Source organism: Sodalis ligni, from assembly GCF_016865525.2.
In the GTDB taxonomy this organism is placed as follows: domain Bacteria; phylum Pseudomonadota; class Gammaproteobacteria; order Enterobacterales; family Enterobacteriaceae; genus Acerihabitans; species Acerihabitans ligni.
Map to the genome: position 1 here is coordinate 5,187,976 of NZ_CP075169.1, position 57,671 is coordinate 5,245,646.

At 51.8% G+C, this 57,671-nt stretch carries 50 protein-coding genes, 2 tRNA genes and 7 pseudogenes (2 of these 59 only partly in view); 24 read left to right on the plus strand and 35 right to left on the minus strand.

Annotation, left to right across the window (positions count from 1 at the left end; genetic code table 11):
* Positions 1–328 carry the 3' portion of a TetR/AcrR family transcriptional regulator gene (locus GTU79_RS24230; RefSeq protein WP_203523995.1) on the plus strand. It extends 254 nt beyond the left edge of the window, so 328 of the gene's 582 nt are visible here — the last part of the coding sequence; the start codon falls outside the window, past its left edge; its stop codon occupies positions 326–328.
* Between the two features lie 92 nt (positions 329–420).
* Here the strand turns inward: GTU79_RS24230 and GTU79_RS24235 are convergent.
* A tRNA-Gly gene (locus tag GTU79_RS24235) sits at positions 421–495 on the minus strand.
* A gap of 162 nt (positions 496–657) precedes the next feature.
* Positions 658–1,203 carry an oligoribonuclease gene (gene orn, locus GTU79_RS24240; protein ID WP_203523996.1) on the minus strand — a complete coding sequence of 182 codons (546 nt, stop codon included), beginning with the start codon at positions 1,201–1,203 and terminating at the stop codon, positions 658–660.
* Between the two features lie 103 nt (positions 1,204–1,306).
* On the opposite strand from orn, the gene rsgA reads away from it, so the two are divergent.
* The 3 genes from rsgA to mscM all read left to right on the plus strand — a co-directional run bounded on the left by rsgA (position 1,307) and on the right by mscM (position 6,650).
* Positions 1,307–2,353: a small ribosomal subunit biogenesis GTPase RsgA gene (gene rsgA, locus GTU79_RS24245; RefSeq protein ID WP_203523997.1), complete on the plus strand. Its 1,047-nt coding sequence runs from the start codon at positions 1,307–1,309 to the stop codon at positions 2,351–2,353.
* A 68-nt stretch (positions 2,354–2,421) separates the two neighbouring features.
* Entirely contained in the window at positions 2,422–3,312 is an 891-nt protein-coding gene (asd, locus tag GTU79_RS24250) for an archaetidylserine decarboxylase (RefSeq protein WP_203523998.1), read from the plus strand.
* Between the two features lie 65 nt (positions 3,313–3,377).
* On the plus strand, positions 3,378–6,650 hold the full coding sequence (gene mscM / locus GTU79_RS24255; protein WP_253073690.1) for a miniconductance mechanosensitive channel MscM: 3,273 nt from the start codon (positions 3,378–3,380) through the stop codon (positions 6,648–6,650).
* 15 nt (positions 6,651–6,665) lie between these two features.
* Here mscM and epmA read toward each other — a convergent pair whose 3' ends face one another.
* The 8 genes and pseudogenes from epmA to efp all read right to left on the minus strand — a co-directional run bounded on the left by epmA (position 6,666) and on the right by efp (position 13,442).
* Positions 6,666–7,643 (minus strand): elongation factor P--(R)-beta-lysine ligase, encoded by a 978-nt coding sequence (epmA, locus tag GTU79_RS24260; protein WP_132925622.1) that lies wholly within the window; start codon positions 7,641–7,643, stop codon positions 6,666–6,668.
* 674 nt (positions 7,644–8,317) lie between these two features.
* A complete protein-coding gene (locus tag GTU79_RS24265) occupies positions 8,318–9,124 on the minus strand; it encodes a fumarate reductase iron-sulfur subunit (protein WP_132925620.1) in 807 nt (268 codons plus the stop codon).
* Positions 9,125–9,131: 7 nt separating this feature from the next.
* Complete coding sequence (locus tag GTU79_RS24270; RefSeq protein ID WP_214513440.1) at positions 9,132–10,196, minus strand: FAD-binding protein; 1,065 nt, start codon at positions 10,194–10,196, stop codon at positions 9,132–9,134.
* 98 nt (positions 10,197–10,294) lie between these two features.
* Positions 10,295–11,116 (minus strand): annotated as a pseudogene (locus tag GTU79_RS30765) (FAD-binding protein); the annotation flags it as partial.
* 69 nt (positions 11,117–11,185) lie between these two features.
* Complete coding sequence (locus GTU79_RS24275) at positions 11,186–11,884, minus strand: fumarate reductase cytochrome b subunit (protein WP_214513441.1); 699 nt, start codon at positions 11,882–11,884, stop codon at positions 11,186–11,188.
* A gap of 539 nt (positions 11,885–12,423) precedes the next feature.
* Positions 12,424–12,555 carry an entericidin A/B family lipoprotein gene (locus GTU79_RS24280; RefSeq protein WP_132925614.1) on the minus strand — a complete coding sequence of 44 codons (132 nt, stop codon included), beginning with the start codon at positions 12,553–12,555 and terminating at the stop codon, positions 12,424–12,426.
* Between the two features lie 111 nt (positions 12,556–12,666).
* Positions 12,667–12,792, minus strand: coding sequence for an entericidin A/B family lipoprotein (locus GTU79_RS24285; protein WP_413726842.1), 126 nt, complete (start codon positions 12,790–12,792; stop codon positions 12,667–12,669).
* Between the two features lie 83 nt (positions 12,793–12,875).
* Positions 12,876–13,442 (minus strand): elongation factor P, encoded by a 567-nt coding sequence (gene efp, locus GTU79_RS24290; RefSeq protein WP_203524001.1) that lies wholly within the window; start codon positions 13,440–13,442, stop codon positions 12,876–12,878.
* 41 nt (positions 13,443–13,483) lie between these two features.
* Here efp and epmB point away from each other — a divergent pair, with 41 nt between their 5' ends.
* Positions 13,484–14,512: an EF-P beta-lysylation protein EpmB gene (gene epmB, locus GTU79_RS24295; protein ID WP_203524002.1), complete on the plus strand. Its 1,029-nt coding sequence runs from the start codon at positions 13,484–13,486 to the stop codon at positions 14,510–14,512.
* A gap of 56 nt (positions 14,513–14,568) precedes the next feature.
* Here epmB and GTU79_RS24300 read toward each other — a convergent pair whose 3' ends face one another.
* From GTU79_RS24300 to GTU79_RS24315, 4 genes are all read right to left on the minus strand, one after another.
* The gene (locus tag GTU79_RS24300; RefSeq protein ID WP_203524003.1) at positions 14,569–14,925 is read right to left on the minus strand and encodes a DUF4156 domain-containing protein; all 357 of its coding nucleotides are present in this window, start codon (positions 14,923–14,925) and stop codon (positions 14,569–14,571) included.
* A 207-nt stretch (positions 14,926–15,132) separates the two neighbouring features.
* On the minus strand, positions 15,133–16,782 hold the full coding sequence (groL, locus tag GTU79_RS24305) for a chaperonin GroEL (protein ID WP_203524004.1): 1,650 nt from the start codon (positions 16,780–16,782) through the stop codon (positions 15,133–15,135).
* Positions 16,783–16,827: 45 nt separating this feature from the next.
* Complete coding sequence (locus tag GTU79_RS24310; RefSeq protein ID WP_132925602.1) at positions 16,828–17,121, minus strand: co-chaperone GroES; 294 nt, start codon at positions 17,119–17,121, stop codon at positions 16,828–16,830.
* A gap of 214 nt (positions 17,122–17,335) precedes the next feature.
* Positions 17,336–17,806, minus strand: coding sequence for an FxsA family protein (locus GTU79_RS24315; RefSeq protein ID WP_132925600.1), 471 nt, complete (start codon positions 17,804–17,806; stop codon positions 17,336–17,338).
* Positions 17,807–18,098: 292 nt separating this feature from the next.
* On the opposite strand from GTU79_RS24315, the gene aspA reads away from it, so the two are divergent.
* The 6 genes from aspA (at position 18,099) to GTU79_RS24345 (ending at position 23,936) form a co-directional block, all read left to right on the plus strand.
* The gene (aspA, locus tag GTU79_RS24320) at positions 18,099–19,535 is read left to right on the plus strand and encodes an aspartate ammonia-lyase (protein ID WP_203524005.1); all 1,437 of its coding nucleotides are present in this window, start codon (positions 18,099–18,101) and stop codon (positions 19,533–19,535) included.
* 62 nt (positions 19,536–19,597) lie between these two features.
* A complete protein-coding gene (gene cutA / locus GTU79_RS24325) occupies positions 19,598–19,987 on the plus strand; it encodes a divalent cation tolerance protein CutA (RefSeq protein ID WP_203524006.1) in 390 nt (129 codons plus the stop codon).
* On the plus strand, positions 19,963–21,696 hold the full coding sequence (locus tag GTU79_RS24330) for a protein-disulfide reductase DsbD (RefSeq protein WP_203524007.1): 1,734 nt from the start codon (positions 19,963–19,965) through the stop codon (positions 21,694–21,696). Before cutA ends, GTU79_RS24330 begins: the two co-directional genes overlap by 25 nt.
* A 57-nt stretch (positions 21,697–21,753) precedes the next feature.
* A complete protein-coding gene (gene dicD / locus GTU79_RS24335; RefSeq protein ID WP_203524008.1) occupies positions 21,754–22,329 on the plus strand; it encodes a division control transcriptional repressor DicD in 576 nt (191 codons plus the stop codon).
* Between the two features lie 108 nt (positions 22,330–22,437).
* Positions 22,438–22,513: transfer RNA gene (locus tag GTU79_RS24340), tRNA-Phe, on the plus strand.
* Between the two features lie 160 nt (positions 22,514–22,673).
* On the plus strand, positions 22,674–23,936 hold the full coding sequence (locus tag GTU79_RS24345; RefSeq protein WP_203524009.1) for a tyrosine-type recombinase/integrase: 1,263 nt from the start codon (positions 22,674–22,676) through the stop codon (positions 23,934–23,936).
* A 681-nt stretch (positions 23,937–24,617) separates the two neighbouring features.
* Here the strand turns inward: GTU79_RS24345 and GTU79_RS30770 are convergent.
* The 5 genes from GTU79_RS30770 to GTU79_RS24365 all read right to left on the minus strand — a co-directional run bounded on the left by GTU79_RS30770 (position 24,618) and on the right by GTU79_RS24365 (position 27,227).
* Positions 24,618–24,944: a hypothetical protein gene (locus GTU79_RS30770; protein WP_253073410.1), complete on the minus strand. Its 327-nt coding sequence runs from the start codon at positions 24,942–24,944 to the stop codon at positions 24,618–24,620.
* A 240-nt stretch (positions 24,945–25,184) separates the two neighbouring features.
* Positions 25,185–25,766 (minus strand): group II intron maturase-specific domain-containing protein, encoded by a 582-nt coding sequence (locus GTU79_RS24355; RefSeq protein WP_253073411.1) that lies wholly within the window; start codon positions 25,764–25,766, stop codon positions 25,185–25,187.
* 70 nt (positions 25,767–25,836) lie between these two features.
* Complete coding sequence (locus GTU79_RS30775; protein WP_338091440.1) at positions 25,837–26,091, minus strand: reverse transcriptase domain-containing protein; 255 nt, start codon at positions 26,089–26,091, stop codon at positions 25,837–25,839.
* 232 nt (positions 26,092–26,323) lie between these two features.
* A complete protein-coding gene (locus tag GTU79_RS30780; RefSeq protein ID WP_253073399.1) occupies positions 26,324–26,575 on the minus strand; it encodes a hypothetical protein in 252 nt (83 codons plus the stop codon).
* A gap of 490 nt (positions 26,576–27,065) precedes the next feature.
* Positions 27,066–27,227 (minus strand): hypothetical protein, encoded by a 162-nt coding sequence (locus tag GTU79_RS24365; RefSeq protein ID WP_203524011.1) that lies wholly within the window; start codon positions 27,225–27,227, stop codon positions 27,066–27,068.
* A 996-nt stretch (positions 27,228–28,223) separates the two neighbouring features.
* Between GTU79_RS24365 and GTU79_RS30785 the strand changes: the two genes are divergently transcribed.
* Positions 28,224–28,691 carry a hypothetical protein gene (locus tag GTU79_RS30785; RefSeq protein ID WP_253073412.1) on the plus strand — a complete coding sequence of 156 codons (468 nt, stop codon included), beginning with the start codon at positions 28,224–28,226 and terminating at the stop codon, positions 28,689–28,691.
* Between the two features lies 1 nt (position 28,692).
* Entirely contained in the window at positions 28,693–29,142 is a 450-nt protein-coding gene (locus GTU79_RS30790; RefSeq protein WP_253073413.1) for a hypothetical protein, read from the plus strand.
* 271 nt (positions 29,143–29,413) lie between these two features.
* Here GTU79_RS30790 and GTU79_RS24375 read toward each other — a convergent pair whose 3' ends face one another.
* From GTU79_RS24375 to GTU79_RS24385, 3 genes are all read right to left on the minus strand, one after another.
* The gene (locus GTU79_RS24375) at positions 29,414–30,622 is read right to left on the minus strand and encodes an MFS transporter (RefSeq protein WP_203524013.1); all 1,209 of its coding nucleotides are present in this window, start codon (positions 30,620–30,622) and stop codon (positions 29,414–29,416) included.
* Positions 30,623–30,874: 252 nt separating this feature from the next.
* Entirely contained in the window at positions 30,875–31,300 is a 426-nt protein-coding gene (locus tag GTU79_RS24380) for a hypothetical protein (RefSeq protein WP_214513442.1), read from the minus strand.
* An 83-nt stretch (positions 31,301–31,383) separates the two neighbouring features.
* On the minus strand, positions 31,384–32,031 hold the full coding sequence (locus tag GTU79_RS24385; protein ID WP_214513443.1) for a thioesterase domain-containing protein: 648 nt from the start codon (positions 32,029–32,031) through the stop codon (positions 31,384–31,386).
* A 119-nt stretch (positions 32,032–32,150) separates the two neighbouring features.
* Here GTU79_RS24385 and GTU79_RS24390 point away from each other — a divergent pair.
* A pseudogene (locus GTU79_RS24390) lies at positions 32,151–33,674 on the plus strand (IS3 family transposase).
* A gap of 113 nt (positions 33,675–33,787) precedes the next feature.
* Here the strand turns inward: GTU79_RS24390 and GTU79_RS24395 are convergent.
* From GTU79_RS24395 to GTU79_RS31620, 7 genes and pseudogenes are all read right to left on the minus strand, one after another.
* Positions 33,788–38,152, minus strand: a pseudogene (locus GTU79_RS24395) (amino acid adenylation domain-containing protein); the annotation flags it as partial.
* A gap of 60 nt (positions 38,153–38,212) precedes the next feature.
* Positions 38,213–38,995, minus strand: a complete 783-nt coding sequence (istB, locus tag GTU79_RS24400; protein WP_162368808.1) for an IS21-like element helper ATPase IstB — start codon at positions 38,993–38,995, stop codon at positions 38,213–38,215.
* Positions 38,995–40,174, minus strand: a pseudogene (gene istA / locus GTU79_RS24405) (IS21 family transposase). The gene istB and the pseudogene istA overlap by 1 nt, the downstream one beginning before the upstream one ends.
* 81 nt (positions 40,175–40,255) lie before the next feature.
* Entirely contained in the window at positions 40,256–44,659 is a 4,404-nt protein-coding gene (locus GTU79_RS24410; protein WP_203524016.1) for a non-ribosomal peptide synthetase, read from the minus strand.
* 1,371 nt (positions 44,660–46,030) lie between these two features.
* Positions 46,031–46,515, minus strand: a pseudogene (locus tag GTU79_RS31615) (mannitol dehydrogenase family protein).
* Positions 46,496–46,777, minus strand: coding sequence for a mannitol dehydrogenase family protein (locus GTU79_RS30805; protein ID WP_253073414.1), 282 nt, complete (start codon positions 46,775–46,777; stop codon positions 46,496–46,498). Before GTU79_RS30805 ends, GTU79_RS31615 begins: the two are co-directional and overlap by 20 nt.
* 265 nt (positions 46,778–47,042) lie before the next feature.
* Positions 47,043–47,342, minus strand: a complete 300-nt coding sequence (locus GTU79_RS31620; protein ID WP_420854121.1) for a hypothetical protein — start codon at positions 47,340–47,342, stop codon at positions 47,043–47,045.
* Between the two features lie 463 nt (positions 47,343–47,805).
* On the opposite strand from GTU79_RS31620, the gene GTU79_RS30815 reads away from it, so the two are divergent.
* Positions 47,806–47,952, plus strand: coding sequence for a DAPG hydrolase family protein (locus GTU79_RS30815; RefSeq protein ID WP_420854122.1), 147 nt, complete (start codon positions 47,806–47,808; stop codon positions 47,950–47,952).
* A gap of 548 nt (positions 47,953–48,500) precedes the next feature.
* Here GTU79_RS30815 and GTU79_RS31625 read toward each other — a convergent pair.
* The 4 genes from GTU79_RS31625 to GTU79_RS24440 all read right to left on the minus strand — a co-directional run bounded on the left by GTU79_RS31625 (position 48,501) and on the right by GTU79_RS24440 (position 51,129).
* Positions 48,501–48,698, minus strand: a complete 198-nt coding sequence (locus GTU79_RS31625; protein ID WP_214513444.1) for a 5' nucleotidase, NT5C type — start codon at positions 48,696–48,698, stop codon at positions 48,501–48,503.
* A 486-nt stretch (positions 48,699–49,184) separates the two neighbouring features.
* Positions 49,185–49,889 (minus strand): SDR family NAD(P)-dependent oxidoreductase, encoded by a 705-nt coding sequence (locus GTU79_RS24430; RefSeq protein WP_214513445.1) that lies wholly within the window; start codon positions 49,887–49,889, stop codon positions 49,185–49,187.
* Positions 49,890–49,994: 105 nt separating this feature from the next.
* On the minus strand, positions 49,995–50,936 hold the full coding sequence (locus tag GTU79_RS24435) for a sedoheptulose 7-phosphate cyclase (RefSeq protein WP_214513446.1): 942 nt from the start codon (positions 50,934–50,936) through the stop codon (positions 49,995–49,997).
* Positions 50,887–51,129, minus strand: coding sequence for a hypothetical protein (locus GTU79_RS24440; protein WP_214513447.1), 243 nt, complete (start codon positions 51,127–51,129; stop codon positions 50,887–50,889). The genes GTU79_RS24435 and GTU79_RS24440 overlap by 50 nt, the downstream gene beginning before the upstream one ends.
* A 303-nt stretch (positions 51,130–51,432) precedes the next feature.
* On the opposite strand from GTU79_RS24440, the gene GTU79_RS24445 reads away from it, so the two are divergent.
* Entirely contained in the window at positions 51,433–52,038 is a 606-nt protein-coding gene (locus GTU79_RS24445) for an acyl-homoserine-lactone synthase (protein ID WP_214513448.1), read from the plus strand.
* A gap of 23 nt (positions 52,039–52,061) precedes the next feature.
* Here GTU79_RS24445 and GTU79_RS31630 read toward each other — a convergent pair whose 3' ends face one another.
* Positions 52,062–52,427, minus strand: coding sequence for a helix-turn-helix domain-containing protein (locus tag GTU79_RS31630; RefSeq protein WP_214513449.1), 366 nt, complete (start codon positions 52,425–52,427; stop codon positions 52,062–52,064).
* The gene (locus tag GTU79_RS24455; RefSeq protein WP_253073416.1) at positions 52,324–52,695 is read right to left on the minus strand and encodes an autoinducer binding domain-containing protein; all 372 of its coding nucleotides are present in this window, start codon (positions 52,693–52,695) and stop codon (positions 52,324–52,326) included. The genes GTU79_RS31630 and GTU79_RS24455 overlap by 104 nt, the downstream gene beginning before the upstream one ends.
* A 514-nt stretch (positions 52,696–53,209) precedes the next feature.
* On the opposite strand from GTU79_RS24455, the pseudogene GTU79_RS24460 reads away from it, so the two are divergent.
* The 8 genes and pseudogenes from GTU79_RS24460 to GTU79_RS24495 all read left to right on the plus strand — a co-directional run.
* Positions 53,210–54,135, plus strand: a pseudogene (locus tag GTU79_RS24460) (hypothetical protein).
* A gap of 138 nt (positions 54,136–54,273) precedes the next feature.
* Positions 54,274–54,468, plus strand: a complete 195-nt coding sequence (locus tag GTU79_RS24465; protein WP_203524024.1) for an AlpA family transcriptional regulator — start codon at positions 54,274–54,276, stop codon at positions 54,466–54,468.
* 16 nt (positions 54,469–54,484) lie between these two features.
* The gene (locus GTU79_RS24470) at positions 54,485–55,069 is read left to right on the plus strand and encodes a DUF2857 domain-containing protein (protein WP_214513451.1); all 585 of its coding nucleotides are present in this window, start codon (positions 54,485–54,487) and stop codon (positions 55,067–55,069) included.
* Positions 55,059–55,268, plus strand: coding sequence for a TraR/DksA family transcriptional regulator (locus GTU79_RS24475; RefSeq protein ID WP_203524026.1), 210 nt, complete (start codon positions 55,059–55,061; stop codon positions 55,266–55,268). Before GTU79_RS24470 ends, GTU79_RS24475 begins: the two co-directional genes overlap by 11 nt.
* A 444-nt stretch (positions 55,269–55,712) precedes the next feature.
* A complete protein-coding gene (locus GTU79_RS24480) occupies positions 55,713–55,934 on the plus strand; it encodes a hypothetical protein (protein ID WP_203524027.1) in 222 nt (73 codons plus the stop codon).
* A 103-nt stretch (positions 55,935–56,037) separates the two neighbouring features.
* Complete coding sequence (locus GTU79_RS24485; protein ID WP_203524028.1) at positions 56,038–56,700, plus strand: lytic transglycosylase domain-containing protein; 663 nt, start codon at positions 56,038–56,040, stop codon at positions 56,698–56,700.
* Complete coding sequence (locus tag GTU79_RS24490) at positions 56,697–56,978, plus strand: TrbC/VirB2 family protein (RefSeq protein ID WP_203524029.1); 282 nt, start codon at positions 56,697–56,699, stop codon at positions 56,976–56,978. The genes GTU79_RS24485 and GTU79_RS24490 overlap by 4 nt, the downstream gene beginning before the upstream one ends.
* A 9-nt stretch (positions 56,979–56,987) precedes the next feature.
* A pseudogene (locus tag GTU79_RS24495) lies at positions 56,988–57,671 on the plus strand (VirB4 family type IV secretion/conjugal transfer ATPase); it runs 2,065 nt beyond the window's last position.

A 57,671-nucleotide genomic window follows, 5' to 3' on the forward strand; every position in this document is an offset into this window, starting at 1 on the left:
TATGCTGTACCGGATGGCGGATCTTTATACCGATCCCGCCAGTCCGCCAGGTTGCCTTGCGGTGAATTGCGCCTTGCCCTGTTTTGACGATTCGGGTCCGGTACGGCAGGCGCTCTCGTCAATACGCGAGGGCCGCCGGGCCAAGCTGCGGGAGCGGTTTCAACAGGCCCGGGCAAGCGGCGATCTGCCCGCTGACCAGGATCCGGACGAACTTGCGCGGTTTATTATGGTGGTGGGCTGGGGCATGGCGTTCGATGCGCAGTCCGGCGCGACCCGGGCCGACCTGTATCGTACCGTCGCCAGGGCGCTGAAGGCCTGGCCGGACTGATATATATACAGCGCCCGACAAGGCGCTACGCGCCGTGCCCGCCGCAGGCAGAAAGAAAAACGGACGCCCTGGGGCGTCCGCAAATCAAAATTTGGAGCGGGAAACGAGGCTCGAACTCGCGACCCCAACCTTGGCAAGGTTGTGCTCTACCACTGAGCTATTCCCGCTTTGCCGACAGTGAAAAAACGCTATCGGTATGGGGAGCGCATTATACGAGAAAACATTTTCCCTGCAAGCCCCCCGGCGCCAAAAAATCCTTCTTTTCGTTTGATTGATTAATTAATCATCGATGTGCTGGTTTTCCCGGCGGCCCGCGCGCGGTCAACCCCTCATAGCCGGATAAAATGTTCGCGGTAATAGGCCAGCTCGGCCACCGACTCGCGAATATCATCCAGGGCCTGATGGGTGCTTTTCTTGGTCAGGCCTTCCAGGATTTCCGGTTTCCAGCGGCGCGCCAGCTCTTTCAGGGTACTGACATCCAGATAACGGTAGTGGAAATAGGCTTCCAGCGCCGGCATATAACGGAACAGGAAGCGTCGATCCTGGCCGATGCTGTTGCCGCAAATGGGGGATTTGCCTTCCGGCACCCATTGGCGCAGGAATTCCAGGGTTTGCTCCACCGCGGCGTCTTCGTCCACCGTGCTGGCCTTGACCCGGTCCACCAGCCCGCTGGCGGTATGGGTGCGGACATTCCACTCATCCATCAGGGCCAGCTGTTCATCGGACTGGCGCACCGCCAGAACCGGACCTTCCGCGAGGACGTTCAGGTTGGCGTCCGTCACCAGGGTGGCGATTTCAATGATGCGATCGCGCTCCGGATCCAGCCCGGTCATTTCCAGGTCGATCCATATTAGGTTGTTCTCGTTTACCGACATGTTTTTCTCGATGTAAAGGGTTTTACGGCGTATCTGATAGAATACTGTGTATCATAGACGTTTTAGTCGCCCCAGGCGATCCATGTGCTACAAGTGAGGCGCAGTGAGCAAAAATAAACTGTCCAAAGGCCAGCAACGCCGCGTACAGGCCAACCACCAGCGCCGTCTGAAAAAAGACCGCGGCGTCGATGTGGATGATGCTCTGCTGGGGGAAGCCCAGGAAGGCATCGTGATCAGCCGCTTTGGCATGCACGCCGACGTGGAATCCGCCGAGGGTACCCTGCACCGCTGTAATATCCGCCGCACCCTTACCTCGCTGGTCACCGGCGATCGCGTGGTATGGCGACCCGGCACCGAAGCGCTGGCGGGCATCAGCGGTATCGTCGAAGCGGTTCATCCCCGCACCTCGGTGCTTACCCGCCCCGATTTTTACGACGGGGTCAAACCCATCGCGGCAAACATGGATCAAATAGTCATCGTCTCGGCGATCCTGCCGGAATTATCGGTGAATATCATCGATCGCTACCTGGTGGCCTGCGAGACGGTAGAGGTTGAGCCGCTTATCGTCCTGAATAAAATCGATTTGCTGGATAAGGAAGCCCGGCTGTGGGTGGATAAAACCATGGCTATCTACAGCCGCATCGGCTACCGGGTCATCATGGTCTCCAGCCAAACCCTGGAAGGCATGGATGCGTTCAAAACCGCGCTGACGGATCGCATCAGCATCTTCGCCGGACAGTCCGGGGTGGGTAAATCCAGCCTGTTGAACGCCCTGCTTCCCGACGAACTGGCCCCTATCGTCGTCAATAATGTCTCCGATAACTCCGGTCTCGGTCAGCACACCACCACCGCCGCCCGCATGTACCACTTCAAGCACGGCGGCCTGCTTATCGATTCCCCAGGGGTACGGGAATTCGGTTTATGGCATCTGGAGCCGGAACAAATCACCCGCGGCTATGTCGAATTCAGAGAGTATTTAGGCAGTTGTAAATTCCGTGACTGTCGCCATAATACCGATCCCGGCTGCGCCATTCGCGCCGCCGTGGATGCGGGGGAAATATCGGCGGTGCGTTTCGAAAATTATCATCAGATACTGGAAAGCATGTCGCAGGTAAAGACGCGTAAATCCTTTTCCGAAACCGATCGCTGACATTTATCCTTGCCGCCGGTACACTTTTCCCTCTTTTTTTCTTCAACCACTCACGTACGAGGTTTTAGGTGCTGGATAGGATGAAAATAGCATTGCAGTATTTACTGCCCAAACGCGCCCTGACCCTGCTGGCCGGCAGGGGAGCGGGCTACCGGGGCGGCTGGCTGACCAAGATGGCGATCGGCCTGTTCGTGCGCTACTACCGGGTGGATATGCAGGAAGCGCAGCAGCCGGAAATCTCGGCTTACCCCACCTTCAACGCGTTTTTTGTACGCCCGCTGCGTGACGACGCACGGCCCATCGATGCCGACCCGAACGTCCTGACGATGCCGGCGGACGGCATCATTTCCCAGTCCGGCCCCATCCTGGACGACCGCATTTTCCAGGCCAAGGGCCACGATTACAGCCTGGAAGCGCTGCTGGCCGGCAACGAGCGGCTGATAGAAGAATTCCGCGACGGGACGTTTGTCACCACCTATCTTGCCCCAAGGGATTATCATCGGGTGCATATGCCCTGCAACGGCATTCTGCGGGAGATGATTTATGTGCCTGGGGAGCTGTTTTCCGTGAATCCGCTGACGGCGGCCTCGATCCCGAATCTATTCGCCCGCAATGAACGGGTCATTTGCCTGTTTTCCACCGATTTCGGACCGATGGCGCAAATCCTGGTGGGCGCCACCATCGTCGGCAGCATTGAGACCGTCTGGTCCGGCACCGTCACCCCGCCGCGCGAGGGCATCATCAAGCGCTGGCATTACCCGCAGGCAAACGACGATAACGCGGTGGTCCTGCTGAAAGGCCAGGAGATGGGCCGTTTCAAGCTGGGATCCACCGTGATCAATTTGTTCGCCAAGGGCGGCGTGACGCTCAACGATCGCCTGCATGCCCGTGCCATCACCCGCGTCGGCGAACGTCTGGCCGACGGCATCCCGCACGCGGCCGACAGCCCGCAGCCCTGAGCTGCCCCCCCGGCGCGTAAAGAGGGAAAAGCGTGCGTATAACCATAATCATACTGCTGGGGTGGATGTTATCCGCCCCGCTTTTTGCCGCCGCCTTCCCCGATGAAGCGCAGGTCCGAAAAGAGCTGCAACAGGCCGAATCCAACAAAGCCGTCCCTCACCAGGGGGAAATCGTTGAATCCCTGCAGGGCGCGCTGGACTTCATCACCGAGGGCAAGGTCTCCGCCGAGCGCGGCCGGCAATACCAGAACGCCATTGACGATTTTCCCAAGCTCACCGCCGCGCTGCGCCAACAGTTGGAGACCGAGCCGGAAAAACCCGCCGAGGTCAGCGGCAAACTGTCCGCAAGCGCCCTGGAGCAGCAAATCGTGCAAACCAGCAGCCAGCTGCTGGAGCTCAGCCGGCAATTGCAGCAGGAGCAGGAGCAGGCGCGGGAGATCAGCGAATCGTTAAGCCTGCTGCCCCAGCAGCAAACGCAGGCGAGGAAAGCCCTGCGGGACGCCGAACAGCGTCTGCAGTCGCGAAACGGCGTCCCCTCGTCGCCGTTGGCGCAGGCGCAAAGCCGGCGGCTTCAGGCAGAGGCCGCCGCCCGGCGCGCCCGGGTGGATGAGCTGGAGCTGGCGCAGCTCAGCGCCAATAATCGCCAGGAATTGTCGCGCCTGCGCGCCGATGTGCTGAGAAAACGCCATGACGGCGTCGACCTGTATTTGCAGGCGCTGCGCAATCGGCTCAACGCCTTACGCCAGCAAGAAGCGGAACGGGTGTTGGAGAACACTGAACTGCTGGCCGGACAGAGCGGTAATTTACCCCAGGCCATCAGCGGCCCGTTGCAAATCAATCGCGAACTGTCCGTTGCGCTCAACGAGCAGGCCCAGCGCATGGATCTTATCGCCTCGCAGCAGCGCCAGGCCGCCGCCCAAACCCTGCAGGTCAGGCAGGCGCTGAACACCCTGCGGGAACAGGCGCAGTGGATAGGAGACTCGCCGGCGCTGGGGGAAACGCTGCGCGCCCAGATATCCCGCCTGCCCGATTTACCCAAACCGCAGCAGTTGAACAGCGATATGGCGCAGCTGCGCGTCAGCCGGCTGCATTACGAGGATCTGCTGAACAAATTGCCGCAGCCGGCGCAGGGCAAGCAAGACGACGGAAAACCCCTGACCGCGGAACAAAGCAGGATCCTGGCGGCGCAGCTGCGCACCCAGCGGGAATTGCTGACCTCCCTGCTATCGGGCTACGATACCCAGATTCTGGAACTCACCAAGCTCAAGGTCGCCAACGGCCAGTTGGTGGAAGCCATGAGTGAAATCAGGGAGGCCGCCCACCGCTACCTGTTCTGGGTGGCGGATTTCGGTCCCCTTAGCCTCGATTTTCCGCTGCAGCTGCTGCGGGATCTCAGGGGCTTGCTGTCCATCGACACCTTCACCCAGCTCAGCCACGCGCTCATCATGATGCTCACCAGCCAGGAGACTCTGATACCGCTGTTTTGCGCGGTATTGCTGGTGGGGTTCAGCATCAGTTCCCGCCATCACTACCATGCCTTCCTCGACCGCGCGGCCGGCAAGGTGGGCAAAGTCAACCAGGACTATTTTTACCTTACCCTGCGCACGGTATTCTGGTCCATCGTGCTGGCGCTGCCCCTGCCGGTGCTGTGGGCCGCCCTGGGCTTCGGGCTGCAGCATGCCTGGCCCTATCCGGTGGCGGTGGCCCTTGGCGACGGCCTGATAGCCACGGTTCCGGTATTATGGCTGTTTATGATCAGCGCCCACTTTGCCCAGCCCCGCGGCTTATTCATCGCCCACCTCGGCTGGCCGGCGCATCGGGTGGCGCGGGCGATGCGGTATTACCGCCTGTCCATCTGGCTTATCGTGCCGCTTATCATGGCGTTAATCGCCTTCGATAATCTCAATGACCGGGAATTTTCCGGCACCTTGGGCCGCTTATGCTTCGTGCTGCTGTGCGCCGCCCTGAGCCTGGTGACCAACAGCCTGAAACGATCCGGCATTCCCCTCTATCTGGATAAATCCGGTTCGGGAGATAACGGAGTTAACCGCACGCTGTGGAATTTACTGCAGTGCGCGCCCCTGGCGGCGGCGGCGGCGGCCTGCCTCGGGCATCTGGCCACCGCCCAGGCGCTGCTGGCACGGCTGGAGACCTCAGTGGCAATCTGGTTCTTCTTGCTGGTTATCTACCATATCATTCGCCGGTGGATGTTTATCCAGCGGCGCCGTATCGCCTTCGATCGCGCCAAGCAGCGGCGGTCGGAGATCCTGGCGCAGCGGGCGCGCAGCGAAGAGGATTTGTCGCCTTCCCAGCAAAACGACGCCGCGGCGGAAATGGACGAACCGTTAGTGGACCTGGACGCCATCAGCGCCCAGTCGCTGCGCCTGGTACGCTCGATATTGACCCTGGTCGCCTTTATATCGGTGCTCTGGCTGTGGTCGGAAATCCATTCGGCGTTCGGCTTCCTGGAAAATATCCGGCTATGGGATGTGAGTTCCACCGTCAAGGGCGTGGAAAGCATTCAGCCCATCACCCTGGCGTCGGTTCTGATCGCGGTGCTGGTGGTTATCATCACCGCGCAGCTGGTGCGCAACCTGCCGGCGCTGCTGGAGCTGGCGCTGTTGCAGCATCTGGATTTAACGCCGGGCACTGGCTACGCCATTACCACCGTCACCAAGTATCTGCTGATGCTGGTCGGCGGGCTGATCGGCTTCTCATGGATAGGCATTGAATGGGCGAAACTGCAGTGGCTGGTGGCCGCGCTCGGCGTCGGGCTCGGTTTCGGCCTGCAGGAGATCTTTGCCAATTTTTTTTCCGGCCTGATGATCCTGTTTGAAAAACCCATCCGTATCGGCGATACCGTCACCATCCGGGAGCTTACCGGCAGCATTACCCGCATCAACACCCGCGCCACGACCATTACCGACTGGGATCGCAAAGAGATCATCGTGCCCAACAAGGCCTTTATCACCGAGCAGTTTATCAACTGGTCCCTGTCGGATTCGGTTACGCGCATCGTGCTGACCATTCCCGCCCCGGCCGACGCCGACAGCGAAACGGTCACCCTGCTGCTTAAACACGCGGCGCAGCGCTGTCCCCTGGTGCTGGCCAATCCTCAGCCCGAGGCGTTTCTGGTGGATTTGCAACAGGGGATCATGCTGTTTGAATTGCGGGTACACGCGGCGGAAATGGGCCATCGCATGCCGCTGCGGCATCAGCTCAATCATCTGATTCTCGAGGGGTACCGTGAACACGGCCTGGAAATGCCGTTCCCGCCGTTCCAGGTCAGGATGGGGATAGTGAAACGGCCCGCCGGCTTTGAAGCCGGCTCGCGATAGCGGTTCAGACGGGTCTTAAGCCCTCTCCACCGTAAAGGCGATGACATCCGCCAGGCTGTCCGCCTTGAGCGCCAGCATCACCAGCCGATCCACCCCCAGCGCGACCCCTGAACACTCAGGGATACCGTGCGCCAGGGCCGCCAGCAGGTGCTCATCAATGGGTTGCTCCGGCAGCGACATGGCGGCACGCTTGCGGTTATCCTGCACAAAACGCTGGCGCTGCTCGGTAGCGTCGGATAACTCACGAAAGCCATTGGCCAATTCCACCCCTTTGAAATAGGCTTCGAAACGATCGGCGACCCGGTGGTCCTCGGAGCTGATTTCCGCCAGCGCCGCCTGGGTGGCGGGAAAGTGATAAACAAAGGTCGGTTTATCGCGGCCGATATTCGGCTCCACGCCCATGGCAAACAGCATCTGCAAAAGCGTATCGCGATCTTCATCCGGCGTGCATACATCCGCCAAATCAAGCTTTGCCGCGGCGTCGCACAGCTGCGCCTTATCGGCTGAAAGAGGATCGATGCCGATATGCCGGATAAAGACCTGCTGATAGGAAACGGTCTCCGCGCTGTCGCAATCCAGCGTCTGCTGTAATAAATCATCCACTTCGTTCATCAGCCGGTACATATCGTAATGGGGCCGGTACCACTCAAGCATGGTGAACTCGGGATTATGATGCCGCCCGGCCTCTTCGTTGCGAAAACTGCGGCCAATCTGGAAAATCGGTCCGCTTCCGGCCGCCAGCAGGCGTTTCATATGATACTCGGGGCTGGTCATCAGATAGAGCGTCAGGCCCTGCGCCGCACCCGGCCCGACAAAACGGGTCTGGAAAGGAGAAAGATGCACGTCCGTCACCGTCGCCTGGCTCATGGCGGGAGTTTCCACTTCCAGTAAGCCGCGATCGGTAAAAAACTGCCGGATCTGCGTCATAATAGCCGCGCGTTTTAATAGATTGGCGATGGAGGCGCTGGGTTGCCAGCTTGCCGTTTCGCTCATGTTCAGTCCCTCCTGATTCAAACCGGGGATGCAGTCTACCCGTATCCCGCCGGGTAAACAAATTCATCGTCACACCCGAAGAGAGGTATAGCCCATTGCACGCCGTTCGATAAGGTGTCAGGTCGGGGCAGAATGATAGATCGTAAACACGCCGTAAATCCGTCCCTGGAAGCTCGATCCACGCCATCCCTGGCGTGGACGGTTTACTCTTCTATCATCCTGCCCCTCCCCATTGGCTTCACTCAAACTTTCAGCAATCGTGCCCATGAACTGACAATGCCAGAATGCGGTAGTCCCGTTTTCACATGATGTGAAACCGGGCGTGTTAAAGGGAGAGCGTGCCGATGGGGTCGAAGCAGGCGTGGTTTTCCCGCCTGCCCGAGCGCCCCATGGCACGATAGGCCCGCGATCATCGAACGTGCAACGAGCCGGTTAAAGGGAGAGCGTGCCGATGGGGTCGAAGCAGGCGTGGTTTTCCCGCCTGCCCGAGCGCCCCATGGCACGATAGGCCCGCGATCATCGAACGTGCAACGAACGTATTAAAGGGAGACCGTGCCGGTGGGGTCGAAGCAGGCGTGGTTTTCCCGCCTGCCCGAGCGCCCCATGGCACGATAGGCCCGCGATCATCGGACGCGCAGCGAACGTGTCAAAGGGAGACCACCCCTCCTCCGCGGCTAAGCGATGGTCGCCATCTTCCTGCGCAGATAGGCTATCTGGCTTTGCAGCGGCAGCTGTTTCGGGCAGACATCATGGCAGGCCAGCAGCGACATGCAGCCGAACACGCCGTTATCATCGCCGATAACCTCATAATAATCGTCATCGGTGCGATCGTCCCGTGGATCCATCCGGAAACGGGCTATTTTACCCATGCCCACCGCGCCGATAAAATCGTGCCGCATCTGTGCGGTACCGCAGGCGGCAACGCACGAACCGCATTCGATACAGCGGTCAAGCTCATAGATTTTCTCGGCCAGCGTGGGATCCATCCGCTCTTCCGCCTTGCTCAGATTGATCTCCTGCTCCTTGATATGCACCCAGGTTTGCAGCCGCTCGCTCATGCCGTGCATCCACTTGCCGGTATTCACGGACAAATCGCCAATCAGCTCAAAGAACGGCAGCGGGGTCAAAGAGATCTCGGTCCCCAAGGATTTGGTCAGGGTACGACAGGCCAGACCGGGCCGGCCGTTGATGGTCATCGCACAGCTGCCGCAAATACCCGCGCGGCAGACAAAATCGAATTGCAGGGTCGGATCCTGATGCTGCCGTATCTCATTCAAGGCGATAAACAGGGTCATGCCTACCGCTTCTTCCACCTGATAGCTTTGCATATGCGGCTTACTGGCGGGATCCTGCGGGTTATAGCGCAAAACGCGCAACGTCAGCAAACGATTCGGCGCCTGCTTCTCATTGTTACCATTACCGGTATAAGCAGCGACCTGGGCCGGGGTAAGCGGTACGTCATTATTTTGATTTTCGTTCATAATCAGCTCATCTATCCAGTGGCTCATCAATGCGTTCATTAAGCCCGCGCAATTTGGCTGGCAGCTTATCGGTGTAAGACATGATCGCGTCCTGAACGGCATATCGATCCTGACCGGCCATGCGCTGCTTGATTTCTTCCACTTCGGCGGCGCGCTTGGGGGTATCGGGATGATCGATATAGTCTTTGGCGCCATAACCACGCCATCCCGGCGGGAGCTCCATTTTCATCACGTCCAGGTCTTCGTATTCCAGCTCCGGCAGCGTGGCGTTGTCATCCCGCCAGAAAGAGAGGGTACGCTTGAGCCACTGCTGGTCATTACGGTGCGGGAAGTCCCTGCGGAAATGGGCGCCGCGACTCTCGGTACGCTGCAGGGCGCCATAGGAAACGGTGAGCGCCAGCTTGATCATTTTCTGCACCCGATACGCCATCACCAGCTCGGGGTTCACGCCGGGAACCCGATTGCTCACGCCGATATTGCGGCTGCGCACCAACAGCTCCTGCAGCTTCGCCACCCCTTCCTGCAAGGCCTCGCCGCTGCGGAAAATCCCCACGCAGCGGGTCATGGTGTCCTGCATTTCCATATTGAGCTTAAAGGCGTTTTCAGTACCGCCGCCGTTTAGCAAGACCTTAAGCTTCGCCTCTTCCCGCCGGCCGAACTCATTCACCAGCCCCATGGGAATATCAAAATTGCTGCCGATGTTATCGCAAAAATCAGCGATGAATTCGCCGACGATCATGCCGGCCACCACGGTTTCCGCCACCGAGTTGCCCCCCAGGCGGTTAAAGCCGTGCATATCCCAGCAGGCGGCTTCCCCGGCGGCAAACAGGCCCTTCAATTTACGGGACTCGCCGGTGGGATTGGTACGTACCCCGCCCATGGTGTAGTGCTGCGCCGGGCGGACCGGGATCCATTTTTCCGCCGGGTCGATGCCAAGAAAGCTTTCGCAGATTTCTTTGACTTCACGCAGGTTGTGCTCGATGTGATGGCGCCCCAGCAGGGTGATATCCAGCCACAGGTGATCGCCGAAGCGGGATTTGGCCCCCTTGCCCTTGAGGATATGCTCCTCCATACGACGCGATACCACATCCCGGGAAGCCAGCTCCTTTTCTCCGGTTCATAGTCCGGCATAAAACGGTGGCCGTCCACATCCCGCAACAGCCCGCCGTCGCCGCGGCAGCCTTCCGTCACCAGGATGCCCGCCGGTACGATGGCGGTAGGATGGAACTGCACGGCCTCCATATTGCCCAGCGGCGCAACGCCGGTTTCCAGCGCCAGCGCATGTCCCATGCCTTCGCAAATCACGGCGTTGGTGGACACCCGGTACAGCCTGCCGGCCCCGCCGGTGGCGATGGCGGTGGCCTTGGCCACATAGGCAACCAGTTCACCGGTGATAAGATCCCGCACAATGGCCCCATAGCAGCGGGAACCGTCGTGGATCAGCGCTAGGGCTTCCTTACGCTCGTGGATATCGATTTTTTCCGCAATGGCGCGATCGCTGGCGGTAAAGAGCATGGCATGGCCGGTACCGTCGGAAACGTAGCAGGTGCGCCATTTTTTCGTACCGCCGAAGTCGCGCTGGGCAATCAGACCCTGCGCCTCGTCACGTTCGGTAATGGTGACCTTTTGGCTGTTGATGATAACCTCGCGATCGCCCTTGGTAATCCGGCTCCAAGGACAGCCCCAGGCGGCCAGCTCACGCACGGCCTTGGGGGAAGTATTCACAAACATGCGCACCACATCCTGGTCCGCGCCCCAGTCGCTGCCGCGCACCGTGTCTTCAAAATGAATGTCTTCGGTATCTCCCTGCCCCTTGATGACGTTAGCCAGCGACGCCTGCATACCGCCCTGTGCTGCGGCGGAGTGGGAGCGCTTCGGCGGAACCAGTGAAAGAAGGGTGACATCATGTCCGCGGCGTTTCGCGCCAACGCCTAAACGCAAGCCCGCCAAACCGCCGCCGATAACCAGTACATCCGTTACGATAGTTTTCATTTACCACCCTCATTTACTGATTGAACAGCCCAGGTTGGGGTGTAGGTTTCATTAGGATTATGCCTGTGTTCATAGCCGATTTTCATATAAGCGACCAGCGTGAGTAAGCCGATAATCATGAAAAATGCGGTCAAACCCCATTTTATTTTTCAGAGTTTTGCGCGGAGCATTGGGAATACACCATTTGATCGCCAGGCGATAAATACCGATACCGCCGTGTAATTCAATGGCTATCAGCATAATCAGGTAAAAGGGCCATAGCATATCGCTCCACATGCGCGCGCCGGATCCGTAAGGACCGATGAGCTGAGGCCAGAAAAACATCTGGTACAGATGGGCAGACGCCAGGAAGAAGAGGGCGAAGCCAGTATACACCTGCCATATCCACAGCGTGGTGTCTTCGTGATGCATGCCTTTCATATGAACGCGATAGGCGCGATATTGCTTATAGCTGCCGGGAAATTTACGCACTGCCAGCAGGGCATGGAACACAAAAAGAAAGGCCACGCAGCCTACGACGATGGACACGATCCAGGGATAGCTTTTTCCGCCGAAAAAGAAATAGCCTTCAAAAAACTTGGTGATGGTCCACATCGCATCGCGGCCCAGCAGAATGGATGCGACAAAAAACATATGCCCGCACATGAACAGAAATAATAACAGGCCGGATAAGCTTTGCAGCAAATCCAGCCGGGCGGGCAGACGCGACTTCTTAGCCTTATCGGCTAAACCTGCTCGGTCTATCAGTACATCTTCTTCGTTTGACATGGAGTCCCTCCATTGGAACCAAGAAAAAGCTAAAAGGCCTTTCGTTGAACTGCAGATTATAAGGGTTGGAATAGTGTGGTCTTGATTTCTGTCAATTCATAGAAGAAGCATAAGAAAAGTATTATTTTTTTTGAGTAAATTAATTATTTTTTCCAATATTTAATTTGCTCAAACCTCAGAGTATAGCGGAGTATATTGAAGTAACTTTTGACGCAGGTATCAAATATCGTTAAACGGCGGGTTTATGAAAATTCGGTATAGCCGGCTTGTGTTATTGATCGATTCAGCATGCCGTCGCTACGGATGGTACGACGGTTCCACTCGGGGGGACGATAAAGGGATACAACTCTTTTCCCTATCACGCTTCTTCACGGCATACATAAAATAAGGCTCCACAAAACCAGGGAGCCATTGACGCTGTTTAACACGCCAAAGAGCCGGCATCATCGGGATAAATCCGGCGCGATCGCGCTAAGAGGCAAGGTGCCTGTGCCAGAATCAAGACCGGCAAAGATACGCAGCCGCGACACATCAACTATTTATTGCGCAGTGCGCTGAATAGCCTGGCCACCGGCAGAGACATCTTCCCCTACCCCGCGCGTGGTATTGCACGCCGCGAGTGAGGAAAGGATCAGCAGGGCAGCGACGGCCAAAACACTTTTTTTCAGCATAACAATTTCCTTTTTAGTGAGCTTTAGAAGTACGTCTCTTTAAGCTTAGTAAAAAAAGTGTATAGCGCTCGCCTTTCTCTGAAATATTCTGTAATAGTGCTGCCAGCCGGCCTATTTGGAAGCGGCGTGGGAGATTTTCCCGCCCAGATGCTGCACATCCTCGCCAAAACCGCGGGTGGTGTTACAGCCGCTCAGCGTCGCCAACGTCAAAAAAGTAATAACGATCAGTTTTGTCATTCTGGATAACATAATCGCCGTATTCCTTGCTTGCCTGGAAAACACCGGAAAAACCGTCTATTGACAGCATTCCCGGCCTGCCTTTATTTCACGCGGGAGACATAAGCGCCGGAGCGGGTATCTACCTTGATCACTTCGCCAATCTGCACGAACAGCGGCACTTTCACCACCGCGCCGGTGCTCAGCGTGGCGGGTTTGCCGCCGGTGCCGGCGGTGTCGCCCTTCAGGCCCGGATCGGTATCGGTGATTTCCAGCTCGACAAAATTGGGCGGCGTCACGGCGATGGGCTGGCCGTTCCACAGCGTTAGAACACACTCGGCCTGCTCTACCAGCCACTTGGCGCTATCGCCTACGGCTTTGACATCGGCGGCCAGCTGGTCGAAGGTTTCATTATTCATGAAATGCCAGAATTCACCGTCGTTATAAAGGTAAGTCAGGTTCACATCCATCACATCCGCCGCTTCAACGGAGTCGCCGGATTTAAACGTTTTTTCATACTCCCTTCCGGAGAGCAGCTTACGAATCCTTACGCGGTTGAACGCCTGGCCTTTGCCTGGTTTTACAAACTCATTATCAACGATCGCACAGGGCTCATCGTCTTGCATGATTTTGAGACCGGAACGGAATTCGTTGGTACTATAAGACGCCATGGTGGTCCTCTTAATATAAACTTGGTAATTAAGCCAAAAAAATGGCAGACATTGTAACCCGAAATACCCCAACTAGAGAAGATTGGTTGCTGCAACTTGCTGATGTCGTCACCGATCCCATAGAACTGCTGCAACAACTCCATCTCGACAACCACAAGGAATTACGTGAAGGGGCCGCCGCGCGGCGACTGTTCCCTTTTCGAGTGCCAAGAGCCTTTGTCAAGCGCATGGAACCGGGCAACCCCCACGACCCCTTGTTACGGCAAATTTTGACATCCAGGGAGGAATTCCTGGATGTACCGGGTTTTAGCGCCGATCCGCTGGAAGAACACCAAAGCGTGGTGCCGGGCCTGCTGCACAAATACCATAACCGCGCGTTGCTGCTGGTCAAAGGCGGCTGTGGGGTGAATTGCCGCTACTGCTTCAGACGCCATTTCCCCTATCAGGATAACCAGGGCAGCAAGGGCAACTGGGCTGCCGCCCTTGAGTATATCCGCCGTCATCCGGAACTGAACGAAATCATTTTTTCCGGCGGCGACCCGCTGATGGCGAAAGATCGCGAACTGGCGGAGCTGATAAGCGGCCTCGAAACCATTGATCATCTTAAAACCCTGCGCATTCACACCCGCCTGCCGGTAGTGATACCCGCCCGTATTACGCCGGCGCTGTGCCAACGCCTGGCGGACAGCCGTCTGAAAACGGTGCTGATAACCCACATCAACCACGCCAACGAAATAGACCGGCCGTTCACGGAAAGTATGGCACAACTGCGCCGGGCGCAGGTGGTTCTGCTCAATCAAAGCGTGCTGCTGCGGGGCGTCAATGACAGCGCCGATACCCTGGCGGCGCTGAGCGAAGCGCTCTTTGCCGCCGGGATACTGCCCTATTATCTGCATGTCCTGGACCGGGTGCAGGGCGCGGCACATTTTATGGTGCCCGATGACGAAGCCCGGATAATCATGCAGCAGCTGATGACCAGGGTCTCGGGTTATCTGGTGCCGAAGCTGGCGCGGGAAATCGGCGGCGAGCGCAGCAAAACACTGATTGACATAGGACTGCGACAGCGGTAATCGATGTCACCGTCCCGGTTATCGGGACGATGGCTGGCGTGCGGGTGCGTGAAAGACTAAGGGCAATTATACACTTCGCCCTGAAGCTTGCTGTCCAGCGGCACAAAGCTTGACAGGTAGGTTTCCGTCTTACTTACCGGGCTTGCGGCCTTGTAAATAACGTTACCGCCCATCGCCGCGGCTTTATTGCGCAGGTCATTGGCCGCGCCGCGCATTGAGCTGTCTTCGCCGCCTTGCCCCGACAGCCAGTTACTTTGCGTACCGACCACCGTACCCAGCAGACGGCAGTTGGCCGCCGGCTGATCCTCGGTGAATTTAACCGACTGGCCGGCCGCGGACAATGGGTTACCGGTACTGCATCCCGCTAATAACAAAGAGCCTGCGCAAAGACAGAGTAGAAATTTGATTCGCATCGTTTTCCTCGAATTTTAATTTGTCCGGCAAAAGTTTTACTGTGCGCCATGCTTCCCTTGGGCAACCGACAGCGAAAAACCACTGTTAACCTTGCCCATACTGCCCACTGTTTATACCTTAAAAACGTGCCGGTTGATAATTTTTTGCCAAAAAAACAAAACCCCCGGAGACCGGGGGTTAAGAAAGCTAACGGTGAAGCAGGGGCATTACATCATGCCGCCCATGCCGCCCATCCCGCCCATACCGCCGCCGGCACCACCTAAATCAGGTTTGTCGTCACGGGGCAGTTCGGTGATCATCGCTTCAGTGGTGATCATCAGACTGGCAATGGATGCTGCATATTGCAGTGCAGAACGGGTGACCTTGGTCGGATCCAGGATACCCATGGCGATCATGTCGCCGTACTCTTCCGTTGCCGCGTTATAGCCCATGTTGCCGTTGCTGGCTTTAACGTTGTTGGCGATGACGGAAGGTTCTTCGCCGGCATTGGCCACGATCTGGCGCAGCGGCGCTTCCATGGCACGACGGGCAATCTTGATGCCGACGTTTTGATCTTCGTTATCGCCACGCAGTTCGGTGATGCTGTTGGCAACGCGAATCAGCGCAACGCCGCCGCCGGCAACCACGCCTTCTTCAACCGCGGCACGGGTAGCATGCAGGGCGTCTTCCACGCGGGCTTTTTTCTCTTTCATTTCCACTTCGGTAGCGGCGCCGACTTTGATGACGGCTACGCCGCCGCTCAGCTTGGCGATACGTTCCTGCAGTTTTTCACGATCGTAATCGGAAGTGGCGTCTTCGCTTTGCTGTTTGATGGTGGCGATACGGCTGTCGATATCGGCTTTATCACCGATACCGTCGATGATGGTGGTGGTGTCTTTGGTGATAACCACACGTTTAGCCTGGCCCATGTCTTCCAGAGTGGCTTTTTCCAGTTCCATGGCGATTTCTTCGGAAATCACGGTACCGCCGGTCAGGATGGCGATATCCTGCAGCATGGCTTTACGACGGTCGCCAAAACCAGGGGCTTTCACGGCGGCGACTTTAACGATGCCGCGCATGGTGTTCACCACCAGGGTGGCCAGGGCTTCGCCCTCAACGTCTTCAGCGATGATCAGCAGCGGTTTGCCTGCTTTGGCAACGGCTTCCAGCACCGGCAGCATTTCGCGGATGTTGGAGATTTTTTTATCAGCCAACAGGATGAACGGGCTTTCCAGTTCAATGGTGCCGGTTTCCGGTTTGTTGATGAAATAAGGAGAGAGGTAGCCGCGGTCGAACTGCATACCTTCCACAACGTCCAGTTCATCTTGCAGACCTGAACCTTCTTCAACGGTAATCACGCCTTCCTTGGTCACTTTTTCCATGGCTTGAGCAATAAGCTGGCCTACGGTTTCATCGGAATTGGCGGAGATGGTGCCCACCTGGGCGATGGCTTTGAAATCGGAACAGGGCACGGACAGTTTTTTCAGTTCTTCAACCGCGGCGATAACCGCTTTGTCGATACCGCGTTTCAGATCCATCGGGTTCATGCCGGCGGCAACGGCCTTCAGGCCTTCATTGACGATGGATTGAGCCAGAACGGTGGCGGTGGTGGTGCCGTCGCCCGCAGCGTCATTCGCTTTGGAGGCAACTTCTTTCAACATCTGGGCGCCCATGTTTTCGAATTTATCTTCCAATTCGATTTCACGCGCTACGGAGACACCGTCTTTGGTGATAACGGGCGCACCGAAGGATTTATCCAGCACAACGTTACGGCCTTTGGGACCCAGGGTCACTTTTACCGCGTCTGCCAGGACATTAACGCCGCGAAGCATTTTGATGCGAGCGTCGTTACCGAATTTTACGTCTTTAGCTGCCATTTGAATTTCCCTTAAATTCGTTCAGTTCAGATGATTACGCGCGAATTACGCCTCAACAATTGCCAGAATGTCGCTTTCGGACATGATCAAGACTTCTTCGTTATCGATCTTTTCTACTTTCACGCCATAACCGTCGTTGAAAATCACGATGTCGCCTACTTTCACATCCAGCGCTTTGATTTCGCCGTTTTCAAGGATGCGGCCATGGCCAATCGCCAGGACTTCGCCACGGGTGGATTTGCCCGCCGCGGAACCGGTCAGGACGATACCGCCGGCCGATTTGGATTCAACTTCTTTGCGCTTGACGATAACGCGATCATGTAATGGACGAATTTTCATTGAAAGCTCTCCTTAAGAAAGTCCGTATCTGTTTCGGGATGAATGCCAGGCATGCCCTCATGCCCGGCCTCGTGGTGTTTAAGATGGGGGCGTTCAGTTACGCTTCAAGGGGGAAATGAAGATTTTTTTTGCCCGAATGGCCATATTTTACACACTGCGAATGAAACACATTCTAAATCAATCAGTTAAATAACATGTTTCTTCATGTGCGATTTTATCTATTTTCATCGTCCGGGTGATGCTCGATGCGGTCGCGGGAAACGTCTTTACGCTTGAACTCTCCTTCGAACGTCTCGCCGCCGCCCTGGGAACCGAAGCCGCCGCCGCGCTGAAAATGCAAATAGGGCAGCAACCGCAGGGTCAGGGAAGTCTGCACGGGCGGCAGCAGCAGCAGCAGGCCGAGGAAATCGGTAAAAAAGCCCGGCAATAACAGTAAAAATCCCGCCAGCAGGACAGACACGCTTTTGATCATTTCCGCCGCCGGGCTTTCGCCATTGGCTATCTTGACCTGCATTTGGGTCAGGATGATCATGCCCTGCGCCCGAACCAGCGAGACGCCGATAAACGAGGTCAGGATCACCAGCAGCAGGGTAAGCAGCACGCCGATGGCCTGCGCTACCTGGATAAACAGGGTGATTTCGATATAAACCACCAGAAAAATAACCAGCAAGGGTAACCAACGCACCAGACTCTCCTCAGAGTAAATTCAACCGCTTAATATAACGCCTTTAATTGTAATGGCATCAGTGCAGGCGTTATTCAACCCGTGGACCGGGCTTCTTTACCACACTTTACACCTAGTGCGCTTCTGTAATAAAAAGTTAAACATTCGTGATCAAGTTAATAGCCGATAATGCTTTTCAGCATATAATGACGCACACAATGCGCATTGCCAGTGTAACGCGCTGGATATTAAAATGATTGCGCTATTATCCCTTAGCACCAGTCCACATCATCGCTTTTTAAGGAAGTACGCCATGGCGAATAACATCCGTATAGAAGAAGACCTGCTAGGCACCCGTGAAGTTCCCTCCGACGCCTATTATGGCATCCACACCCTGCGCGCCATCGAAAATTTTCGTATCAGCAATACTAAAATCGGCGATATACCGGAATTCGTGCGCGGCATGGTGCTGGTAAAAAAAGCCGCGGCATTGGCCAACAAAGAGCTTAATACCCTGCCCCCTGCCATCGCCGATGTCATCGTCGCCGCCTGCGATGAAGTCCTGAATAAGGGCCGCTGCCTGGATCAATTTCCCATTGACGTCTTCCAGGGGGGCGCCGGCACCTCGGTGAACATGAACACCAACGAAGTACTGGCCAATATCGGCTTGGAGCTGATGGGGCATCATAAAGGGGACTATCCGTTCCTCAACCCCAACGATCATCTCAATAAATGCCAGTCCACCAACGACGTTTATCCCACCGGCTTTCGCATCGCGGTCTACAGCTCCATTCTCACCTTGATAGACGCCATCGACCGCCTGGGGGAGGGTTTTGAACGCAAGGCGCGGGAGTTTTCCACTATCCTCAAAATGGGCCGCACCCAGCTGCAGGACGCGGTGCCCATGACGCTGGGCCAGGAATTCCACGCCTTCGCCGTTCTCTTGAAAGAAGAAAACAAAAACCTGCTGCGCACCGCCGAACTGCTGCTGGAGGTGAATCTCGGGGCCACCGCCATCGGCACCCGGCTCAATACCCCGGAAGGCTATCAGGTCCTGGCGGTGCAAAAGCTGGCCGAGGTCAGCGGCCTTCCCTGCATCCCGGCGGAAGACCTGATAGAAGCCACCTCGGACTGCGGCGCTTATGTCATGGTGCACAGCGCATTAAAGCGCCTGGCGGTAAAACTCTCAAAAATCTGCAATGACCTGCGCCTGCTCTCTTCCGGCCCCCGCGCCGGCCTCAATGAAATCAACCTGCCGCAGCTCCAGGCCGGCTCCTCCATCATGCCCGCCAAGGTCAACCCGGTCATTCCCGAGGTGGTGAACCAGGTCTGCTTTAAAGTCATCGGCAACGACACCTGCATCACCATGGCGGCGGAAGCGGGCCAACTGCAGCTTAACGTCATGGAACCGGTTATCGGGCAGGCCATGTTTGAATCCATCCATATCCTGACCCACGCCTGCGACAACCTGCTGGAAAAATGCATCGGTGGCATCACCGCCAACCGGGAGGTCTGCGAATCCTATGTTTTTAACTCCATCGGCATCGTCACCTTTCTGAACCCGTTTATCGGCCATCATAACGGGGATATCGTCGGTAAGATCTGCGCCGAAACCGGTAAAAGCGTCCGCGAAGTGGTGCTGGAGCGCGGACTGCTCACCCCCGCGCAGCTGGATGATATTTTCTCGCTGGATAACCTGATGCATCCGACATACAAAGCCCGGCGCTACGACGACGAAAAACAGTTATAACCGTACGGCCCGCGGCGGGATAACCGGTTATACTGCGGTGGTCATCATCACAGGAGGCCATCATGGCAGCGCATTCCCCGGACCGGACACATCCCGCCGTCCAGCCTATATCCCCCGGCCATCCCGGCAGCGCCGCACCGGGAAACGTGGTGGTGCTTTGCACCGCGCCCGATGAAGCCGCGGCCCGCGATTTGGCGGCCAAACTCCTGGATAACAAGCTGGCGGCCTGTGTTACGATGCTGCCCGGCGCCCTCTCCCTGTATCGTTGGGAAGGCGAACTGGAGCAGCAGCAGGAAGTACAGATGCTGATCAAAAGCCATACCCGGCATCAACAGGAGCTGATTACGTTGATAAAAACCCACCACCCTTATCAAACCCCTGAACTACTGGTGCTGCCCGTACTGGGCGGGGATGCGGATTATTTGTCATGGCTCAACGCCTCTTTACGCTGATTTTCCTGGCGCTGCTGCTCGGCTTCCCGCCGGCGCCGGCTTCGGCCGCTCTGTTCGGCGGCAACGCCGCCCCGGCTTTCGTCAAGGCCGATGAGGCGTTCGCCTTTGATTTCCAGCGGCACGGCACCGATATCCGCCTGAATTGGCGGATTCGTCCGGGTTATTATCTTTATCGCCAACAGATCAAGCTCGAACCGGTGGATGCGGTGCTGGGCAAGGTGGTCATGCCCGCCGGCGGCAATCACCACGATGAGTTCTTCGGCGATACCGAGATTTACCGGAACACATTGCAGATTGGCATCCCCTTGCTGCACGCGGCCGAAGGAGCCACGCTGCGGGTCACCTATCAGGGCTGCGCCGATGCCGGGTTCTGCTACCCTCCCGAAACCCGCACCGTTCCCCTGCCCATCGCCTCGGGGGACATGTTCGCTTCACTCGCCCCCGCCGGGACCGTTTCACCGGCGCCGGCGACCGCCGCCGCCTCGCCCTTTTCGCTGTGGTGGGCGCTGCTGATAGGTATCGGCATTGCCTTTACCCCCTGCGTGCTGCCCATGTACCCGCTGATTTCCGGTATTATCCTCGGCGGCAATCGGGCGTCCCTCAGCACCGGCCGGGTGCTGCTATTGTCCCTGGTCTATGTCCAGGGCATGGCCATTACCTATACCCTGCTGGGCATCGCCGTGGCGGCGGCGGGATTGCCGCTACAGGCGGCATTACAGCAGCCGGCGGTGCTGATTGTCCTCTCGGCGCTGTTTATCGCCCTGGCGCTCTCCATGTTCGGTCTGTTCACGTTGCAACTACCCTCCTCGGTGCAAACGCGCCTGACCCTTTGGAGCAACCGGCAACGGTCCGGCTCGCCCTGGGGGGTATTTGTCATGGGCGCGCTGGCGGCGCTGTTTTGCTCCCCCTGCACCACCGCTCCCCTCAGCGCGATATTGCTGTATATTGCCCAGAGCGGCAATCTCCTGATGGGCGGCTCCACGCTGTATCTTTATGCCCTGGGCATGGGCATTCCGCTGATCCTGGCGGCGTTGTTCGGCCACAGACTGCTGCCCCGCGGCGGCGCCTGGATGAAACAGGTTAAAGAAGGGCTTGGTTTTGTTATCCTGGCCCTGCCGATCTTTCTGCTGGAGCGTATGCTGGGGGACCGGTGGGGCGACCGGCTATGGAGCCTGCTGGCGGTGGCGTTTTTCGGCTGGGGGTTTTTACTGAGCCTCAAAGGCGCCTATCGCGGCAGCCGCATCGTGCAAATCGCCCTGCTGGCCGTTATGCTGGTAGCGGTGCGGCCCTTGCAGGACTGGGCGTTTCCCGCCGAACGGGGCGCCGGCGCCGAGGCAAATCTTGCCCCTGCGCCGGGATTTAACCGGATCGGCACGCTGGATGAATTGACCCGCGAGGTCAATAACCCCGCCGGCAAACCGGTTATGCTGGATTTTTATGCCGACTGGTGCGTGGCCTGCAAAGAATTTGAGAAATACACCTTTAACGCCGCCGGGGTACGGCAGGCCATGGACAGGATGACGCTGCTCCAGGCGGACGTCACGGCCAATACCCAGGAACATGCCGCACTGTTGAAGCAGCTGCGGGTCCTGGGTTTACCGACCATTATGTTTTTTGACGCCCAGGGACGGGAAATCCCCGATTCCCGGGTGACGGGCTTTATGGACGCGGCGGAGTTTCAGCGGCACTTACAGAAAATTATCCCGTAAACGACCTGTTTCAACGGGACCAGCCAGCTTTCCGGAGGCTTTTATATGGAGGCATCTATGCAACGTGAACACGTCCTGAATCGCGCGTTAAACCTGCTGGAGCAAAAAGGGTTTACCCGTGTAACGCTTGAGATGCTGGCGGATGAGCTTTCCATCCCGGTTGCGCAGCTCCAGCAGTTCTGGCCCGAACGCGAGGCTTTACACTATGACTGCCTGCGTTATCACGCCGATCAGATCGACAGCTGGCGCAGTAAAGTCCTGCTGGACAATACCTTAGACCCGCAGCAGAAGCTGCTGGCGCGTTACCGGATTCTGGACGAGCAGGTACGCCAGCAGCGTTATCCCGGCTGCCTGTTTGTGGCCGCCTGCACGTTTTACCCCGCCGCCGACCACCCGATTCACCAACTGGCCGAGCAGCAAAAACAGGCCTCCTTTACTTACACACACGCGCTACTGACCCAGCTGGAAGCCGACGACGCCACCATGGTCGCCCATCAAATGGAGCTGATTCTGGAAGGCTGCCTGAGCAAATTACTGGTTAAACACCAATTGCAGGATGTGGCCATCGCAAGACGCCTGGCGGAGGATATTCTACGCTTGGCGCTATGCCGTAAAAACGGCGCGCTGGCATGAAGCAGCACGCAAATTTGCCTGAAAAGAGAGCAATTAAGCGGGATTTAAGGTGAAACCGCCATAAACACATTGACGAAATGCGGTCAATACGGTTTAATGCGGCCCGTTGCCCGGATAGCTCAGTCGGTAGAGCAGGGGATTGAAAATCCCCGTGTCCTTGGTTCGATTCCGAGTCCGGGCACCACCATTTCTTTTTTATGCTTTCTTATGAATCCCTATATATCTTAAATTCAATAGGTTAGCGTAAAAACCCTTTCCGATACGTTTTGATTTATCCCTAGGTATCCGGAAAATGTGGGGTCAAATTGCGGGTCATTCAGTTCGATGAATGGAGTGACCCTCACATGGCTCTGACTGACAGCAAAATCCGCGCTGCAAAAACCTTCGTAAAATCCTACAAAATCACCGATGCCCACGGTCTGTATCTACTGGTATCAACCAGCGGCTCGCGTCTGTGGTATTTCCGCTACAGCTTCGGCGGCAAAGAATCCCGTCTGGCCTTTGGCCCCTATCCTCAGACTACACTGGCGGAAGCACGCGAAAAGCGCGACGCTGCCCGCAAACTGCTGGCCTCCGGCATCTGCCCTTCCCTGCCCCGCGAATCAGAAAAAACCGCTGTAGACGAAACCCGCACCTTTAAACACATTGCTACCTCATGGCACACCAGCAACCTCAGGCTCTGGTCGGCGAGCCACGCGAATAAAATTCTTACCTGCCTGAGGCGCTATGCGTTCCCTGACATTGGCGAAATGGATATCGCGGAGATCGAAACACGGCATCTGGCGCAGCTCATCAAAGCCATCGACGACAAAGGCGTGCATGACGTGGCCGGGAGGATGCGCCAGTACCTGACCAAAATCATGCGTCACGCCGTACAGCAGGGCATCATCAAATACAACCCCGCGTTCGATCTGGGCGGTGTCGTGACGCCGATCGTGGCCCAACATCTTCCCGCGTTGCCGCTGCGACGCTTGCCTGAGCTGCTGGTGAACATAGAAAACTACCAAGGCCGGGTACTGACCCGTTTGGCGCTGGAACTGAATCTGCACGTCTTTCTGCGCTCAAGCGAGTTGCGCTTCGCCCGCTGGGAAGAGTTCGACCTGAAAACACGTATCTGGACGGTGCCCGCGCAGCGCGAAGCCGTAAAGGGCGTGAGATTTTCAGAACGTGGCGCAAAGATGAAAGACGAGCATCTGGTGCCACTATCCAATCAGGCAGTTGCTCTGCTAAAACAGATCAAGGCGCTTAGCGGCGAGTCGGTCTTCGTTTTTCCGGGTGCGCGTGGTCTGGACAAACCTATGAGCGAAAACACCATTAATAAAGCGCTACGCGTAATTGGTTATGACACCAAAACCGAAGTCTGTGGCCACGGGTTCAGAACGATGGCCTGTAGCGCCCTAAACGAGTCAGGGCTATGGTCAAAGGACGCCATTGAGCGACAGATGAGCCATAAGGAGCGAAACGGCGTACGGGCGGCCTATGTGCATAAAGCGGAGCATCTGGAAGCCAGGATGGAGATGATGCAGTGGTGGTCGGATTATCTGGAAGTGAACCGCGAGGAATATGTTGCGCCGTATATTTATGCCCGGCAGCATACATTCGATTGAATGGCCTAAGTAATAATCTGGATTAGCCACCACTGAACCTGGCACATTCTAATAGCCTAGCATGACTAGATTCGACAGGCTGCAGAGAGCGAACAGCGGACATATATTTTTTAGAAACAGCGCGATTTGAAGTTACGCATTAAAGTAAAGATGATCAATTCCAATCTGCCTAACGTCGTCACTGGACATTCTTTCCGAATGTGCTCTTTCGTCCAGGTTAAAAAGCACGATTTGCGCGGTATGAGCGCGATTAACACGGCAGTGATTGGCGCAGGGGCACCAGATGTGGTCTATACACAGAAACGGAGGATATGGCGGGATAACTAGACAGAATTACCGGACTATCCAATGTGGAGCGGGGATTAAACGAATGGCATGAAAAAGGCCGCTGGCGCGGCCTTTATTTACTGATTAAGCATTGGCGGGACAGGTGGAAAGATAGGAACATTTGCTTTCCCTTTTGGCGTAAAGGATTTTGTTCCCAGACTCCAAAGTGAATCTATATTTCTTAAATAAGTAACTACACGGTGATGTTTATCGTTTATTAATCCGCAAACATCCGTTTGGTGGGGATTATCTGGAGGAAAGCTAGGAGAACGATCAAACATTCCAATTTCTACAGGCCAATAATCCCCATAAGTGGATTGATCGCAAATTGTCTGTAATTGTTTTCATAGTTATTTATATCGGGGATGCCCCATAATAGAATTTCGCTGCGACAATTACAGTCAGTGTACCTTTCCGTTCTCCGATAAACTGGATTGGTGAAAGTAATCCAGCCATGTATATATTTTCGATAACATTTATGACTCGTTCATCATGATCCTCATCCCAGATCACGGAAAAATCATGTAGTTGGGGCAAATTAACTGGTGTGCGGTTAACATCAAGCCATTCTACAGTTCTGAATATTGAGTAATGAGTTCCGCGCCCAAGATTGCCAATAGGTTGCTGCTCATCGTATAGACATGAAAGTAAAGTAGAGTATTGATGTATCTGCTGTTGCATGGCAATGTTCTCCGATTTCGTCAGATTAGGTGGTTTTCGCTCCACTATGAGTAAGCTTTCGGCTAGCTCATGGTTCATTTTCGACTCTAACATACCTGTGTTTTTTATCAATAGATTATTTTGAGAAAATAACCAGAGTGTCCAATGTGGTACAGGAATTAAACGAGGGATCGAGTAGGAGGCGGGATTACTCCCGCCGTCCTCTCACACCACCGTACGTACGGTTCCGTATACGGCGGTTCATTTACAACACTGGAACTGCCTGTGCAACTCCAGCAGCGATAACTGACCTGCACGATCGAAGAGTTTCTTCGGCAGCGCTTGGTTCATATGACTTGCCCCCGCGTTCCACCAGGGTCCGCGCTGGTTCGTCGCCGATATCCACGCCCTTTCTTCGCTCAGGCCGCCTTTCATCAGCATCCTTGCCCGTTTGTATGGCCTTTTCCAATGCCGCCACAGCAGACAACGCAGCTTACGGCGGACCCAGCCGTCCAGTTCTTCCAGTATCCCTTTGACTTCGGTCAGCCGGAAGTAACTTATCCAACCTCGCAGCACCGGAGCAAGCCCGTCGATAACCGCTTTCAGCGCTTTTGAACTGTTTCCCGTCGTCAGGCTGCGGATTTTCTCCTTCAGCCTGGACACGCTGCTCGCCGCTATCTTCAGTTTTGCCTGCTTGTGCCACGTCAGGCTATATCCCAGGAACTTGCGCTCCCAGGGCCTGGCCACCGCGCTTTTATCTCGGTTCACCGTCAACCGCAGGTGCTTTTCCAGATACCGGCTTATCGAGTTCATCGCCTGTTCTCCCGCCTTGCGGCTGCTCACGTAGATATTACAGTCATCCGCATAACGGCAGAACCGGTGGCCCTGCGCTCCAGTTCACGGTCAAGGTCGGTCAGCAGCAGGTTGAGAGCAACGGCGATAACGGGCTGCCTTGCGGCATCCCTTCCCGCCGTTTTGTCACCACTTTGCCGCTGACCATGTCCGCTTCCAGATAACGCCTGATGAGCCTGAGCAGTCTGACGTCTTTGATTTTGCGGCTTAGCCTCGACATCATGATGTCGTGGTTAACCCGGTCAAAGAACTTCTCCAGATCCATGTCCACCACCCAGCGCCGGCCGCCTTGCACGTAGGCTTGTGCTTGTCGCACCGCCTGCCACGCATTGCGGCCCGGTCTGAAGCCGTAGCTGGATTCGGAGAACTCAGGTTCATAATAGGGGTAAGGTGTTGCTGGATGGCCTGCTGGATAAGCCGGTCCACCACCGTGGGGATACCCAGGACCCTGACTCCGCCGTTAGGCTTGGGCAGTTCGACCCGGCGTATCGCCTGCGGCAGGTAGCTTCCGTCCAGCAGGGCCGCTTTCACCGTCGGCCAGTGCCATTTCAGCCAGTCTTTAAGTTCGCCGACGCCCAGATTATCGACCCTGCTGCGCCTTTATTCTCAAGAACCCGCTGATAGGCCAGCATCAGGTTGCCGCGTGTTATCACCGCCTCGATTGACAACGGTTGTTCCGCTTTCGTTTGCTCAGCTTTCGCCGTGGGTATTTCAGCACCCGTGTCAGGCCCTTGCGAATACTGTTCGCTTCCTCCTGTCCGGGCCGCAGTGTCCTGCGCTTGTGCCTCATCAATACCCATCGAGATAACCTGTCCTAATCACGGTTGTAAATGTTCGGCCCTTCACGATACCGGTTTTGCACCGCTACTATGGCCTCGGCTGACTTCTGTACATTCATCCCGTCGCCTCTCGACGCCCGGTAGCACCAAGGCAGACGTACAGACCTCCGGGTAATTCGCGCGACCTTCATGCTTATACCTGTCGACTCTACGTAACAGCGTTCCGTGCAAGTATCGGGCTTTGACGATATGTGCCGCCTTACCCGCTGTCACGCCTAAGTCGCTTCCTGTTCGTCAGGCCAGCATTTTGCCTTCGGCTTCCTTCAGATCCCGCCTCGCGGTGGGCACCCTTGCCGTTCGGCTAGCACTTCCCCTTGCCGGGTGTGCAAAGGACTTTCACCTCCAAGTCGCCCCTTGACCACCACGGTCCAGGGACAGCGCCCGTCAAGGCGCTACGCGCCATGCCCGGCGCACACATGAAAAAGACCGCTGGTGCGGCCTTCTCCATGAATTAGAGTAACTTACCTAACATATCAGTTGCACGTTGATGGTGTGTAAACAATATGGCCTGTAAATCAAGCTGAAACTTGCTCGGCGCACGTAGCGTCGCGTGTTTTTCAAGCGCATCAACGTAAAACTGCTGAAGCGCTTTCAAATGAGAAATATTCATCATATCTCTCCTTAATTGCAGTTCACGACCGACAATGGATAAGCGAGCGTAAAACAGGCTACGCCAAGAGGACGTGCCTACATTCATTATACCCGAAAAAAAATTCTTGTTTCACTTTTGTCAACATACCAGCAGTTTGCAAGCATTTCAGCGACCGCGACGGTACTTAGATGCAGGATTTTGCCAGCTGTTATTCAGTGGACCATGCAGCTGCAGTTGGATGAATGCCAGCAATGAACAGAATGACTGTAACATCCAGTCAGTAACAGTGAGAACGGCGGGGATTAATTGCAATCAATGTAAAGGCTGATTTTTAGCCAAGGAAGCGTGATCCACAGTTTCCCGCTTTCCATTGTGCCATGCCGATATTCTACCCCCTTCCCGGCTACGGCATATCTATATTTTAGTAAAGGGGTGTTTAAAACAGTCTGACTGGGTTTGTCACTCAAAGAATCGCCCCCGTCGATCACAAGAGTGCTTTCTCCGGCAACCAGTTCGCCGTCACTATATTGCTTCATTTTGCAGTATTCAGCAGATTGCGAAGTGCCTGTATAGGCGAGAAATGCCGTCAGGAAAACTACCTTCTACATATAAACCGTCCATATAAAAATCTGATCATAAAAATGATGGACAGAATTCCTAAGACGTCCAAGAGCACACAGTTTAATGCCAAAAAGTGAACAGTTGAACGTCTGCTCCTGGCACTGAACTGCCTGTCAGAGCTGCTTGGCATCAGATCCGACGATACCGGCAATTCGGTTTTACGGGAAGTTTACCGAATTGCATCTGCCGACAGTGTTAAGCATCAGGCAACATAGGAGTTGTCAGCTTAATGCTGTAAAAATGTACAGGCAAATCTGAATGTCGGCTAGGAGCGATGAAGCGGAAATGGGAGCTTGGGTAGTTTTAACCATCGATCTCATCACATTCACTCAATTATGCTTGCTCAACAATTGAATCAGTCATAGATTTTGGAAAGTCATAAACTTCCAGGGGAATGTGGAATATTTTAGCGATAAAGAGAAAGGTTCTGTACCGAGAACCAACAATGATGTCTCTATGACCGTCTGGACCGGGCTTGTCTCGTACATCAATGTTCTGGTAAATAAGGGCTACTTTGGGAAACACTTTCCAGAAGAATGTCCTGACGGACAAGGGTGTATTGGTACAAATGAAGATACTTTCAAAGCTGCACTACAGGCGGAAATACCAAATTTAGGATGGCCATTGGGAGTCGATCCTGAAGATGAAGGTCGGTATGGCTACAGGTCAAGAACACAAGTTACGTTCATTCCAGACTATCTGGACGTTATGGATTTACTTCAATTTTGCTATAAGCATATTGCCCTTCCTATAGAAGGCAATGATTACCACTCGTACTACCGTCACACTCATATTGACGATTTTGATGTTGATGCTGGCAGAAATGAATTTCACGAAAAGTTAATGTCATTTTGCCCGAAATAGTATGGCCTACGAGCTTCAGAAATCAGGAGGAATTATCCGGCTTCTTAGCCCTGAATTAGTTCAAATGATGTCCAGCGTGAATGTTCCTGCGGAAGTTGAGCTAAAGAAAATACTTGCTCGCGCAAATGCTAAAATCGTTAATTTTGATGTTCAGATTCGCTATGACGCTGTGAAAGAGCTCTGGGACTTCTGGGAGCGACTGAAAAGTGTACAAAACCCATCAAATAAGAAAATATCAGCTACACAGTTACTTGATGATGCAACCGATACACCTGAATTTCGGAATATTTTGGAAGCTGAAGCTAAATATTTGACCGACATTGGTAACCAATATTTTATACGTCACGCCGAAATGAATCAGGTGAAAATTCAAGAGAGCGATCATATTGAGTACCTATATCATCGCATGTTTAGTTTAATTCATCTGCTCATGAAAAGTTTTACCCATTAACTGGCCTGATTCCTATATTTAAGGAACAAAGGTACTAGAAACGTCCACTTTTGGCACAGTGCCGACTGTCAAATTAGATTTAAATTCGTAATTTGCAACTGTCAGATCGAGTATGAGTCACTAGAAACAATCCATTGATCAAAAGCAGATTCTGATGAAAGAGATCTCCCTTTTTGCTTCTTGAACAATTTGCCTGTGTAAATATTTTTTTTAAATCATTCAGTTATTGAGTTCAATTTTTATTTTGGCAGAACGCACCGTACGATGCATTTTACCGAAAGGTCAGCACTTCCTGCGTTTCGGACGCTGCACGAAGTGTACGCAGACCGATAAGCACGATCATCACCATGACGAGCCCCGCGAAAATGGGCACGCCGAAGCCTGCTCGTGCGCCAAAGGCGTCGATAATCCGGCCCGAAAGCGCGCTGCCGAGCGCAACGCCAATACTGATGCCGGTCGTCATCCATGTCAGTCCTTCAGTGAGCTTGGACGGTGGAACAATGATGGTGCCAAGATTCATGACGACGACCATGGTCGGCGCGAAGGATAAGCTTGCCACAAAGACCATTCCTGTCATGATATAAACGTCCGGTGAGAGAATGGGCAATATCGCTGTTACTGCCGTGACCAGTATCCCTATAAGGAACTGCCTCTCAAGCGGTAAGGTAATCCTGAACGCGCCGAAAGCCAGGCCGGAGATAACAGAGCCGAGCGCGTAGGCGGCAAGGATGAAACTGGCGGCCGATGGCCAATGTTGTGCGTTGGCGAAGGCCACGACGGCCACATCGATTGAACCTCCAATCACGCCCATCGCCATAAGCGCCAGAAAGATGATACGAAGACCGGGGATACGCAAAGTCGAGCTTCCGATCCCCCTGCCGCTGCTGACCACCTTCGGCTCCGTCTGCCGTTGCAAAAGAAAGGCGGTCATGCCAATCACCAGTAACAAGACGGCAGCAAGAGGTCCTGCTTCGGCAAAGACGCTCGTGCTCAAGGCAATAGCCAGTACTGGGCCAACAATATAGGACAGCTCTGTTAGAGCGGTATCGAGGGAAAAGGCCGTGTGCAATTGTGGCTTGCCTCGAAAAAGCTCTGTCCAGCGCGCCCTTATCATGGCCGGCATGTTCGGCATTGTGCCGGCCAGTGCAGCAAGAATAAAAAGGAATGGAGCAGTGACTTTCATATAGGCTGCAATCAGCAGCGCCAGCAGCATGACAATGCTGAAGGCGGTAATAACCGGAAGAACTCTGCTCTGGCCGTGCCGGTCAACGAATTTTGACACGTGCGGGCCGATAAGCGCGTTTGCTAACGTGAATGTGGCTGCGACCGATCCCGCCAGCCAATAAAGGCCACGCTGCTCCGCCAACATGGTAATGATGCCGATGCCGATCATCGCCTGTGGCAGGCGCACAATAAAACTCGCGAACACCAATCCCATCACTCCAGGGGTTGTCAGCATTTCGCGATAGGGATTAGCCATGATATCTCCAATTTGTATTCCGGCGCCGGTTCACATTCCGCTGATATGTCGATTTATGGCATCATTTTGAGCAACGCCTAAATTTTACCTATGGTCTTCTTTTGAAAAGTAATTTACCACTATAACATTATGTTATTTGAATCCATTTCTGGATATATTTCCCGCTGCTGGCAGCGGGGGGTCTATTTACGAACCATATTAAATGGGTAGCACCGGCGCCCCTTATGAGTAAGTGAACGGCGCGCGCAATGCTCACTCCCAATCACCAATGAGTTTTGAGAGAGCGCGATTGAATGCCTCAGCCAGTTGCTTACGATGGTCGATGTCAGTCATCATCGATAGATGTCCACCGGGAATTGAAACAGAATGAATATCCAAATCAGGTAATGCATCTTTCCATCCACCGACCATATCAATCGGCGGCAGATTAACGTTCTCGCAATCGGCCGCGTAAAACTGATAGAGCGGGATCTGAATCGGCAATCGCATTGGCTTATAGCCACCCGCAAGTTGTGCGAAGTGATAAATTGATCTCCATTTAGCGGTGTCCAGCAAGAGGTCTGCATTAGAATCATAGCCCCTTAGACCCTGCGCTTTTTTTATCAGTTCTTCAAATTCGGTATCATCAATATCCTTAATTAAAATATCTAATTTATGGCGCTCAGCTTCGGAAGCCATTGCTTTCGCATGTGCAATAAAATCCAGTTTAATGTTTTGATTTTTGTATGTTAACTTATTGGGCGCGGGTACATCAATGAAACCTAAAACTCAACGTAGGCGTCCTTATCCATAAGCGAATGGGCGAGGGCATAAGCGAGTATCCCGCCTGAAGAATACCCGGCGATTCTATAGGGGCCGTTGGGCTGAATTGTCTGGATGACGGGAAGCATTCTCTCAGCCATAGTTTCCAGCGTGGGGGGAGAAGGTTCACCAATAGCCGACCACGGCAGCACGTAGATTGGGCAGCTTACACGGAGATATTGCGCCAGAGAAATAACATACGAATAATCACCTAATCCTGAGGGAACAAAAAAGATGGGTGGTTCGGTTCCCCCAAGACGCACCGGGATAGCCCCCGTATGCGGTCCCAATGGAGCCTGTGCGATTTGCAAAGCAAAATTAGCCAATCGCGGGTGTTCAAAAATTTCGTTTAATGAGCAATCAAAACCGCAGTTCCTGATCCTCTGCATCAACTGCAAAGCCATGAGAGAATGACCGCCGAGGGCGAAGAAGTTGTCATGGCGACCGACCCGCTCAACCCCGAGCAACCCAGACCAGAGCGCCGCCAAAGTGTTCTCAATCTCGCCTTGCGGCGCTTCATAGGCCGCATGGGCAAAATCCTCGCCCACTGGCGCAGGTAATGTTCGCCGATCAAGCTTGCCATTGGGCGTCAGGGGTAAACTTTCCATCCGCACGAAGGCTGACGGCACCATATAATCGGGCAGACGCTTACTCAGATAATCACCCCCCCTGTCAGGATAGATGGCATCCCCTACTGAAAATCTAATTGGGGGTAGTGGAGCCTGACATGAAACGTTATTCACCTGAACGTAAAGCTGCTGTTTTGGACAAATTATTACCTCCTCACAACATGACTGTTAGCGCACTTGCACAGCAAGAAGGAATATCGGAAGCTACCCTTTACAACTGGCGTATTCAGGCCAAATTGGAGGGAAAGCCCGTGCCCGGAGCGAATAAAACTACCGAACAATGGTCGACCGAAGCCCGTTTTGCCGTGATCGTGGAAACTGCCACACTCAGTCAAGCCGAGTTAGGCGAATATTGCCGTCGTAAAGGGCTTTATCCAGAACAAATAGCCCAGTGGAAACAAGACTTCCTTCAAACGCCACAACCCGATACCCGGCAGTCGCAAAAACAGGCCCAAAAAGAAATCAAAGGGCTGAAGCGAGAACTGGCCCGAAAGGAAAAAGCCCTGGCGGAGGCGGCCGCGTTGCTGGTGTTGCGAAAAAAGCTCAATGGTTATTACGGGATAGCAGACGAGGACGACTGACGCCAGCGAACGAGCGAGTGCAATTTATCCGGTGGATAGGCGAGGCGACGAGCGCCGGTGCGCGCTTGCTCCCCGCCTGCCGAGAAGTGGGCATCAGCCTGCGCACCTGGCGGCGCTGGAACGGGCAGGCCGAAGACCGCCGGCCTTCGGCGGTGCGCCCACGACCGGCCAATAAGCTGACACTCGCCGAAGAACATCAAATACTGGCCGTGTCACGAGCCGGAGTATGCCAGTTTGCCGCCAGCGCAAATCGTGCCACGTCTGGCGGACACAGGGGTCTATCTAGCCAGCGAATCGACGTTTTACCGGATCCTGCGGCGCCACGGTCAGGTGCATCATCGAGGGCGTAGCCGGGCACCGCTGAAGGTCAATAAACCGACCAGCTATCAGGCGCTTGCGCCCCGCCACGTGTGGACATGGGACATCACCTGGCTCGCGTCACGAGTCCGTGGCCGGTATTTTTATCTGTATCTGATAGAAGATATCTTTAGCCGGAAAATCGTCGGTTACGAGGTTCACGAAGAAGAAAATGGTGACCAGGCCGCCGCCCTGCTGCAGCGTACCGTGCTGCGTGAACAGTGCTACCGGCAACCTTTGGTGCTGCACGCCGATAATGGGGCGCCGATGAAATCCCAAACGCTGAAAGCAAAGCTGGAAGAACTGCAGATCACCGGTTCGCACAGCCGGCCGCGGGTCAGCAACGACAATCCGTATGTAGAATCGCTGTTCAGAACGCTGAAATATGTTCCAGCGTGGCCGTCATCGGGCTTCCTGGACCTAAATGAGGCAAGACAGTGGGTTGAGTGTTTTAGCCGATGGTACAACGAAGAGCACCGGCATAGCGCTATCGGTTATGTGACGCCGGAACAACGCCATCAGGGGCATGACATTGCCCTGTTGGCAAACCGAAAAGCCTTGTATGAATCAGCCCAAAGGGCCAACCCGGAACGATGGTCAAAACACTGTCGCCAATGGCAACGTGTCGAAGTGGTGATGTTGAATCCGGATAAGCCGGAAACAGCGCTGGAAAATGCAGCATAAAAAATGACTAAGGGTGCCAACATCCTTGACAGCCGCCGATCACGCATCACCCCCGCTATCGTTAAGCCCGTCGACGTGGAAACTTCATTTACCGAGACATCAGGTTGAGTCACGATATAAGCGACCAGCCGCTTGTCGGTATCTGCGCCTTGCGCCACCACAACTGCCTCGCGAATGGAGGGATGCTCAGCCAATCTGGCCGCAATCTCATCCGGCTCAATCCGGAAACCCCGGATCTTGACCTGGTCGTCATTGCGTCCTACGAATACCACGTTCCCGTTTGGAAGATAACGGGCCAAATCACCTGTCTTAAACATCCGCGCATCAGGTATGCCGGCAAAGGGATCGGGCACGAAACGTTCTGCCGTCAGTTCAGGGCGGTTCAGATATCCGCGCGCAACACCCGCTCCCCCAATATACATCTCACCCACCACTCCTAATGGAACCGGCTGGCCATATGCGTCCAGAAGGTAAATACGCGTGTTTAAAATGGGACGGCCGATCGGGACTGGGTCAAGTTCATCAGATATACAATGATGGACCGTAGCCCAGACTGTCGTCTCAGTAGGACCATACTCGTTAAATAGTTCAACAGAAGTAGAGTCTGATGTCGCTTCTCGAATGAGCTTCGCAGGACATAACTCCCCTGCTACGATCACCTGGCGTAGTTGTCCATATCCATGTTGGGCAACCTGCGGCAATACTAACCGAGCGAGAGAAGGCACAAGCAGCACGGATGTAATTTTATTTTCAATCAATAGATTGCTAATAATATTTTGATCTACTGCTGCTTTACTGTTTGGTAAACATAAGGCCCCTCCCGTCGTCAAAGTCCCGAAAATGCCGGCTACGGAGCTGTCAAACGCCATAGATGACAATAGCAAGAATCGAGCATCACACTTCGTCTTATAAACATAGGTTCTCGCCAATGTCGATGCTATTAATCCGCGATGTTCGACCATAACCCCCTTAGGTTGTCCGGTTGAACCTGAGGTATAGATGATATAGGCAAGGTTGCGGGGAGTGAGACTGCGAACCCAGGGATTAGTCTCACACTCCGCCACCGCCCTTGACCACGTCTCATTAGGGTCAAGCACGGTATAAGCCAGTAGCGCCTCACCCAGCACCTTGCGTCCTGCCGCATCGGCCAGCACTAGGGCCGGGGCAGCGTCGGCAAGAATGTAAGCAAGCCGTTCGCCCGGATAGGCCGGATCGAGCGGCACATAGGCCCCACCCGCCTTTAAGATCGCCATGAGACCAACAACCATGGCCGGGGATCGCGCCACACAGATGGCCACCCGCTGGTCTGGGCCCACGCCCAGGTCGATTAGACGGTGCGCAAGCTGATTGGCCTTAGCATTGAGCTCGCCATAACTGAGCGTCGCATCCTCAAAGATCAATGCCGTCGCTTCGGGGCAAAGCGCCACTTGCTCCTCGAATAAGTGATGAATGCACAGATGATCCGGGTAGGACGCCTCTGCCGCGTTCCACGTTTTGAGCAACAAGGTGCGCTCAGACACAGGAAGAATGTCAAGCAGTTGTACTGGTCGGTCAGGCGAGTGCGCCAAGGTCTCCGCCAGGCTTTCCAGCGCCCGCTCCATATAGCAACACACCCGGTCGGGATCGAGCGACGTGACCACTTGCGTCGTCAGCTCAAGCGCCTGGCCAAAATCATCCACGGACATTGTGAACGGATAATTGGTCCGCTCCTGTTCACCTAAGAACTCAATGCCTGTCATCTGATCCATTATTTGGCCGACGTTGCCTTCGACCGATAAGTCATTATGGCGATAATTGAGCAACGCACTGAACAGTGGCATGCCTGCCGCCACCCCACTGCACCTTTGCGCCAGCGCCAACGAGGCATGTTCGTGGGCCAGCAACTCTGCCAGTCGAGCATGCGCCTGTTGGACACTCTGTGCAGTACCGATATCGCCGATGTCAAACCGGATCGGCAGCGTATTGATGAATAGCCCCATGGCTCTGTCTGCCCCTTGGCCCGCTTGCATGCGCCCAAACAACACGGTACCAAACACCACATGCTCCTGGCCGCTGGTCCGCGCCAGCACCTGCGCAAAGGCCACATGACACAGGCTTGCCAGGCTCACATTCAACCGTCTCGCCTGCGCTCGCAGCCGATCATTCAATTCGGTCGACACCATCCGATGGGCTTCGCCCACCTGAGCGCCGTCCCGATGTACTTCCGCCAGCCCAAATGGCAGCGTCGGCTCGTCTACCTCTCCCAGCATGGTTTTAAAGAAACGTTCGTGCTCATCCACACTTGTTCCCAGACGCGCCTGGGCAATCAGATTGCGGAACGGCTCAGGAGATGGCAGCATCTCGCCTTTTTTGGCAAAGAAAGCCTGCACTTCCCTATAAAAAAGTTGCAATGAAGAAGCATCATCAATCAAATGATGCAGCAACTGCAACAGAATGAAGCGTTCCTTGATAGGATCATGAACAACAACAAACTGCAGCACCGGCGCCTGTGTCAGATCAATGCGATGGCGGCGTGGGTCAAATCGTTGGGAAAGTTGTTCGATGAAAGGCCCATCTGCGGGGTCGAGAATAAGCTCGGTGACAGAGAGCGGAGCCTTTCGCCATACAACTTGCGCTGGACTAGATAACCCCTCCCAGACAAAGGCGGTACGCAGGATGTCATTGCGATCCACAACCCGTTGAACTGCCCCTAAATAACGATCCAACGTCGTACGGTCAACAAAGGCCATCTGGGCAATCAGCAGATAGGGGTCACCCTCCTTCGCCAGCAGGTGATGGAATAAGATACCGTCTTGCAAGGGTGAGAGCGCATAGATATCCTGGATGTTGGCCACACCGCCAGGAACCTGTGACACAATCCGGTCGATTTCAGTTTGATTGAGTTCAATCAGCGGCAGCAGTTCAGGGGTAATCTGAACCGTGTCCGGCTCGATTATATTTGGCGGTACCGCCACCTCGCGGTGTAGGTCAAGTGTGCTGGACAAGGCCGACAACACCGGCGTACGAAACAAATCACGGACGGCAAGGCTCAGACCGAGACGTCGCAACCGCTCAATCAACTGCACGCCCATGAGCGAATGGCCGCCAAGCGCGAAGAAGTTGTCATGGCGACCCACCCGCTCTATACCAAGCAGCTCCGACCAGAGCGCCGCCATGAGAGTCTCATTCTCGCCTTGCGGCGCCTCATAGGCCGCATGGGCAAAGTCCTCTTCCTTTGGCGCAGGCAACGCCCTCCGATCAAGCTTGCCATTGGGTGTATGCGGTAAGTTTTCCAACCGTACAAAGGCAGACGGCACCATGTAATCGGGGAGACGCACGCCCAGATAATCACGCAGCGCTCCCGCAAGCGCTAAACTTGCCTCAGAACCCGCCGTTTTAGACGTTGAGATATCATTTCCCGAGATCTCTGGCTGAGTTACCACATAAGCGACCAGCCGCTTGTCGGTACCCGAGCCTTGCGCCACCACAATCGCCTCGCGAATGCAGGGATGCTCGGCCAATCTGGCCGCAATCTCACCCGGTTCAATCCGGAACCCCCGGATCTTGACCTGGTCGTCATTGCGGCCAACAAATACCAAGTTCCCGTCCGGCAAATAACGGGCCAAATCCCCTGACTTGAACATCCGCGCGTCGGGCTTGCCGGCGAAGGGATCGGGCAGGAAACGCTCTGCCGTCAGTTCGGGGCGGTTCAGATATCCGCGCGCAACACCCGCTCCTCCAACATACATCTCACCCACCGCCCCCAGCGGGACAGGCTGGCCATGCGCGTCCAGAAGATAAACCGTTAAATCCGGCAGGCGTTTGCCAATCACGCTGCGGGCATGTTGGATATCGGATGACGCGAGGGGGTAATAGGTCACATGGACTGTGGTTTCCGTGATCCCGTACATGTTGACCAATTGCGGCGCGGACTCGCCACGCACCGCATACCAGTCGCGCAGGGTAGCCGGCTGTAGCGCTTCTCCGCCAAAGATGACATAGCGCAGCCGGTCCGTTGACGGTTGCAAATATTCGATCAAGGCCTTGAAGGCGCTCGGCGTCTGATTCAAGACGGTGACGCCTTGCTCACAGACTAGCTGGTAAAACGCCTGGGGCGACCGGGCAACGGCATGCGGAACCAACACCAGCTTGCTGCCATACCGCAGGGCGCCCCACAACTCCCATACCGAGAAGTCAAAGGCAAACGAATGGAACAGGCACCAGACGTCACTGGCCTCAAAGCGATAGGCGGGGTGCGTCGTGTCGAACAGACGCACAACCTGTGCATGTTCGACCATGACCCCTTTAGGCTGTCCGGTTGAACCCGAGGTATAGATGATATAGGCAAGGTTGTTGGGCGTGAGGCTGCGAACCCGGGGATTGGTCTCAGACCCCGTCCCCTCACCTGCCGGGGTCTCATTGGGATCGAGAACGGTATAGGCTTGCAACACTCCTCCCAGCGCCCGGCGCCCGGCCGCATCGGCCAGCACCAGGACCGGTGTCAACATCGTGAAGTGGTGGCCCCTTTTCAACGTTTCCGTTGTCCACTGTTTATCGTTTTAACGTCCGCTCATTATCGCGTCATCTGACGCACTCTTTGCCGATAACATTCCTGCCTTGCGTTTATCTTTCAGCCGGTAACTTTGCCCCTTTATATTGACCGTGGTTGAGTGGTGCAGTAAGCGGTCCAGGATCGCCGATGCCAGCACGTTATCGCCGAACACTTCTCCCCAGTCCACGAAGCTTTTATTCGAGGTCAGTATGATGCTCGCTTTTTCATAACGCCGATTCAGTAGCCGGAAGAACAGGCTCGCCTCTTCCCGCGTCATCGGCAGATAGCCGATTTCATCCAGGATCAACACCCGGCTATAGCTTAACAGTTGGATCTGCCTCTCCAGGCGGTTTTCTTGTTTGGCCTTGAGCAGCGTTGCCATCAGTTTATCCAGCGGCGTGAACAGCACCCGGTGACCGCCATCCGCTGCTTTGACGCCCAGGGCCACCGCCAGATGGGTTTTCCCCACCCCCGGCGGACCCAGCAAGATAACATTTTCATTGCGCTCCACGAACGCCAGTCCCGCCAACTCGCGGATCACTTTGCGATCTATTCCCGGCTGGAAGGTGAAGTCGAACTGCTCCAGCGTTTTTATCCAGGGTAACCGGGCCTGCTTGAGCCGTGATTCCAGGCCCCGGCTACGGCGCCCGTTCCATTCCTGTGACAAGGCGCGGATCAAGAACTCCCGGTAGTTCAGTTCTTCTTTCGTGGCCTGCTCCAGCAGGTTTTCCACCGCGCCGCTCAGATGGTCCATTTTCAGCCGGGTCAGTAGGTTTTCCAGTTCGTTCATCACTGTAGTCCCTCATAGGCATCCAGCGGTCGTTGCTCTACCTGGCAGGTCCGCTGCCACAGCGCCTGGTGATGTTCCGGCACCGTCTGCCATCCGGCGGTGGCCGGTGACAACGGATGGCGGGCGATAAGCTCGTCATTGCCGTAGACGCGTAACTCGTCGTCCAGGGTAATGCGTACCGTAACCTGGCGCCCGCACCAGGCTTCGGGCAGGCTGTAGCGGTTGCCCCGCACGTCGATGTAGCCATCCCAGGCCGCTTGGCGGATATCGTGATAACTCGTATCGAACGGACCGGCGGGCAACGGTTGCAGGGCGGTTTTTTCCGCCTCGAACCGTTCTGCCGGTGTCTGATGGAACTGGCGCAGGTCGCGTTGATCGGCCTCTTGCGCCAGCCACTGGGTCAGGAGCTGATTGACGTGCGCAAAACTGTCGAACCGGCGATAGTGAACGAAGAAGTTGTGTTTCACATAACCCACCATGCGCTCCACTTTCCCTTTGGTCCTGGGCCGGTGAGGCCGGCAGGCGCGGGGGATAAAGCCGTAGTGCTTCGCCAGCGACTGGAAGCCGGCGTTGAAGATAACCTCGCCGGTATTATCGTGTTTGAGCACCGCCGCCTTCTGGTTATCAACCAGCACGGTTTTCACGCAGCCGCCGAAGTAACCGAACGCCTGCACCAGCGATTCGTAAGTGTGCTCCGCATCCTGGCAGGGCGCGGCGAAGACATGAAAGCGGCGCGAGTAGCCCAGCGTATTGACGGCGAAGTTGATTTTACATGGCCAGGCCCGCCACTTCTGCTTCCACTTCACCCCAGTCGTGCTGCAACTGATAACCGGGCTGCGTTTCGAAGCGGACGGTTTCACGACCATGCCGGAGTCGGCGTTTGGGCTGGATATATTCCCGCAGCACGGTGGTCCCGCCACCATAGCCTTGCGCCTTGATTTCCTGGAAAATCACTTGCGCGTTCCAGACATGTTCACTCAGGCGCATATCGATAAAAGCCATGTAAGGTTCAAGTTTGCTCATACGCCGTCGTGAAGACGTCCGGCGAGGACGTTCAGGCTCGGACAGGTGCCGCCTGACCGTGCGTTCTGAGCAGCCAATCTGACGGGCAATGTCGATAATATAAGCGCCATGAATGCGCATTTGTTTTATCATTAGGTGGTCCTCTCTGCTTAACATGGCGCTTCCTCTTTCGGTGTCGGAACCTTAAAGAAAGACCATGTTGGGTGGAGTGGACAACTTTTCCGATGAATTACGACCTTATATCAGCGATGCCGACACCGGAACAGCATCGGCAAGGATGTAAACAAGCCGCTCGCCCGGATAGGCCGGATCGAGCGGCACATAGGCTCCGCCCGCCTTCAGGATCGCCATAAGGCCCACAATCATGGCCGGAGAGCGCTCGACACAGATGGCTACCCGCTGGTCGGGACCTACCCCCAGGTCGATGAGCCGATGCGCCAGCCGATTGGCCTTGGTATTAAGTTCACTATAAGTGAGCGCCTTATCCTCAAAAACCAGCGCCGTTGCCTCGGGACTACGCGCCACCTGCTCTTCGAATAAATGATGAATGCAAAGATGAGCCGGACGGGTCACATCATGAACGTTCCATGTTTTAAGCAATAAGGTACGCTCAGACCTGTCAAGAAGGCCTACTGCGGAAACGGCTTGCCTGTGATCCCTGATCATCTCAGCGAGGACAGTCTTCAGATAGCCCACCTGCCGCTCAATAGTGTTAGCGTCGAACAGTGCCGTCGCATAACCCAGAGCGCCGACAACCCGATCGTCTGCTTCGGCCAGGTTCAGTTCCAAATCGAACTTAGCCACATTATAGTCTGAACGAACCGGGCAGACTTCAAGGTCGGGTAAAGTCCATTCGCCAGCATCATAGTTCTGCCAGGCAAACACCACCTGAAACAGTGGGGTATGGCTCAATCGTCTGGGGGGCTGCACAATCTCCACCACCTGCTCGAACGGCAGATCCTGGCGATCTTGGGCTTTGAGAGCCCTATCGCGCACCAGAGCAAGCAGGTCGGCCACGCTCGGGTTATCACTGAGATCTACCCGTAGCGCCAACGTATTGACAAAGAAGCCTATTAACGGTTCGATCTCGCGATGGCCCCGGTTGGCACTTGGCGCCCCGATCACAATATCGTCCTGTCCCGACAGACGTGATAGCACCACCGCCCAGGCCGACAACAGCGTCATGAACAGTGTCACGCCATGCTGTTGGCTCAGACGCTTGAGAGCAGTTGTCAACTTACCATCAAGTTCGATGGCAACAGAAGCTCCCACGAAAGACTGCTGCTCAGGCCGTTCACGATCTGTCGGCAGGTCCAGCAGAATCGGAGCATCGGCCAGGGTTTGCTTCCAATAAGCGGCCTGCTCTTCCAACCGTGCACCCGATAACCATTGCCGCTGCCAAGCGGCATAATCCGGATATTGGATCGCAAGAGGCGGCAGCGGACTGGGTTGACCCTTGCTATACGCCGTATAAAGAGTACTTAGCTCAGGCAAAAGTATGCCTAATGACCAGCCATCTGAAATAATATGGTGTTGTGTGAGCAGAAACACATGTTCGTCGACAGATGAAGTGAGTGATTGTGGGGAGCCGAGCTGGACCAGGCAAGCCCGGATTAACGGACCTTTGGCGAGATCGAATGGTGCCCGCGCCTCCTCGTCACAAAGCCGGGCAAGCTCGGCGAGTGAATCCCATCCCTGGTATTGCCTATCAGGCAGGTGAATCCGGCGCAACGGCAAGCCCTGCCCGAGAGCCAGCAGATGTACTTTGGGCTCACCCTTGATATCGACAAAGACCGAGCGCAATACCTCATGGCGGCCCCACAATGTATTAAGTGCCTGCTGCAAAGCTGTCACATTCAGCTGGCCCCGCAACCGCAGAGCCAGGGGGATGTGGTAGGCTTCACTGATTCCACTATCAAGCTGGGCCAGGAACCACAGCCGCTGCTGGGCAAAAGATAGCGGCAAAGGCGCATCCCGGGAGATTATACTGATCGGAACACGCACTACGGCACCGGCGTTGCGTTGATTCTCAATCGCTATAGCCAGTGTCTTGAGCGTTGGCGATGCGAATAAAGTTGCAAACGGCAATTCGACCCCAAAGGATGCAATGCGACTGACCAGCCGCACGGCCATAAGTGAATGGCCGCCAAGGGCAAAGAAGTTGTCATGGCGACCCACCCGCTCTATACCAAGCAGCTCTGACCAGAGCGCCGCCAAAGTGGTCTCAATCTTGCCTTGCGGTGCCTCATAGGCCGCATGGACAAAGTCCTCTTCCTCTGGAGCAGGCAATGCCCGCTGGTCAAGCTTTCCATTGAGCGTCAGGGGCAAACTCTCCAGACGCACAAAAGCAGACGGCATCATATAATCGGGGAGACGCACGCCCAGATAATCTCGCAGCGATCCCGCAAGCGCTAAACCCGCCTCTGAACCCGCCTTTTTAGACGTTGAGATATCATTTCCCGAGATCTCTGGCTGAGTTACCACATAAGCGACCAGCCGCTTGTCGGTACCTGCGCCTTGCGCCACCACAACCGCCTCGCGAATGCAGGGATGCTCGGCCAATCTGGCCGCAATCTCACCCGGTTCAATCCGGAAACCGCGGATCTTGACCTGGTCGTCATTGCGGCCAACGAACACCAAGTTCCCGTCCGGCAGATAACGGGCCAAATCCCCTGACTTGAACATCCGCGCGTCGGGCTTGCCGGCGAAGGGATCGGGCAGGAAACGCTCTGCCGTCAGTTCGGGACGGTTCAGATATCCGCGCGCAACACCCGCGCCGCCGATATGCATCTCACCCACCGCCCCCAGCGGGACAGGCTGGCCATGCGCGTCCAGAAGATAAACCGTTAAATCCGGCAAGCGCTTGCCAATCACGCTACGGGCATGTTGAATATCGGATGACGCGAGGGGGTAATAGGTCACATGCACCGTGGTTTCCGTGATCCCGTACATGTTGACCAATTGCGGCGCAGACTCGCCACGCACGGCATACCAGTCGCGCAGGGTAGCTGGCCGTAGCGCTTCTCCGCCAAAGATGACATAGCGTAGCCGGTCCGTTGACGGTTGCATATATTCGATCAAGGCCTTGAAGGCGCTCGGCGTCTGGTTCAAGACGGTGACGCCTTGCTCACAGACTAGCTGGTAAAACGCCTGGGGCGACCGGGCAACGGCATGCGGAACCAACACCAGCTTGCTGCCATACCGCAGGGCGCCCCACAACTCCCATACCGAGAAATCAAAGGCAAACGAATGGAACAGGCACCAGACGTCACTGGCCTCAAAGCGATAGGCGGGGTGCGTCGTGTCGAACAGACGCACAACCTGTGCATGTTCGACCATGACCCCTTTAGGCTGTCCGGTTGAACCCGAGGTATAGATGATATAGGCAAGGTTGTTGGGCGTGAGGCTGCGAACCCGGGGATTTATCACAGACTCCGTCCCCTCACCTGCCGGGGTCTCATTGGGATCGAGAACGGTATAGGCTTGCAACGCTCCTCCCAGCGCCCGGCGCCCGGCCGCATCGGCCAGCACCAGGACCGGAACAGCATCGGCAAGGATGTAAACAAGCCGCTCGCCCGGATAGGCCGGATCGAGCGGCACATAGGCCCCGCCCGCCTTCAGGATCGCCATAAGGCCCACAATCATGGCCGGAGAGCGCTCGACACAGATTGCCACCCGCTGGTCGGGACCTACCCCCAGATCGATCAGCCGGTGCGCCAGCCGATTGGCCTTGGCATTAAGTTCGCTATAAGTAAGCGCCTTATCCTCCAAGACCAGCGCTGTTGCCTCGGGACTACGCGCCGCCTGCTCCTCGAATAAATGATGAATACACTGATGAGTCTGATAGGACGTCTCTGTCACGTTCCACGTCTTGAACAACAATGTGTCCTCAACCCCGGACAACAAATTGAGGCGCGCCACGGGTAGACTCTTGTCGACGTCCGCACTGCGTGTCAGAATCCGCAAATGCTCACTCATCCGCTCGATGTTTTCGGCGTCTAATCGCTGCTCATCATAAATCCATCTAAAGCGACCCTGTGGATCAATCTGTAGCGTTAAAAGAGCGCCAATGGCTTCTTGGTCACTTGTATCATCCACCATTGCTACGCCAATGCGCCACGGTCTAGACGCTCTCAGCTCGGGTATCTCCCGCAAAACCGGATGCTGGCTCGCCATATCGCTTAAAAAACTCTTGTGTAAGGTCAGTTGTTCTACTTCATCCACAATTTGTTTAATGAAGTTTACAAAGGGACCTTCCCATAAAACCTCGAACTCCATCGGCAAAACCGAGGCCCAGAGAGATGCCATGGTCGATTGTGTAGCTGTATCTACCCGCCGCCAGCCGATTTGCAATCGGGACAGCCCCATAAGGCGCGCCAAGTAAATTGCAAAAGCACCGAGAGCTGTCCACTTTTCTCCCCTTACACCACTGTATTGAAGCGGTCCATGCCATAAGCTTGTGGCCCACTTCGGTGCATTCTGCTCTGCCTGCTCTGACGCCGTTTCATAAGGCAAATATAGCGACTGCAAACGTGTCAGCCGCTCAAACCAGAATGTTTCATTTTTATTTTTCAGGATATTTGATTCAGTCAGTTTCTCACCTGAACGTGTAGCTTCATTGAGATACAAATAATCATCCATAGCATCATCCTGCTCATGGTCGGGTGATAATTTGATAACATAAACAAAAAATAAAGAGTATGACGAATGGTCACAGCTGCAAGGACTTTGTGCGCCGTAAAATGATTTTTACGTTATTAATGATCAAATTCCATGTTTATTATCTGTTCAGAACAACATTGTCAGAAGAATGCTTCAATTAGGTAAAAAGCAATCGATACACTGACATAATATTCGTTATGATCTTTAAATGCTTTTTCTTGTCTATTAGGAATAATGCTATGTTTTACATAATCAAAATACAAAAGAACATATATAAATTATCTATCAGCATATTGCAAAATATGTAACAAATTATATCTTTATAGGCATAAATTTAAAATTACAAAAATTGTAGAAATCGGGATATTCAATGAGAAAGTAGCACTGACAGTCACAATTAAATGTACCTATCGGCATTTATGATATATATTAAAATCTACAATTATAGGAAAAGTGCTTACACTTGAATCTCAAATAAAGATAATACAGTAATGATCGGATTATCTCGATCTGTGCAGGCAGGATTATGTAGCGCCTTATCACTTGAGAAGCCATAAAGCTGTCTGAGGTGATTTCAAGTACTGATGCTAAAAGTAAAAAATTGATTATTTTCTTGTGCGGAAACTACGGACTGAGTCCATAAAATAGCGCCTCGATAAGATCGATAGTCGCCATTATTTAATATCAGCGGCCTTTGACTGTAGTTTGTTTCAGTATTTTGCGTCGCACTGAGAACCTATGCAAAATCGCTGGCGCAAACAGTTGCAAAGAGTGCCCCGGGCCGTAGATGCCAGACCAGAACCCTCGCCCTCCGGGGTTACGCGAAGCTAACCGGGTGCCGGGCCGTACGCCCGCAGTCTGTCAGTTGTCTCGTGTCACGGCAATTAGCCAGTCATTCTTGACCACCAAAGCCAAAGAACTGCACCCGTTGATGCGCTAACATGGGCATCCACTGTTTGCCAAGCTTTCAAATGGTGACGACACAGACTAGGTAAAGATTGCCCTCATACATCAAAACTTTATGGGAAGCTATACCTCTCTGAAGGAAATAGCTGACTTGGCTTTTAACGCCACCAAGCGCTCGAAACGCCAGTGAGAAGGCAGAGTGAACGGTTCAAGCGAAAGCAGATCCTTGACGATCTGCTTTACCTACGTAACCTGGATTTGCATTTGCATTTGCATTTATTGCTCTTTCCAACTGACGCTCCAAGTTCGGATTCTATTCAATAATTTTTATTCTTGCTAACCCTCTTAATAATATTTTTTGTTCATTATCAGCCATAATATGCAATTTCTCATCCACTTGATATAACGCATTACGCAGATCATCAAGAAATGTAGGGTTTTCACTCAGAGAACCAAACAGATTTTTGTCTTACTAAATAGAGCAAGAGGGTCTTCGGAACTAAAGATAACTTCAAAATTAACTTTATTTAAAGCACGATCTTGATATTCGAATATTAAACTACCGCAAACACATTCCTGCATGAATCTGAAATATAGAGCCGGGAATATTAACGTAGCTTCAGGCTTGATTCCTTTATCATAAAGAGCTTTTATAGTTGGTAATAGAAATTCATTTATCTTGGCTATACTATCTGACGAGACCCGTTGATTAGTATCACGAATCGATTTATTACTAAATCTTTTAATGTAACATCACAATAATTTTCTAAATTGATATTAGTTGATGACAAAACTGTCTTAACGTCTTGCAGTATATAATCGCGGACCCATTTCTGAACATCAGGTAGAAGACTTTCATCTACATAATGTTTGCCAAGAAGTGTACCAGCCCATGCAACGCAACTATGGCTAGCATTTAAGACACGAATTTTGCTTCTTCATAAGGTAGGACATCATCAACAAATTGAACTCCCACTTTTCAAGTTTAGGACGTGGAGTGATAAAGTTATCTTCTATTACCCATTGAGAAAATTCCTCACAAGAAACCGGGACATTGTCATTTTGAATTACATTGTTTTCTAAACGATCATAAATATCATCTTTAAATCTAGGTGTGATGCGATCTACCATGCTATTTGGCGTACTGATATTATTCTCTATCCATTTCGAGAGGTTAGGATCTTTTTTCATTAACAAACTCATTGAATCCCTGAGAGAAACGTGAACCATTACTACGCAAATTATCACAACTTAGCAACGTTATCGGTCCACTATTATTTATCATTCTAATTTGCATAATTTTAAATAGCACACCATATAATGTAATTTGGTCTATATTTTCAGCCAAGTCTGACTGAATCGAAGGATCTGTGATATCAAGATGACCATCTTCACGCAGATAATATCCACCTTCAGTAACAGTGAAAGAAATAATTTTAGTCTCCTTTTTGAGCCCTCAAAACTGTATTTTCAATCCTTCATCCCAAAGAATAACATTATCGATACAATTAATAATTTTATATTCAAACACCCCATTTGGAGATATCATTTCAAGTGTGTAGAGACCTTTCTGATGGAAAAGATGCTGCAAAATACTTTGTGTGAATTCACTATTCCGAATATTTGCTAGAGAAATCGACCATTCATAATTTTTATTTTCTTCTGCCTTCAACTTGTTGATATACCAACATTGATGCGCTCGATGGAACGCACTTGCACCAAGATGTAACCAGATAAAATTGAAATTTTTGTTCATTTAATACTCCTTAAAATATTAAAAATAAGGCTATCGATACGAAGGAAAAATGGCAGCTCACTTCAAAGAAGTTATATTATCAGGTTAAGAAACGATCAACTATAATTCATGGAAATAGTCGATCCGAAAACACTAATAACAGTAGATAACATGATTTTATTAATAAAATGTAATGTTATTTACTCACATAAAGAAAAGCAAAGAGTTTAATCATGTAAAATATAGACCAAAAAATTTTGTCCTTTTACTTCATCTCAAGGCTATGAATAAACAATCATTAAACCAGAGCTAAAAATCAATAGAGCTAACTATCATTTATAATTGATTAGGTTTTATGATAATATATTACTCAGCGATATTAATAAATAATTGTAATATGTAAACTTAACCAAGTTTGCTAATTCTACTTAGAAAAAGAGGTGAACATGTGCATACATGATGATGATAGAGAAATAGATCTTCTTTGAATCCAGCCCCACTCAGACTTGAAATGGGAGTAACACATACCTCAGATAGTCGCTTAGTCGTTGCTGTAAGAACGGACTTGCAAGGATGCACGGGTGAAATGTTAGATTGGTGGTTTCGTTTTTTGTACAATCGAACATTTTAAATGGTGGCATCCTTCTGATCATAAAATATTTTACGGCTGGGATGATAAATGGATTCAGGGAGAAAACTTTATCGGTGCCACGGTACATATTGTGCAAAAGTTAGGGACATAGCACCATTATCTACGAAAATTAAATTTTGCCATCCTGAAAAATTTTTTCTGCAAGAAAATTGATTGAATCTCATAAAATAAATGGGTATCTGCTGTGATTTGTGGATATATTGGTTTAGGGAATAATATCATTCTTGATGAACAGAATAACCCACTAGACGGCAGGATTATACATTTAGCCCGAGACACATCATGGGGATGTGTACTTAGAAGTAGATATATTATGGGCGAAACATCCAACAAAAATAGTTTTTTCTGTCGCTAAAGATGATCCAGAGAACCAAAAGCTGATGGAAGAAATTGGTCTTGGTTTGATGCATCATTGTTACTGTGAATTCGTATCACTTTCCCATTTTTGCCTTCACTCTATTACGGTGAAAATGCAGAACATGTGGACGCTCCGAATCAATGGTAATATAATGATATAATTAACAATTTTATTGTTCTTCGCTAACATTAAAATAATGTAATATTTCAACCCAATTATTGAATCGTGGTGTCCAATCTACCAATGAATTTTGTGCAGATGTAAATAATAATCCCTTGCCGCTGAACCGTTGGAAGTGGCGAACATTATCATCAATCAAGTAGTCTGCATGGATGATACTTTTATCACCACAGAATACGATATTCAAGGGGTCTATAAAGGAAAATTCTCGCGTAACCAGCGGAATTTATATTCACACGAATTTGGGAATTCCATCGCAGCAGTAGTCAAAAGATCTCAAAATGCTTCGATAGCACCTTTAAGGCGGCTTTCGCACCATTCATGACCGGTAGTGTTCCGAAAAATTTTCCTTCAGTAAGCAGTTCTTCCATTTTTGCTACATGTTCAGGGGCAAAAGATCCGTAAAGCTTTTACCAGTACAATCAGCAACCGAAATGTTATAGTTATAGGTTTCATGGAACCAAGCCAGCAATGCTGGAAATGTATCCACAATGACTTCATCCATATCAATGGCTATGCGAACCATGTTTCCCCACTTATTTAGTACTATATATAGCTAATAATTTAAACACTCTTTCCAACAAAAATCAACTACGTAAATACCTGCGCTGCTAAAACTGTCAAATAAAACCTACCCTTTACTAATTCAGGTTCTAGTGTTTGATTATTTAATCTAAGAAATAATCTTACATTTTGTATGATGTACTTGAATGCTAATGGGATGAAAAAATTCAATAACACGAAGCTCCGCCATCAATTCCAATAATCTGTCCATTGATAAATGCTGCCTTAGAAGAAAATAAAACATCACAGTTTCAGCAACTTCATCAACTGTTCCGATTCGGTTCAAAGGAATTCGTGACGGCCAAGCATTTGCATCCGAATTATCAATAATGCTACGTTGATACATTTCAGTATCAATAGGTCCTGGAGAAATACCATTGACTCTTACACCGGCTGAACCGGCCTCAAGTGCAGCAGCTTTTGTTAACATCACTCCCGCTGCTTTGGAAGAAGCATAAATACCCACATCAGGAAATAATAATCTCAATGCATGTATTGAATGATTGTTTACTATAACTCCTTTCTTTGCATGGATCATATATGATAGCTGAAAATGTAGATTTGCCCATAAACCGAACACATTCGTATTGAAACATTTCCGCACCATATTGGCTTCTATATCAATTAAAGATCCTCCAGCAGAAACACCTGCATTGTTAAAGGCATATGATAATTCTCCCTCATTAAAAATAAATTTATACTCTCGTTCAACGGCTTCGTAATTAGTAATATCAACACAACGGTATAGGCATTTTCCGGAAGCACTAGCCAATGAGTTTTCGAGTAATGTACCCGCCTCTTCCTCTCTCCCCATGCATAGACCCGCCAGCCTTTATTTGTAGCATGACGAACAACCGCAGCACCGATTCCTTTGGTACCTCCCGTAACTAATAAGGTTGGCTCTGTTTTATTCATAATATCACGCCTGTTTTTCATCCATATCAACGATCGCCGAGTAGTTTTGCAGCGATTTTGAAGCATTACGCATTTCTTCCTCAGTCAAATCGTTGATAAATACGGCCTCACCGAGCGTGCACATTAAAGGTAAATTCTGGTTCCCATCGCGATGAATTTTCGTATCGTCTAGTGCTGCTAAAACGAGCTTTTCATCAGAAAATCCACGGTGATAAAGAGGAAGACGCAGTTTTTTTGCAATATCGAATATTTTATAAACTTGATCTTCATTAAGCATATTTCGCTGTTGTGATAAAATTGCAGAATAAAGGCAATCAACCGCAACAGCCTCACCATGCAATAATTCATCGATATATGTCATTTCAATAAGTGGACTAAAAGAATGACCATAATCTACAATCCGTTTTAGATTATGCTCCCATAGGTTCGGGGCCAATTCTTCCGACATCAGCTCTGCAGCAATATAAATTATTTCACTTATATAACTATTAGTTTCAAATCCTGATTTGAAAAACTTCTCCCCATGTGCATCAAGTAAATCCAATAAATACTTGCTTTTGATGAGTGCAATCTTGAATACCTCAGCAAGTCCATTTGAAACATGCCTAACCGCAAGAGTATTTAAAAACCCCGGATACAAAAGTGTATTGCTCGCGGGATGGAAAGACCCCAGTCTATTACGAAAACCAAAATGATTTACGGCTGTTTTCGCGGCTACACTCACATCAACCATCCCTAACAACGTTGTAGGAATACGAATATATGGAATTCCACGGCGATATATGCTGCATGCAAACCCCACAAGATCGCACGACACTCCACCTCCCAGGACAATAGGTGGGGAGGATCTTCGCTTAGTTCCTGTCTGGTTAAGTAATTCAGTTATGCGAATAGCATTAGCAAGTGTTTTTCTCTTCACCAGCAGTAATATTATGAGTGTGAACATTCACTCCAGATGAACGAAGCCCGTCAACAAGTGCATTTACATGCACTTTTGGTAATCCTTCATCAATAAACATATATATTTGTCGTTGGTTAGCATAAATTTTAGTTATTGCAGACAATAACTTATCGAAAGTTTCGTGCAACTCTATGTTGTATATGACATTCTGTTTTGCATCTATTTCAATTCTCTTCATCTTTATTCCTCCTTCAGTTGAAACTGATAAGCACACTAAAGAGAGAGCATGTGTTTATAAAAAGACTTTCAATACAGCTAGTTATCACACTAATACGAGTAAAGCATCAATCTTTAATTAATGAGTTAGAATTATGTTTTAAATTTTAGTTACCATTCAAATTATTAGTTACTTTTCTATTTAGATTGTTATATGACGTATACAGCAATAATGCAACCTGTCACAATTGACAGGTTGCATTATTGCCTCTTTTAGCTTAAGCAATATAGTAATTTATGAAATATCAACATTAAAAGGGTACTTATGAACATTAAACTGTGCACCATTGATGACGTAGTACACAGAACTTATTTTTTCGAATATAGATATGAAGTTTTTTCAAAACGTTTGAACTGGAATGTTCCAGTTCATAATGGCAAAGAATATGATCAGTATGATACTAAAAATGCCAGATATATAATAATATTTGATAATTATGAAATTATCGCTAGTGTAAGGATGATTGAAACCAAATATCCACATCTTTTTACTGGTTCTTTTCACAATTTTTTTTCATGCAAAAATTATGCACCTATTGAAGCCACGCGTTTTTTTGTGCGGAAACACTCAAACTATAATGGAGTACCGATTTGTCAAATTTTATTTTCTGCAATGATCGAATATTGCTTAAGAAAAGGATATAATTCCATTATGGCTATTGTAGGAGCTGGGATGGATAAATTATTAAATAAATATGGATGGAAACATAGCATCGTTGAAAAATGCATTATAGAAAACAAACCTACGTATTTGATTAATCTTCCAATTTCATCAGGGATTTGCAATTTAATAAAAGAAAAAGCCTCTTTAGATTCCAGTAAAAAATTATTTCTATTTATCAAGAAGACCATAAATCGCAGCTTTAGTTAAGGCGTATTTAGTGTTATTCACATTCAATTTTTTAAAATATTAACCAGATGAAACCTGACCGTTCTTTCACTTATATCACATATTATTGAAGTCTCATAGTAAGTTTTCCCTAACCCCAACCATTTCAAGACTTCTCGTTCTCGCGAGGTAAGTTTGATGTTATAACTTTCTTCATGCTCTGACGTTATATCTTCCTCAAAACATTTCAAAAGTATCATTTGAATTTTATCTTCCTTTTCTCTCAACTCTTTAAAGAAATCTTTACTGCTATTTGTATTACATATACTAAAAAGAAAATAATCCATCACTACGATGGGCAACAAAGCATACCCCATGTAAAATAGAATACTCTTTTGACTCTTGGAATATGTTGTGATATTCGCCACCATCTTTATTCCATGAAAATGGAGATATTTTATATTTCGCTTTTTGTACGACAGGATCAAAAAAATAATATTGTTTCTTTAAATAAATGTCTAACCATTGTTTTGGATATGTCGATATTAATTTAGCACTTTGATTGTTATTGCTCATCCTCAAATAAGCATATGTTTCTATGCAATTAACTTCCATTTCATTTTTAATTAACTCTCCAAGACAATCTTTAGCCACAGTCGTGACCAATTTATCATCCAAATAATAATGTTGGTTATTCATAATTTAACCCCACATTAATCTCTTATTTTAATAATTAACTTATATCAGGAGAAGATTCAAATATTTCTTATCTAAAATAATTACATATCATTTCAATTGTTTACATATATGGTTAAACTTTAATCACATGTTAAAAGACACATACCGCAATCCATAATATATAAGGAATAGCTATAAAGTCTGAATATTTTAGAACTGCTCCGTATAAACATTATGATCTAGTAAATACATTTAACAACTGATACCGCACTATTTTCTGTTATCAGATTTATTCTATTTGCGAAACAACTAACAACACGACTGCCGAAAGTAATATTTATAATTTTAAAAAAGAAATGATGAAATATAAACCTTATTTTTTATGCCATTCCATTAATTTGAATGACGGGTTTTAACTAACACTACTCTCTTACCGGCTAGTAATTTCCAACATTTAAAACTCTTAATTCATTAACGCAGAAAACCCAAAAATCTTTTGGCGCATGAGCTTTCGCTAAATGAAAGGAGATAAATTATGGCAAATAATAATCTTACTTTTAGTATTCTTAACGAAACACCAAATTGGATGACCATACCCGAGGCCGTTGATATAGCCAGTAAATCAACAAACATTACAATAACGCCGAGTAGCATTTACCGTAATGCGTTGTCCGGTAAAATCTCTCTCTCAATCTATTTCCAATCCCCCTACATATTACGAAAAGTCAGATTATCGGGTTATAAGATAAAACTTCGTCCAACAAAAAACTCTTTAATTGATCGACTATGCCTGCTTGAAAAGAATTGTTTCATTAAAGGACGAAATTTAACTATCAGCACTGACGGCGAATATTTTCTCTCTACACACAGGATTGTTGACACACCTTTAATAGGATACGAATATATTTTGGTACAGCGGTTACTGGCCCGTACTCTGAACATCCCATCCCCCATAAATGGAGCATATAATATCAATTATGGTATTTCAGTCAATCTTTTCGGGGAGACATTTCAAATATTCGAAAAAACAACCTGGAATGAAAGAATAAAACAACAACTAATCCATCTCCCAGAAAATACCGTTCTAGAAATAGTAAAAATATTTCATCTGAAATAAATGATATATACCACCAGGAATATTATTTTCCACTGCATAACTTACCACAGGACGCCTGTTTCGTCATCAGACATGCTGAACTTGAGAAGCTAATGCATATTCTAGTTAATAACAAAGCCACCGCATCATCTTCAACTCGGATATCCACGCCCTTATCCCGCCTGTTCTGGCTTGCCTGTAAACATAATGAGACTATCAGCCCGTTAATCAGGCAACCATATAAATTGCTGTCCATTTTTGAACAATGGGCATCCGATGAGGGCATTACCGATCGACTTAGCGGTGACACGCTGAAAACTGCGCTTGAGCGCGGTTCACCCACATCTATCTCGGTACAAAATTAAAATGTCTTCCATTCGACATGAAAACCCGTATTAAGGACGGCGAAACCCGTAATACGGGTTCATTCACTTCCCCCTAGTCCTTCCTTGTGTTTTTTTGTCATCTCCGGGGCACACCCCATTTCTGCGCTGGAGGAAGTTATGACATCTCATCAGCTATTACGTCTGAAACAGGTTGAAGAAAAGACCGGCCTGAAGCGCTCGCAGATTTATCTGTATATGAAAAGCGGCAACTTTCCCCGTTCAATCAAGATTGGTCCGGCCAGCGTGGCGTGGCTTGAATCTGAAGTTGACGAATGGATCAACCTCAAATTAGCCAACCGCTTAATGCGTTGAAGGGAGAAACAGAATCATGATCCCGTCTCTGAATTTCGCTGTATTAACCGACGCCCTGCACGCCCTTAAGGAAGGCAACATTCGCCACTGCGAAGCGCTGGGTTTCACTTTCGACGAAATGAACGCCCTCAATCATCTGTCCCTGGATGAGCTGTTTATCATCAGCCGCGCATCAGCGCAGTTTATGGCTGTCACTGTCCATCATGACGCTTTACATCAAATCCTGGCATTATCGCGTCAGGAAGTTCAGCGCCAACAACAGATTAACCGGGCCATGACGCTGGGCGGTTCGATTGCTCTGCTGAACCAGTATTTTGGCCTCACCTCCAATGAAGTCTGCATCCGTCGCCGGTTGCTGGGGATCACTATCCCACATGGCCGGACGCCCATACCAGATGAAGAGACCGATGCCGAGATCTGGCGACAATGGCAGAAACGCCATCCGGGAAATATCGCATCGCTCGACGCGCTGGATGTCATGATGCGGATCGCTGAAGAGTTGTCCTCACAGGGGAATGGTCCGTCCCTCACCGCCGTCTTGAACCGTATTACGCTTTGTGAAAAAGAAGCATCGGACAGGAGGGCATCGCATGCCGGATGAAATCGATCGCGATCAGGAATTTAATGAACAGCGTCTGGAGGACATGATTGAGCAGAACCGTTTTAAATCGACAACAACGCCATCATTGCCCTACTGCCGCCTGTGTGGTAAGTCCATACCCGATAAGCGGCGTCAGACTTTGCCGGGCGTGACAACCTATATTGAATGCCAGACAGCACTTGAACGCCATCAACGCTGAGAATACGACGCCCTGCGTGCGGAGCGATATTCTTATCCGCACGCTTTTTATTATCTGCCTAAATCACTATGCATATTTGCATTGGTTAAAATACAAATAAATATGCCAGAATATTTAAGACACCCCCTTCACTCAAGGATTAAATCAAATTCAAACACGGTTAATTCCCCGCTATTTTTCTCTTATTTCCCCGTTTGATTTTATTGTTACCCGCCTGGATCAGAAAGCGCACCCTGACCACGCCATCATTCGCTGGCAGGGCTTATGGACGTTTATTCGTCCGGGCTGGGTATTCGCTCTTTGATAACATGGGTCGGGCTGTCACGTAACCACAATTCAGGGTGCCGCTGAATGTCCTCGCTGACCCGTTGAAACCGGAATGCAGGATCGGGATGTGATTCATTTATTTAATCCACTGCTGTTTATTCATTCAAGGAAAATGAGATGCGAAAACCCATCTATCTCGCCTATGTCACCCAGGAAAGCCAATCTGATCCACAGGGTGACAAAACCACGTACTGGACGAAAGTCGGCGTGGCGTTTGCTCATAACGGCAAACCCGGTCTTAACATTGTGCTGACGCCCGGCATCGCCGTTTCCGGCAAGCTGGTACTCCTCGAACCCAAAGACGATATGGACGCACCGCAGGAAGCCCCACTCGGTTAACGCCAGGGTTCACGATCAACCTCGATACGTTCCTTTCCTCGCCCAGCACCGTGCTCTGCCAGACGGCTGCACGTGTTGCCCGGCTAACTGTCCTGAGGCCACCATGCTTTCCCCCACCGCCTTTCTGGCGGCGGCCATGCAGTGCGCCGCCAGTGTTCATCCGTCCACATCGTTCGATGTCGCCCGCGTCGAATCAGGTTTTAACCCTTACGCCATCGCGGAGATTGTACCCAAGAGTGAAAGAGCGCCCGGCAGCAACGACGTTATTTCTCACCAGCCCGATAACAGGGTAGACGCTCTTCGCGTCGTCAACAGACTGGCGGCAAAAGGCCGCCGCTATTCGGTCGGGCTGATGCAAATCACCAGCACCAATTTCCGTCACTACGGCGTCACTGCCGGTGACCTGCTTGACCCCTGCACCAATCTGTCCGTCTTTGAGCGCATCCTCACCGACTGTTACCGGCGTGGCGGCTCCCTGAAACGCGCGCTCAGTTGCTACTACTCCGGCAATTTCGATACCGGCCAGCAAGAGGAATCCGCCTTTAACCAGTCCAGCTATGTGCAGCGTATTGGCTACGTCGTCCCGTCAACACAGGAAGATAAACAACACCATGCCGTCGTAAAAGCGGGACCGGAGATGCGTTATCCCGCCACCGTCCTGCGCGGTGACATTGCCGACAATTCCACACCACCGCAGACAACCCTGCGCTACCCCAACGCCGTTATTCGCGGCGATTTACCCGTCCCTGCTCTAGAGGAGAAATGAGCATGCAAAAACGTCAATACTGGCCTGCGGTCGCTTACCTGTTACTCGCTTCCCGCGTGCTGGCGGCGGACAGCGGATTTGATAAAGCCAGCGATACGCTGAGCAACACCTCCACCGGCCTGCTGGGGCTGGCCGCCGTCACCATCACGCTGGCCACCATGTGGATTGGCTACAAGGTGCTTTTCGACGGCAAGAGTCTTTCCGACATGCGCAACGTCATTATTGGCGCCATCCTGATTGTCGGCGCGTCAGGCTTCGGGGCCTACTGGGCGGCGTAGGGGGAACGAATGACTACGCTGAACAAGGCGCTGACGCGCCCCGCCGCCATCATGGGCATTCCCATCGTGCCGTTCGTTATCGTCAGCGGGACTATCGTCCTGCTGTCGGTCTATCTCAGCTATTACCTGGCATTGCTGCTCATACCGGCCTGGATAGAAATGAAAGCCAAAGCGCGAACGGATATCCATTATTTCGGTCTGCTCTGGCTGGCGTTTAAAACCCGTGGACGGTTTGCCACCAACCGGCATTACGGCGCGAACGCTATGCCGGCCCAATCGCTATGATGCCGTCGATGTTTCGGAGTTCACCATTAAGATGAAGCTAAACGAGCGCATCACGCTGGATAAATACATTCCGTATTCCTCTCATATTCACCCCCAGGTGATAAGGAACCGCCATGGCGACCTGGTTGCCACCTGGGAACTGGCTGGAGCCGTATTTGAATGCGAGGATGAACACCACCTGACCTTTGTGGCAACCCATCTCAACAATGTTATTCGTTCGTATGAAGGGCTGCCGGTCACTTTCTATATTCACCGCATAAGAGAGCAATACCTGGATGCGTTTGAGGCCCATTCGGGTATTCCCTTTTCCGATGAGGTCTTAGCGCGTTATTACCGGCCGATTAAAGAAAAACCCTTCTGGCGGCACCGGCTGTTTTTCACCGTCTGTTATGCGCCGTTCTCGCGGCT

Coding starts and splice junctions, on each gene's coding strand:
- orn (WP_203523996.1), bottom strand. CDS start 1,203: ATGTCGGTAAACGAGAACAACCTAATATGGATCGACCTGGAAATGACC.
- mscM (WP_253073690.1), top strand. CDS start 3,378: ATGTTATCCGCCCCGCTTTTTGCCGCCGCCTTCCCCGATGAAGCGCAG.
- epmA (WP_132925622.1), bottom strand. CDS start 7,643: ATGAGCGAAACGGCAAGCTGGCAACCCAGCGCCTCCATCGCCAATCTA.
- GTU79_RS24265 (WP_132925620.1), bottom strand. CDS start 9,124: ATGAACGAAAATCAAAATAATGACGTACCGCTTACCCCGGCCCAGGTC.
- GTU79_RS24270 (WP_214513440.1), bottom strand. CDS start 10,196: ATGGAGGAGCATATCCTCAAGGGCAAGGGGGCCAAATCCCGCTTCGGC.
- GTU79_RS24275 (WP_214513441.1), bottom strand. CDS start 11,884: ATGTCAAACGAAGAAGATGTACTGATAGACCGAGCAGGTTTAGCCGAT.
- GTU79_RS24280 (WP_132925614.1), bottom strand. CDS start 12,555: ATGCTGAAAAAAAGTGTTTTGGCCGTCGCTGCCCTGCTGATCCTTTCC.
- GTU79_RS24285 (WP_413726842.1), bottom strand. CDS start 12,792: ATGACAAAACTGATCGTTATTACTTTTTTGACGTTGGCGACGCTGAGC.
- efp (WP_203524001.1), bottom strand. CDS start 13,442: ATGGCGTCTTATAGTACCAACGAATTCCGTTCCGGTCTCAAAATCATG.
- epmB (WP_203524002.1), top strand. CDS start 13,484: ATGGCAGACATTGTAACCCGAAATACCCCAACTAGAGAAGATTGGTTG.
- GTU79_RS24300 (WP_203524003.1), bottom strand. CDS start 14,925: ATGCGAATCAAATTTCTACTCTGTCTTTGCGCAGGCTCTTTGTTATTA.
- groL (WP_203524004.1), bottom strand. CDS start 16,782: ATGGCAGCTAAAGACGTAAAATTCGGTAACGACGCTCGCATCAAAATG.
- GTU79_RS24310 (WP_132925602.1), bottom strand. CDS start 17,121: ATGAAAATTCGTCCATTACATGATCGCGTTATCGTCAAGCGCAAAGAA.
- aspA (WP_203524005.1), top strand. CDS start 18,099: ATGGCGAATAACATCCGTATAGAAGAAGACCTGCTAGGCACCCGTGAA.
- cutA (WP_203524006.1), top strand. CDS start 19,598: ATGGCAGCGCATTCCCCGGACCGGACACATCCCGCCGTCCAGCCTATA.
- GTU79_RS24330 (WP_203524007.1), top strand. CDS start 19,963: ATGGCTCAACGCCTCTTTACGCTGATTTTCCTGGCGCTGCTGCTCGGC.
- dicD (WP_203524008.1), top strand. CDS start 21,754: ATGCAACGTGAACACGTCCTGAATCGCGCGTTAAACCTGCTGGAGCAA.
- GTU79_RS24345 (WP_203524009.1), top strand. CDS start 22,674: ATGGCTCTGACTGACAGCAAAATCCGCGCTGCAAAAACCTTCGTAAAA.
- GTU79_RS30770 (WP_253073410.1), bottom strand. CDS start 24,944: ATGCAACAGCAGATACATCAATACTCTACTTTACTTTCATGTCTATAC.
- GTU79_RS30780 (WP_253073399.1), bottom strand. CDS start 26,575: ATGGGTATTGATGAGGCACAAGCGCAGGACACTGCGGCCCGGACAGGA.
- GTU79_RS24365 (WP_203524011.1), bottom strand. CDS start 27,227: ATGATGAATATTTCTCATTTGAAAGCGCTTCAGCAGTTTTACGTTGAT.
- GTU79_RS30790 (WP_253073413.1), top strand. CDS start 28,693: ATGGCCTACGAGCTTCAGAAATCAGGAGGAATTATCCGGCTTCTTAGC.
- GTU79_RS24375 (WP_203524013.1), bottom strand. CDS start 30,622: ATGGCTAATCCCTATCGCGAAATGCTGACAACCCCTGGAGTGATGGGA.
- GTU79_RS24380 (WP_214513442.1), bottom strand. CDS start 31,300: ATGGCTTCCGAAGCTGAGCGCCATAAATTAGATATTTTAATTAAGGAT.
- GTU79_RS24385 (WP_214513443.1), bottom strand. CDS start 32,031: ATGGAAAGTTTACCCCTGACGCCCAATGGCAAGCTTGATCGGCGAACA.
- istB (WP_162368808.1), bottom strand. CDS start 38,995: ATGAACGAACTGGAAAACCTACTGACCCGGCTGAAAATGGACCATCTG.
- GTU79_RS24410 (WP_203524016.1), bottom strand. CDS start 44,659: ATGGATGATTATTTGTATCTCAATGAAGCTACACGTTCAGGTGAGAAA.
- GTU79_RS30805 (WP_253073414.1), bottom strand. CDS start 46,777: ATGAAAAAAGATCCTAACCTCTCGAAATGGATAGAGAATAATATCAGT.
- GTU79_RS31620 (WP_420854121.1), bottom strand. CDS start 47,342: ATGAACAAAAATTTCAATTTTATCTGGTTACATCTTGGTGCAAGTGCG.
- GTU79_RS24430 (WP_214513445.1), bottom strand. CDS start 49,889: ATGGGGAGAGAGGAAGAGGCGGGTACATTACTCGAAAACTCATTGGCT.
- GTU79_RS24435 (WP_214513446.1), bottom strand. CDS start 50,936: ATGTTCACACTCATAATATTACTGCTGGTGAAGAGAAAAACACTTGCT.
- GTU79_RS24440 (WP_214513447.1), bottom strand. CDS start 51,129: ATGAAGAGAATTGAAATAGATGCAAAACAGAATGTCATATACAACATA.
- GTU79_RS24445 (WP_214513448.1), top strand. CDS start 51,433: ATGAACATTAAACTGTGCACCATTGATGACGTAGTACACAGAACTTAT.
- GTU79_RS31630 (WP_214513449.1), bottom strand. CDS start 52,427: ATGGTGGCGAATATCACAACATATTCCAAGAGTCAAAAGAGTATTCTA.
- GTU79_RS24455 (WP_253073416.1), bottom strand. CDS start 52,695: ATGAATAACCAACATTATTATTTGGATGATAAATTGGTCACGACTGTG.
- GTU79_RS24465 (WP_203524024.1), top strand. CDS start 54,274: ATGACATCTCATCAGCTATTACGTCTGAAACAGGTTGAAGAAAAGACC.
- GTU79_RS24470 (WP_214513451.1), top strand. CDS start 54,485: ATGATCCCGTCTCTGAATTTCGCTGTATTAACCGACGCCCTGCACGCC.
- GTU79_RS24475 (WP_203524026.1), top strand. CDS start 55,059: ATGCCGGATGAAATCGATCGCGATCAGGAATTTAATGAACAGCGTCTG.
- GTU79_RS24480 (WP_203524027.1), top strand. CDS start 55,713: ATGCGAAAACCCATCTATCTCGCCTATGTCACCCAGGAAAGCCAATCT.
- GTU79_RS24485 (WP_203524028.1), top strand. CDS start 56,038: ATGCTTTCCCCCACCGCCTTTCTGGCGGCGGCCATGCAGTGCGCCGCC.
- GTU79_RS24490 (WP_203524029.1), top strand. CDS start 56,697: ATGAGCATGCAAAAACGTCAATACTGGCCTGCGGTCGCTTACCTGTTA.